At 70.9% G+C, this 55,893-nt stretch carries 53 protein-coding genes, 1 tRNA gene and 3 pseudogenes (2 of these 57 cut by a window edge); 30 read left to right on the forward strand and 27 right to left on the reverse strand.

Going from position 1 to position 55,893, the window contains the following annotated elements:
• The 3 genes from FHX80_RS15935 to FHX80_RS15945 all read right to left on the reverse strand — a co-directional run.
• On the reverse strand, window positions 1–673 hold the 5' portion of the coding sequence (locus FHX80_RS15935) for a PP2C family protein-serine/threonine phosphatase (protein ID WP_145764781.1). 671 nt of this gene lie to the left of the window's left edge; only the first 673 of its 1,344 coding nucleotides appear in the window; it begins with the start codon at window positions 671–673; its stop codon lies off the left edge, out of view.
• A gap of 546 nt (window positions 674–1,219) precedes the next feature.
• Window positions 1,220–2,326 carry a C40 family peptidase gene (locus FHX80_RS15940; RefSeq protein WP_145764782.1) on the reverse strand — a complete coding sequence of 369 codons (1,107 nt, stop codon included), beginning with the start codon at window positions 2,324–2,326 and terminating at the stop codon, window positions 1,220–1,222.
• Window positions 2,327–2,565: 239 nt separating this feature from the next.
• Window positions 2,566–3,342: a class I SAM-dependent methyltransferase gene (locus FHX80_RS15945; protein ID WP_145764783.1), complete on the reverse strand. Its 777-nt coding sequence runs from the start codon at window positions 3,340–3,342 to the stop codon at window positions 2,566–2,568.
• Between the two features lie 208 nt (window positions 3,343–3,550).
• On the opposite strand from FHX80_RS15945, the gene mshA reads away from it, so the two are divergent.
• The 3 genes from mshA (at window position 3,551) to FHX80_RS15960 (ending at window position 7,587) form a co-directional block, all read left to right on the forward strand.
• Window positions 3,551–4,915, forward strand: a complete 1,365-nt coding sequence (mshA, locus tag FHX80_RS15950) for a D-inositol-3-phosphate glycosyltransferase (RefSeq protein WP_145764784.1) — start codon at window positions 3,551–3,553, stop codon at window positions 4,913–4,915.
• A gap of 259 nt (window positions 4,916–5,174) precedes the next feature.
• On the forward strand, window positions 5,175–5,684 hold the full coding sequence (locus tag FHX80_RS15955; RefSeq protein ID WP_145764785.1) for a type III secretion system chaperone family protein: 510 nt from the start codon (window positions 5,175–5,177) through the stop codon (window positions 5,682–5,684).
• 178 nt (window positions 5,685–5,862) lie between these two features.
• Window positions 5,863–7,587 (forward strand): glycoside hydrolase family 55 protein, encoded by a 1,725-nt coding sequence (locus FHX80_RS15960; protein WP_244318289.1) that lies wholly within the window; start codon window positions 5,863–5,865, stop codon window positions 7,585–7,587.
• A gap of 33 nt (window positions 7,588–7,620) precedes the next feature.
• On the opposite strand, the gene FHX80_RS15965 is transcribed toward FHX80_RS15960, so the two are convergent.
• The gene (locus tag FHX80_RS15965) at window positions 7,621–8,637 is read right to left on the reverse strand and encodes a phosphotransferase family protein (protein WP_145764786.1); all 1,017 of its coding nucleotides are present in this window, start codon (window positions 8,635–8,637) and stop codon (window positions 7,621–7,623) included.
• 247 nt (window positions 8,638–8,884) lie between these two features.
• Here FHX80_RS15965 and FHX80_RS15970 point away from each other — a divergent pair, with 247 nt between their 5' ends.
• A complete protein-coding gene (locus FHX80_RS15970) occupies window positions 8,885–9,667 on the forward strand; it encodes a hypothetical protein (RefSeq protein ID WP_145764787.1) in 783 nt (260 codons plus the stop codon).
• Window positions 9,668–9,674: 7 nt separating this feature from the next.
• On the opposite strand, the gene FHX80_RS15975 is transcribed toward FHX80_RS15970, so the two are convergent.
• The 3 genes from FHX80_RS15975 to FHX80_RS15985 form a co-directional block, all read right to left on the reverse strand.
• Entirely contained in the window at window positions 9,675–9,917 is a 243-nt protein-coding gene (locus FHX80_RS15975) for a hypothetical protein (protein ID WP_145764788.1), read from the reverse strand.
• A complete protein-coding gene (locus FHX80_RS15980; RefSeq protein ID WP_145764789.1) occupies window positions 9,914–10,162 on the reverse strand; it encodes a hypothetical protein in 249 nt (82 codons plus the stop codon). The genes FHX80_RS15975 and FHX80_RS15980 overlap by 4 nt, the downstream gene beginning before the upstream one ends.
• Before the next feature lie 283 nt (window positions 10,163–10,445).
• Window positions 10,446–11,207 carry a phosphoglyceromutase gene (locus tag FHX80_RS15985; protein ID WP_145764790.1) on the reverse strand — a complete coding sequence of 254 codons (762 nt, stop codon included), beginning with the start codon at window positions 11,205–11,207 and terminating at the stop codon, window positions 10,446–10,448.
• A 209-nt stretch (window positions 11,208–11,416) separates the two neighbouring features.
• Between FHX80_RS15985 and FHX80_RS15990 the strand changes: the two genes are divergently transcribed.
• Window positions 11,417–12,754, forward strand: coding sequence for an MDR family MFS transporter (locus tag FHX80_RS15990; protein WP_145764791.1), 1,338 nt, complete (start codon window positions 11,417–11,419; stop codon window positions 12,752–12,754).
• Between the two features lie 563 nt (window positions 12,755–13,317).
• On the opposite strand, the gene phoU is transcribed toward FHX80_RS15990, so the two are convergent.
• The gene (gene phoU, locus FHX80_RS15995) at window positions 13,318–13,995 is read right to left on the reverse strand and encodes a phosphate signaling complex protein PhoU (protein ID WP_145764792.1); all 678 of its coding nucleotides are present in this window, start codon (window positions 13,993–13,995) and stop codon (window positions 13,318–13,320) included.
• Window positions 13,996–14,196: 201 nt separating this feature from the next.
• Here phoU and phoR point away from each other — a divergent pair, with 201 nt between their 5' ends.
• On the forward strand, window positions 14,197–15,471 hold the full coding sequence (phoR, locus tag FHX80_RS16000) for a two-component system sensor histidine kinase PhoR (RefSeq protein WP_145764793.1): 1,275 nt from the start codon (window positions 14,197–14,199) through the stop codon (window positions 15,469–15,471).
• 5 nt (window positions 15,472–15,476) lie between these two features.
• A complete protein-coding gene (phoP, locus tag FHX80_RS16005) occupies window positions 15,477–16,148 on the forward strand; it encodes a two-component system response regulator PhoP (RefSeq protein WP_483025193.1) in 672 nt (223 codons plus the stop codon).
• Between the two features lie 114 nt (window positions 16,149–16,262).
• On the opposite strand, the gene FHX80_RS16010 is transcribed toward phoP, so the two are convergent.
• Window positions 16,263–16,952: a copper chaperone PCu(A)C domain-containing protein gene (locus tag FHX80_RS16010; protein ID WP_145764795.1), complete on the reverse strand. Its 690-nt coding sequence runs from the start codon at window positions 16,950–16,952 to the stop codon at window positions 16,263–16,265.
• 620 nt (window positions 16,953–17,572) lie between these two features.
• On the opposite strand from FHX80_RS16010, the gene FHX80_RS16020 reads away from it, so the two are divergent.
• The 10 genes from FHX80_RS16020 to FHX80_RS16060 all read left to right on the forward strand — a co-directional run bounded on the left by FHX80_RS16020 (window position 17,573) and on the right by FHX80_RS16060 (window position 28,583).
• The gene (locus FHX80_RS16020; RefSeq protein ID WP_006380568.1) at window positions 17,573–18,055 is read left to right on the forward strand and encodes a CarD family transcriptional regulator; all 483 of its coding nucleotides are present in this window, start codon (window positions 17,573–17,575) and stop codon (window positions 18,053–18,055) included.
• 461 nt (window positions 18,056–18,516) lie between these two features.
• A complete protein-coding gene (gene ispD / locus FHX80_RS16025; RefSeq protein ID WP_145764796.1) occupies window positions 18,517–19,263 on the forward strand; it encodes a 2-C-methyl-D-erythritol 4-phosphate cytidylyltransferase in 747 nt (248 codons plus the stop codon).
• Entirely contained in the window at window positions 19,253–19,849 is a 597-nt protein-coding gene (gene ispF, locus FHX80_RS16030; RefSeq protein ID WP_244318291.1) for a 2-C-methyl-D-erythritol 2,4-cyclodiphosphate synthase, read from the forward strand. The genes ispD and ispF overlap by 11 nt, the downstream gene beginning before the upstream one ends.
• A gap of 119 nt (window positions 19,850–19,968) precedes the next feature.
• Window positions 19,969–20,544 carry a GNAT family N-acetyltransferase gene (locus FHX80_RS16035; RefSeq protein ID WP_145764797.1) on the forward strand — a complete coding sequence of 192 codons (576 nt, stop codon included), beginning with the start codon at window positions 19,969–19,971 and terminating at the stop codon, window positions 20,542–20,544.
• An 80-nt stretch (window positions 20,545–20,624) separates the two neighbouring features.
• A complete protein-coding gene (locus FHX80_RS16040; RefSeq protein ID WP_145764798.1) occupies window positions 20,625–22,145 on the forward strand; it encodes an ABC transporter substrate-binding protein in 1,521 nt (506 codons plus the stop codon).
• 4 nt (window positions 22,146–22,149) lie between these two features.
• Window positions 22,150–23,889 carry an ABC transporter permease subunit gene (locus FHX80_RS16045; protein ID WP_145764799.1) on the forward strand — a complete coding sequence of 580 codons (1,740 nt, stop codon included), beginning with the start codon at window positions 22,150–22,152 and terminating at the stop codon, window positions 23,887–23,889.
• Window positions 23,890–23,923: 34 nt separating this feature from the next.
• Window positions 23,924–24,064, forward strand: coding sequence for a hypothetical protein (locus tag FHX80_RS34745; protein ID WP_167523556.1), 141 nt, complete (start codon window positions 23,924–23,926; stop codon window positions 24,062–24,064).
• A gap of 158 nt (window positions 24,065–24,222) precedes the next feature.
• Entirely contained in the window at window positions 24,223–25,626 is a 1,404-nt protein-coding gene (gene cysS / locus FHX80_RS16050) for a cysteine--tRNA ligase (protein ID WP_145764800.1), read from the forward strand.
• Between the two features lie 87 nt (window positions 25,627–25,713).
• On the forward strand, window positions 25,714–26,670 hold the full coding sequence (rlmB, locus tag FHX80_RS16055) for a 23S rRNA (guanosine(2251)-2'-O)-methyltransferase RlmB (protein ID WP_145764801.1): 957 nt from the start codon (window positions 25,714–25,716) through the stop codon (window positions 26,668–26,670).
• A gap of 245 nt (window positions 26,671–26,915) precedes the next feature.
• Window positions 26,916–28,583, forward strand: coding sequence for a DoxX family membrane protein (locus FHX80_RS16060; RefSeq protein ID WP_145767329.1), 1,668 nt, complete (start codon window positions 26,916–26,918; stop codon window positions 28,581–28,583).
• A gap of 127 nt (window positions 28,584–28,710) precedes the next feature.
• Here FHX80_RS16060 and FHX80_RS16065 read toward each other — a convergent pair whose 3' ends face one another.
• The 4 genes from FHX80_RS16065 to FHX80_RS16080 all read right to left on the reverse strand — a co-directional run bounded on the left by FHX80_RS16065 (window position 28,711) and on the right by FHX80_RS16080 (window position 32,024).
• Window positions 28,711–29,424 carry a nucleotidyltransferase family protein gene (locus tag FHX80_RS16065; protein ID WP_145764802.1) on the reverse strand — a complete coding sequence of 238 codons (714 nt, stop codon included), beginning with the start codon at window positions 29,422–29,424 and terminating at the stop codon, window positions 28,711–28,713.
• Window positions 29,425–29,459: 35 nt separating this feature from the next.
• The gene (locus FHX80_RS16070; RefSeq protein ID WP_145764803.1) at window positions 29,460–29,873 is read right to left on the reverse strand and encodes a hypothetical protein; all 414 of its coding nucleotides are present in this window, start codon (window positions 29,871–29,873) and stop codon (window positions 29,460–29,462) included.
• 214 nt (window positions 29,874–30,087) lie between these two features.
• Entirely contained in the window at window positions 30,088–31,224 is a 1,137-nt protein-coding gene (locus FHX80_RS16075) for an ABC transporter ATP-binding protein (RefSeq protein ID WP_145764804.1), read from the reverse strand.
• 110 nt (window positions 31,225–31,334) lie between these two features.
• Entirely contained in the window at window positions 31,335–32,024 is a 690-nt protein-coding gene (locus FHX80_RS16080; protein ID WP_244318293.1) for an RNA-guided endonuclease InsQ/TnpB family protein, read from the reverse strand.
• A gap of 159 nt (window positions 32,025–32,183) precedes the next feature.
• Here FHX80_RS16080 and FHX80_RS16085 point away from each other — a divergent pair.
• Window positions 32,184–32,257: transfer RNA gene (locus FHX80_RS16085), tRNA-Thr, on the forward strand.
• A 148-nt stretch (window positions 32,258–32,405) separates the two neighbouring features.
• Here the strand turns inward: FHX80_RS16085 and FHX80_RS16090 are convergent.
• Window positions 32,406–33,806, reverse strand: a complete 1,401-nt coding sequence (locus tag FHX80_RS16090) for an NAD(P)/FAD-dependent oxidoreductase (protein ID WP_145764805.1) — start codon at window positions 33,804–33,806, stop codon at window positions 32,406–32,408.
• Between the two features lie 61 nt (window positions 33,807–33,867).
• Window positions 33,868–34,542, reverse strand: a complete 675-nt coding sequence (locus FHX80_RS16095) for a rhomboid-like protein (RefSeq protein WP_145764806.1) — start codon at window positions 34,540–34,542, stop codon at window positions 33,868–33,870.
• Window positions 34,543–34,575: 33 nt separating this feature from the next.
• Between FHX80_RS16095 and FHX80_RS16100 the strand changes: the two genes are divergently transcribed.
• Window positions 34,576–35,505, forward strand: a complete 930-nt coding sequence (locus FHX80_RS16100) for an aminoglycoside phosphotransferase family protein (RefSeq protein WP_208764670.1) — start codon at window positions 34,576–34,578, stop codon at window positions 35,503–35,505.
• Between the two features lie 31 nt (window positions 35,506–35,536).
• Complete coding sequence (locus FHX80_RS16105; RefSeq protein ID WP_145764808.1) at window positions 35,537–36,028, forward strand: GNAT family N-acetyltransferase; 492 nt, start codon at window positions 35,537–35,539, stop codon at window positions 36,026–36,028.
• 160 nt (window positions 36,029–36,188) lie between these two features.
• On the opposite strand, the gene FHX80_RS16110 is transcribed toward FHX80_RS16105, so the two are convergent.
• Window positions 36,189–37,388 carry an NAD(P)-binding protein gene (locus FHX80_RS16110; RefSeq protein ID WP_145764809.1) on the reverse strand — a complete coding sequence of 400 codons (1,200 nt, stop codon included), beginning with the start codon at window positions 37,386–37,388 and terminating at the stop codon, window positions 36,189–36,191.
• 110 nt (window positions 37,389–37,498) lie between these two features.
• Here FHX80_RS16110 and FHX80_RS16115 point away from each other — a divergent pair, with 110 nt between their 5' ends.
• Entirely contained in the window at window positions 37,499–38,206 is a 708-nt protein-coding gene (locus tag FHX80_RS16115) for a pentapeptide repeat-containing protein (RefSeq protein ID WP_145764810.1), read from the forward strand.
• 36 nt (window positions 38,207–38,242) lie between these two features.
• On the opposite strand, the gene FHX80_RS16120 is transcribed toward FHX80_RS16115, so the two are convergent.
• Together FHX80_RS16120 and FHX80_RS35740 are read right to left on the reverse strand one after the other, a co-directional pair.
• The gene (locus tag FHX80_RS16120; protein WP_145764811.1) at window positions 38,243–38,740 is read right to left on the reverse strand and encodes a hypothetical protein; all 498 of its coding nucleotides are present in this window, start codon (window positions 38,738–38,740) and stop codon (window positions 38,243–38,245) included.
• A 66-nt stretch (window positions 38,741–38,806) separates the two neighbouring features.
• Window positions 38,807–38,983, reverse strand: coding sequence for a hypothetical protein (locus FHX80_RS35740; RefSeq protein ID WP_244318658.1), 177 nt, complete (start codon window positions 38,981–38,983; stop codon window positions 38,807–38,809).
• On the opposite strand from FHX80_RS35740, the gene FHX80_RS35745 reads away from it, so the two are divergent.
• The 3 genes and pseudogenes from FHX80_RS35745 to FHX80_RS36775 form a co-directional block, all read left to right on the forward strand.
• Complete coding sequence (locus tag FHX80_RS35745; protein WP_244318589.1) at window positions 38,922–39,104, forward strand: DUF397 domain-containing protein; 183 nt, start codon at window positions 38,922–38,924, stop codon at window positions 39,102–39,104. The genes FHX80_RS35740 and FHX80_RS35745 overlap by 62 nt on opposite strands.
• A gap of 444 nt (window positions 39,105–39,548) precedes the next feature.
• On the forward strand, window positions 39,549–40,427 hold the full coding sequence (locus FHX80_RS16135; protein WP_145764814.1) for a hypothetical protein: 879 nt from the start codon (window positions 39,549–39,551) through the stop codon (window positions 40,425–40,427).
• A 440-nt stretch (window positions 40,428–40,867) separates the two neighbouring features.
• Window positions 40,868–40,960, forward strand: a pseudogene (locus FHX80_RS36775) (IS5/IS1182 family transposase); the annotation flags it as partial.
• A gap of 18 nt (window positions 40,961–40,978) precedes the next feature.
• Here FHX80_RS36775 and FHX80_RS36985 read toward each other — a convergent pair.
• Both FHX80_RS36985 and FHX80_RS16150 read right to left on the reverse strand, forming a co-directional pair.
• Window positions 40,979–41,227, reverse strand: a pseudogene (locus tag FHX80_RS36985) (IS982 family transposase); the annotation flags it as partial.
• Between the two features lie 292 nt (window positions 41,228–41,519).
• Window positions 41,520–42,392, reverse strand: coding sequence for an LLM class flavin-dependent oxidoreductase (locus FHX80_RS16150; protein WP_145764816.1), 873 nt, complete (start codon window positions 42,390–42,392; stop codon window positions 41,520–41,522).
• A gap of 82 nt (window positions 42,393–42,474) precedes the next feature.
• On the opposite strand from FHX80_RS16150, the pseudogene FHX80_RS16155 reads away from it, so the two are divergent.
• A pseudogene (locus tag FHX80_RS16155) lies at window positions 42,475–42,987 on the forward strand (transposase); the annotation flags it as partial.
• A gap of 18 nt (window positions 42,988–43,005) precedes the next feature.
• Here the strand turns inward: FHX80_RS16155 and FHX80_RS16160 are convergent.
• Together FHX80_RS16160 and FHX80_RS16165 are read right to left on the reverse strand one after the other, a co-directional pair.
• A complete protein-coding gene (locus FHX80_RS16160) occupies window positions 43,006–43,689 on the reverse strand; it encodes an alpha/beta fold hydrolase (RefSeq protein ID WP_145764817.1) in 684 nt (227 codons plus the stop codon).
• Window positions 43,690–43,904: 215 nt separating this feature from the next.
• Window positions 43,905–44,447 carry a hypothetical protein gene (locus FHX80_RS16165; RefSeq protein ID WP_145764818.1) on the reverse strand — a complete coding sequence of 181 codons (543 nt, stop codon included), beginning with the start codon at window positions 44,445–44,447 and terminating at the stop codon, window positions 43,905–43,907.
• A gap of 104 nt (window positions 44,448–44,551) precedes the next feature.
• Between FHX80_RS16165 and FHX80_RS16170 the strand changes: the two genes are divergently transcribed.
• Both FHX80_RS16170 and FHX80_RS16175 read left to right on the forward strand, forming a co-directional pair.
• A complete protein-coding gene (locus tag FHX80_RS16170; protein ID WP_244318295.1) occupies window positions 44,552–44,707 on the forward strand; it encodes a VOC family protein in 156 nt (51 codons plus the stop codon).
• Between the two features lie 393 nt (window positions 44,708–45,100).
• Complete coding sequence (locus FHX80_RS16175) at window positions 45,101–46,573, forward strand: M1 family metallopeptidase (protein WP_145764819.1); 1,473 nt, start codon at window positions 45,101–45,103, stop codon at window positions 46,571–46,573.
• 303 nt (window positions 46,574–46,876) lie between these two features.
• Here FHX80_RS16175 and FHX80_RS16180 read toward each other — a convergent pair whose 3' ends face one another.
• Window positions 46,877–48,460, reverse strand: coding sequence for a M4 family metallopeptidase (locus FHX80_RS16180; protein ID WP_145764820.1), 1,584 nt, complete (start codon window positions 48,458–48,460; stop codon window positions 46,877–46,879).
• A 278-nt stretch (window positions 48,461–48,738) separates the two neighbouring features.
• On the reverse strand, window positions 48,739–49,314 hold the full coding sequence (locus tag FHX80_RS16185) for a TerD family protein (protein ID WP_123460746.1): 576 nt from the start codon (window positions 49,312–49,314) through the stop codon (window positions 48,739–48,741).
• Between the two features lie 172 nt (window positions 49,315–49,486).
• Between FHX80_RS16185 and arfB the strand changes: the two genes are divergently transcribed.
• The gene (gene arfB, locus FHX80_RS16190) at window positions 49,487–49,921 is read left to right on the forward strand and encodes an alternative ribosome rescue aminoacyl-tRNA hydrolase ArfB (RefSeq protein WP_145764821.1); all 435 of its coding nucleotides are present in this window, start codon (window positions 49,487–49,489) and stop codon (window positions 49,919–49,921) included.
• Between the two features lie 73 nt (window positions 49,922–49,994).
• Here arfB and FHX80_RS16195 read toward each other — a convergent pair whose 3' ends face one another.
• Window positions 49,995–50,501, reverse strand: a complete 507-nt coding sequence (locus FHX80_RS16195) for a flavin reductase family protein (protein ID WP_145764822.1) — start codon at window positions 50,499–50,501, stop codon at window positions 49,995–49,997.
• Between the two features lie 413 nt (window positions 50,502–50,914).
• On the opposite strand from FHX80_RS16195, the gene cdgB reads away from it, so the two are divergent.
• Together cdgB and FHX80_RS16205 are read left to right on the forward strand one after the other, a co-directional pair.
• A complete protein-coding gene (cdgB, locus tag FHX80_RS16200; RefSeq protein WP_145764823.1) occupies window positions 50,915–52,564 on the forward strand; it encodes a diguanylate cyclase CdgB in 1,650 nt (549 codons plus the stop codon).
• A gap of 145 nt (window positions 52,565–52,709) precedes the next feature.
• A complete protein-coding gene (locus tag FHX80_RS16205) occupies window positions 52,710–53,705 on the forward strand; it encodes a CBM35 domain-containing protein (protein WP_145764824.1) in 996 nt (331 codons plus the stop codon).
• Window positions 53,706–54,358: 653 nt separating this feature from the next.
• On the opposite strand, the gene FHX80_RS16210 is transcribed toward FHX80_RS16205, so the two are convergent.
• Together FHX80_RS16210 and FHX80_RS16215 are read right to left on the reverse strand one after the other, a co-directional pair.
• A complete protein-coding gene (locus FHX80_RS16210; RefSeq protein WP_145764825.1) occupies window positions 54,359–55,222 on the reverse strand; it encodes a class II fructose-bisphosphate aldolase in 864 nt (287 codons plus the stop codon).
• A gap of 61 nt (window positions 55,223–55,283) precedes the next feature.
• Window positions 55,284–55,893 carry the 3' portion of a 1-phosphofructokinase family hexose kinase gene (locus FHX80_RS16215; protein ID WP_145764826.1) on the reverse strand. It continues 332 nt past the right edge of the window, so 610 of the gene's 942 nt are visible here — the last part of the coding sequence; its start codon lies beyond the right edge, outside the window; its stop codon occupies window positions 55,284–55,286.

The raw sequence follows: 55,893 nt of genomic DNA on the forward strand, positions 1-55,893 counted from the left end.
CGATCATCGCGTGGACCGTTCCGTCGGGTGTACGGACCGTGTCGTAGAAGTCCCCGCCGAGCAGCGCACGGCTGCGGCCGGGGCGGTAGCGGGCGGCGAAGCGCAGGTCGGAGCCGTTGAGCAGCGGTGTGGGGAGCAGACCGCGTTCCAGACGGGCGTTCTCCTGGGCCCGCAGCCGGGACTCGGTGAGCTGGTGCTGCGCGACGTCGGCGCGCTTGCGTTCGACGGCGTAGCGGATGGCCCGGCTGAGCAGCTTGCCGTCGAGCTCGTCCCGGAAGAGGTAGTCCTGCGCACCGACCCGTACCGCCTCGGCGGCCGACTCGAGGTCGTCCTGCGCCATGAGGGCGAGTACGGCGTGCCGGGGCGCGATCCGCAGGACGTGCTTGAGGGTGGCCAGCCCGTCCGCCTCCTCGCCCCGGGGGGTGCGTGCCTCGCCGGCGGACGGCAGGGCCAGGTCGAGCAGGACGCAGTCCACGTCGTCGGTGAGGAGCCGGCCCGCCTCGGTCAGGTTGCGGGCGGTACGGATGCGGACCCGGGTGCCGGCCGCGGCCGGGAGTTCCGGGACGGTGAAGGTGCCCGCGGGGTCGTCCTCGATCACCAGGAGCGTGAGGTCGGCGCCATAGCTGGTCTCCGCAGCGGGAACGGAACGCTGCTGCGGTACGGGTACGGGCATCGAATCGGTTTCCTTCCCTCCCCCCGAGGGCGCGGCGGAGCGACGATCGACGACCCGCCAGACGGGGACGATAGCGGTACGGGACGCGGCAATGGAATGGTGCTCGACGAGGGGCCGGTGTTCCGGGTGGGGCCGTAAGCCGCGGAAGGACGCAGATCCGGCGGAATATGCCGGGGGCGCAGTCCTTTCCGGCACATGACAAAGGTCACGTGGGGCGGTGGCCGTCGGGTGTCGCGGGTCACGGCTGCGGGGCGCGGGCGGATCAGCGCCCGGCGGGGGTGGCGGGACATCGTGCGGATCGCGTGCGGAATCCGGCCCTCCGCCGGTCCCTGTCCGGCCTCCGTCCGATCCCGGCTCACTCCCCGCCCGCTCCAGGGCCGGTCTCAAGGGTCCGTTGAGGCTCCCTCGAGGCCGGCCGGCGCTTGCCCAGGTCGGGCCGCCGCTACCGCCGCTGCCGATACCGCTTCCGTCCCTAAGCGGGGGTGCCGCCGCTTCCCCGTCGCCGACGCCGTTACTCGCCCCGCGGCTTCCCCGTCACCGGCCCCGTCACTTGTCCGGGCGTACGACACCGAGGATCTCCATCGAGCCCGCCCCCGCGAGCGTGATGTTCCGGCCGGGGCGCGGGGCGTGCACGATCGCGCCGTCGCCGATGTACATCCCGACGTGCGTGGCGTCGCCGAAGTAGATGATCAGGTCGCCGGGGCGCATGTCCTTGATGGCGATGTGCGGCAGCTGCCGCCACTGCTCCTGCGAGGTGCGCGGGATCGGATGCCCGGCCGCCGCCCATGCCTGGGACGTCAGCCCCGAGCAGTCGTACGACTTGGGGCCTTCGTCGCCCCATCCGTACGGCTTGCCGATCTGCGCGGTCGCGTAGGCCACCGCCTCCTTGCCGCTCGCGCTCGCCTCGCGGTTGATCTCCTTCAGGGCGCCGGAACTCAGCCAGGCGGTCTGGGACTTGTACTCCGCCTGCTGTTCCAGCTCAAGGAGCCGGGCCCGCTCCTTCTTCTCCAGCCGGGACTCCAGCTTCTTCGCCGCCGCGATCTGTGCGTTGATCTTCTTCTTGGCCTTGGCCTGCTTGACGCGGTTGGCTTCGAGCTTGGTCCAGTTGGTGCTCGCGTCCTGCGTGTACGTCTTCAGGTCCTCCTGGGTCCTGTTCAGTTCAGCCAGGACCCCCTTGGCGGCCTGCTGGCCCTGGCGGGCCCGGGTGACCCCGTCCAGGAAGAGCTGCGGGTCGCCGCTGAGCATCAGCTGGGCGCCGGGCGGCAGTCCGGCGTTGCGGTACTGCTCACGGGCCTGGGCGCCCGCCCTGCTCTTGAGCTCGGCGATCTTCGCCTGGCCCTCGACTATGGCCTGCGCGAGCTTGACGATCTCGCCCGACTGCTTCTCGGCCCGCTCCTCGGCGAGGAGGTACGCGTCCGTGGCCGCCCCGGCCTCGCGGTACAGGTCGTCGATCTCCGCGCGCACCTCTTCGAGGCTTTTCTTCCCCGATGCCCCCGATGCCCCCGATGCCCCCGATGCCCCCGATACTCCCGGCATCCCCGGCTGTTCCGGCGCGGGCGGTGCCGGTGCGGCGAAGGCCTGGACCGGTGCGGCCAGTACGGCCAGCGCGCAGACCAGCGTGATCGCAGCGGCCGCACTGTGGCGTCGGTTCACGAGCTCCCCCTCCGGACAGACCCGAACAGATCTGATTTACCGTCAGTAACTTATGGCACCGACGAGATCGTGCCATGCCGTACCGAAAAGCAACAGAGGCTCACACACCTCCGGCAGTTTTCGGCCGGTCGCCGATGCCGCGGACACGCCCCCGTACCGCCCTTCACGTTCAGGGACGAACGGTGCCCGGCAGGCGTTCCCGGTGGAGGGGGAGTTCCTCCCCGTTCCGGCGTGTCGGGCTACTGCCGGGGCTTCAGTGCCGCCCAGTTCACCGTGACTTCGCCCTGCCGCCACCGCCGGACCCCGTCCGTCAGCGGCCAGTCGCCCGACAGGGCCCGTGCCGCGGTGATCCAGCGCTGCCGGGCGCCCAGCGAGGCGTACGGGGCCGCCGCCGCCCAGGCCCGGTCGAAGTCGCGCAGGAACGCGTGCACGGGCTCGCCGGGCACATTGCGGTGGATGAGCGCCTTGGGCAGCCGCTCCGCGAGGTCGGACGGCCGGTCGAGGGAGCCGAGCCGGGTCGCGAAGGTCACCGTGCGCGGCCCTTCCGGGCCCAGCGCCACCCAGACATGGCGGCGCCCGATCTCGTCGCAGGTGCCCTCCACCAGCAGCCCGCCCGGCGCGAGCCGTTCGCACAGCCGCTGCCAGACCGCGGCGACCTCGCCCTCGTCGTACTGGCGCAGCACGTTCGCCGCCCGGATCAGTACGGGCCGCCGGGGCAGCGGGATCTCGAAGCCGCCGTGCCGGAAGGTGAGGCCCTCGCGCTCGTACGGCTTCGCCGCGGCGACCCGCTCCGGGGAGATCTCGATGCCGACCACGGTGGTGCGCGGCTCGGCGCCGCGCAGCCGCTCCAGCAGTTCGACGGCGGTCCAGGGCGCGGCGCCGTACCCGAGGTCGACCGCCACGGGGTCGTCGGCGCGGCGCAGGGCGGGGCCGTGGGTGGCGGCGATCCAGCGGTCCATGCGGCGCAGCCGGTTCGGGTTGGTGGTCCCGCGGGTCGCGGTGCCGATCGGACGCATGACACAGAGCGTAACGAGGGTCGTGGTGAGTGGACGCCGCACGGGCGTCGCGGCGACGCGCCGGAAACGCCCTGTAATGATTTGGCAAAGTGGAAATGAAAGGAGGGCTCAGGCTGTTCCAGCCCTTCGAAGGGACCGTGTGCCCCCTGGCGGGATGCCCCGAACGAGTCGGTGCCCCAGTTGCCCTGAACGAGGAGGACCGGACGACGTGAGCCAGTACGTCTCTCGGCTCGGCAGCAGCCGTGTCGCACCGCGTCTCAGGTTCCCCGGCGGTTTCTCCGGCTCCTTCCCCGGCGGCCACCGCAAGCCCCGCCGGATCGCGATGCTCTCCGTGCACACCTCCCCGCTGCACCAGCCGGGGACGGGCGACGCGGGCGGCATGAACGTCTACATCGTGGAGCTGGCCAAGCGCCTCGCCGCGATCAACATCGAGGTCGAGATCTTCACCCGCTCCACCACCGGCGCGCTGCCGCCGTCGGTCGAGCTGTCGCCCGGCGTCCTGGTCCGCCATGTCGACGCGGGGCCGTACGAGGGTCTGGCCAAGGAGGAGCTGCCCGCCCAGCTCTGCGCCTTCACGCACGGCGTGATGCAGGCGTGGGCCGGCCAGCGCCCCGGCTACTACGACCTGGTGCACTCCCATTACTGGCTCTCCGGCCATGTCGGCTGGCTCGCCGCTCAGCGCTGGGGCGTCCCGCTCGTTCACGCCATGCACACCATGGCGAAGGTCAAGAACGCGTCGCTCGCCGAGGGCGACACCCCCGAACCCGCCGCCCGGGTCATCGGCGAGACCCAGATCGTCAGCGCGGCCGACCGGCTGATCGCGAACACCGCGGAGGAGGCGGACGAGCTCGTCCGCTTCTACGAGGCCGATCCCCGGGCCGTGGCCGTCGTCCACCCCGGCGTCAACCTGGAACGCTTCCGCCCGGCCGACGGGCGGGCCGCGGCGCGGGCCCGGCTGGGGCTTCCGCGGGACGCTCTGGTCCCGCTCTTCGCGGGCCGCATCCAGCCGCTGAAGGCCCCGGACGTGCTGCTGCGCGCCGTCGCCGTCCTGCTGGACCGTGAGCCCTCGCTGCGGTCGCGCATCGTCGTGCCGGTGGTCGGCGGCCCCAGCGGCAGCGGGCTCGCCAAGCCGGAGGGGCTGCACAAGCTGGCCGCCCGGCTCGGCATCGCGGACGTCGTGCGGTTCCACCCGCCGGTCGGGCAGGACCAGCTCGCCGACTGGTTCCGGGCCGCGTCCGTGCTGGTCATGCCCTCGTACAGCGAGTCCTTCGGCCTGGTCGCCATCGAGGCCCAGGCGGCCGGCACCCCGGTCGTCGCGGCGTCCGTGGGCGGGCTGCCGGTGGCGGTGCGGGACGGGGTCAGCGGCTTCCTGATCCCCGGCCACGACCCGGAGGCGTACGCGGAGGCGCTGGGGCGCTTCGCGGACGCGCCGGAGCTGGTCGCCCGGATGGGCGGCGCGGCCGCCGCACACGCCCAGCGGTTCGGCTGGGACACGGCTGCGGCGGCGACCGCGGACGTGTACACGGAGGCGATACAGGAACACCGCCGACGGGTGCGGTCGCGCCACGCGTGAGGCGGCGGGGGCAGGGACGCCCCGGGTGAGGGGCGTCCTGCGTGACAGGCGTCCTCCGCGAGGGGCGCCGTACGGCCTCGATCGCCGGACGGCCTCGGAGCGGCCACCCGCCTGTGTCCCCTCCGACCCGGCGTACGCCCGGCCCCTCCCTCCCGACGTACGCCCGTCCCCTCCGATCCGACGCACGCCCGGAACGTGGCGGCCACCCTCCGTCCCCTCCCGACGCATGCCCGGACCACGGCTGACGTACGCTCGGTCCATGGCTGACGTACCCGGTGAAGTGGCGACGACGCAGGTCATCGAGGCGACGCTCAACGACGCCGGGCTCGACTGGGAGAGCCCCGCGCCCGGGAGTTACGTCGTCCAGCTGCCCGGCACCCGCAAGCTCTCCACCACCTGCTCGCTGCTCGTCGGCAAGCACTCGCTCTCCCTCAACGCCTTCGTCATCCGGCACCCCGACGAGAACGACGCGGCGGTGCACCGCTGGCTGCTGGAGCACAACCTCCGCCTCTTCGGCGTGAGTTACGCCGTCGACTCGCTCGGGGACGTCTACCTCGTCGGCAAGCTGCCGCTCTCCGTGGTCACCCCCAAGGAGCTGGACCGGCTGCTCGGCACGGTCCTGGAGGCCGCCGACGGCGCCTTCAACCCCCTCCTGGAACTCGGTTTCGCGAGCGCGATCCGTAAGGAGTACGAGTGGCGGGTCTCGCGCGGCGAGTCCACGCGGAACCTGGACGCGTTCACGCATCTGACTCAGCGCCCCACCGGCTGACGCTCACCAACTGAGCCTCACCACCGGGCGGTTCCCCGCCCTAACGCGGTTTCCGGCCCGCACATTGCTCGAAGATTCCAAGGCGCACGACTCTTTCGCCGCGCTGGGGGCCCATGGCATGCTCACCGCCGACGCAGACATGAACGTCGTTCACATCCATGAAAGGCGGATCGGGCTCATGGCGACCATGGGGAACATCAGCAGGCGTGGACTGCTCGGCAGTGCTGTGGCCGTCGCCGCAGCCGCGGCCACCGGAGCGGCCGACGGCGGGACGGCGTTCGCGGCGGGCGGCGACACCGCGACCCGCGCCGCGGCCGGTGCGGGCGGCAGACCGCAGACCAGCCCGCTCTGGCGGGAATTCACCGCGGCACCCTTCACCCACCCGCAGATCCCGTTCATCGGCCGGGCCGGCTACCGAGGCGGCTCCGACCTCCCCCGCCACCGCACCAGCCACGGCTTCACCGCCAACGTCCTGCACTACGGCGCGAAGCCGGACAACTCCGCCGACGCCGCCCCCGCGATCAACCGTGCCATCGCCGCCGCCGGAGAGCGCGGCGGCGGCACGGTGCTCATCCCCGAGGGCACGTACCGCATCGACGACATCATCCGCATCGGGCACAGCGACGTCGTCGTGCGTGGCGCGGGCAGCGGCCGCACCACGCTGCACGCGACCAGGAACCTCACCGAACTGATCGGCGTCTACGGCAGCCGGTACGGCGGCGACAAGTCCAGCTGGTCCTGGGCCGGCGGGCTCATCTGGCTCTGCCCCAAGGACCGTTGGACCTCACTCACCGACGCCATCAAGGCGAAGGACTGGCCCTTCGAGGGATGGACCGGCAACAAGCGCGACGAGTGGCGCACCCTGACCACCGTCGCCCCCGCCCGCCTCGGCGACCGCACGATCACCGTCGACGACACCCGCGAGCTGAAGCGCGGCGCACTCGTCCTGCTCCGCCTCGCCGACGACTCCGCGCACACCCTCCTGGAGCACATGGCGGGCGGCGGCCCGGGCCCGCAGGCGTACTACTGGGACGACAAGACGAAGCTGACCTCGTACGTCCCCTACGAATGGCCGGTCCGCATCACCGCCGTGCACGGCCGCAGGGTCACCCTGGAGCGCCCCCTCCCGCTCGACGTCCGCCCCGAGTGGGACCCCCGGCTCACCACCCTCGCCGCGCCGCTCACCGGGTCGGGCGTCGAGGGGCTCACGCTCGAAGCGGTCGAGACCCCGCAGTCGCAGCACCTGCTCGACCAGGGGTACAACGGCGTCGCGTTCCAGTGCGCGTACGACTGCTGGGCGGACGACATCACCGTCCGCCACGTCGACAACGGCTTCGGCCTCATCGGCGCGTCCGCCTGCACCCTGCGGCGCACGAAGGTCGCGGGCCGCGGCTCGCACCACCCGTACTACTGCCGCGAGGGCTCGCACGACAACCTGATCGAGGACTTCACCATCGAGCAGCGCACCGTCCCGGCACCCGCCGGGACCCAACTGCACGGCATCAACGTCGAGGGCCTGTCCAGCTACAACGTCTGGTCACGCGGTGCGATGGAGATGGGCACGTTCGACTCGCACCGCGGGATGCCGTTCGCCAACGTCCGCACCGACATCACCGTCAACAACAACGGGCGGCACGGCGGCGACGCGAGCGCCGGACCGCTGTTCGGCGCCCGCTTCACGCACTGGAACATCCGGGTCACCAACGGCAGGGCCGGCCTGATGCGGATCGACGGCCTCGCCCCCTGCAGCGCGAGTGTCGGCGTCAGCGAGGTGACGGAGTTCGACCAGATCGACGTCCCCGACTTCACCGGCGACCTGCACACCCGCCTGGAGGCGTACGGCACTCCGGAAGCCGTCCGCCCGCAGAACCTGCACGACGCCCAACGGGCCCTGCCGCGCTGACGAACCGCACTCCCCGAGCCGTCGGTGCTGCGGTCACCCCCCGGCCCGCAGCGCCGACTCCACCTCGACGAGGGCCGCTTCGAGCCGCGGCGCCACCTCGTTCCACGTCCACTCCAGGTCCTCCCCGGTTGTCCCGCGGGGAACTGTCTCCACCAGCATGATCAGGTAGAGGTACGAGCGGTAGAGCGCGAGCCGCAGCCGCAGGGAGTCCCCGAACTCCACCGGCCCGCCCGTCGCCGACGCGTAACCGGCGAGGAAGTCCTTGTCCTCCTCGATGTCCCCGAAGAGGGCGAGCGAGACGAAGTCGGCGGCCGGGTCCCCCCAGAACATCCGCTCCCCGTCGATGATCCCGCCGATCCGCCGCGCCCCCGGCTCCCCGGCGACCAGGATGTTGCCCTGCCACAGGTCGAAGTGGACCAGGGCCGGGCGCGTGACGTCCGCCAGTACGTACGAGGCGGCGCCGAGCAGTCCGCGGATGTCCGGCACCGCGCGCGGCAGCCTCGCCGCGTAGGTCAGCGCGTCGTCCAGCACGGCGTCGGTCATCGTGGTGAACGCCCGGCGCCAGGTGGACGCCAACGGGCCCAGGGCCGCTGACGGGTAGCCGAATCCGCCGGGACCCGGGACGGTGTGCAGGCGGCCGACGGCCCGGCCGAGGTCCTCGCGCAGTCGCTGCTCCTCCCCGTCGGCCATCGAGTCGGTGAGCTCGTGCCAGGGCTGCCCGGGACACGCCGTCATGATCACGTACGCGCCCTCGGGGGCGGCCGCGTCGAGCCCGCTGTGCACGACGCGGGGGACCGCGGTCCGGTCGGCGAGGCCGGCCGCCGCGCTGCAGAAGGCGACCTCGTTGACCAACAGGTCGCGCTCGTAACCGAGTTGTGCCCCGGCGGCCACAGGTGGCGGTATCTTCACCACCCACTCCCGGCCATCGGTGAGCCATACCCGGGTCACGGCGTTGTACGTGCCGCCGGTGAGCGGGTCGTACGAGGAGATCAGCTTCGGTGGCACCCGCACGGAACCGAGCACGGCGGACAGGGCGGAATCGATCGGCATCAGCGGACCCCTTCGAGCGTTCACCCCGGGACGTGCTGCTGCCGGCCGGAGCGAATGCCCAGCTCAGGGCGTTCTCGGAGTGATCACGACGTCGTTACGATCTGGTCAGGTTCCCGGTTTGACGGATTGCCAAACCATGGCCAACTCATAGAGTTGGCATTACCCCCACGAACTTCTCGGCCGCGTCGACCTCGGCGTCGGCTGCTTTCGTGCGGGTGAAATCGTCTTGATACAGAAGGATTTGGGCATGCGACCCACCGCCATACGCCGTACCGCTGTTGCCGCCACCGTGATGTCCCTGGCCCTGCTCACCGCGTCCTGCGGTTCGGACACGGCGGACAAGGGCAGCGGTGACAAGGGCAAGGCGGACGCAACCGCTTCGGCCAAGCCCGCCGCCGCCAAGGCGCTGACCGCGGCCGAGCTGGAGAAGGCCTCGCTCGCCCAGGGCGACGTCAAGGGCCACAAGATCACAAAGGCCGGCCCCGCCGACGCCGTCGCCGCCGGTGACGTCACCGCGGACAAGGCGGCCTGCGATGTCTTCGCCGACGCCCTGATGGGCGTCAAGGCCGGCTCACCCGCCGCGTCCACCCAGCGCAAGGTGATGAGCGAGCCGAAGAAGGGCGGCGACAAGGACAGCGCCGACCCCGAGAAGGCGTTCAAGGCCGCGTTCGACATCACGACGACGCTCGCCACGCTCTCCTCCTACGAGGGCAAGGGTGCCGAGGAGACGCTGACCGCTCTGCGGACCGCCGGGACCGAGTGCGCGTCCGGCTTCACGCTGAAGGCGGCCGGAGCCAAGCAGAAGGTCGTCAAGATCACGGAGGAGCAGGTCAAGGGCGGCGAGGACGCCGCCGCCTGGACGGTGGCGATCGAGGCGGAGGGCGAGAAGAACACGATGAAGCTCGCGCAGGTCCGCCAGGGCGGCACGGTCGCCTCGTTCTCCTCGTTCAACCTGGCCGCGGCCTCCTCCGGCGGCGACTTCGAGCTGCCGACCGCTGTCATCGACGCGCAGGTCGCCAAGCTGGGCTGAGCCCCGGTCAGGGCAGCGGGACGAGCCGCACCACGGTGACGGTCAGGACCGATCCGGACACGTAATAGAGCACGATCGCCCCGGCGACGGTGGCCTCACGGCGATCGTGCTCCTCCTTGACGGGGGACGACCCGTGCCCGTACGGCTCACGCCCGAGCGTGCGCGCCATCTCGTCCCGGAACGTGTTGCCGTCCCGCATCTTGGCCAGGGTGTCGTCGGCGGGCGGAGCGTAGGAGATCCGGAAACTCAAGCGACGCTCCGCCTCTCGGCCTCGTCGCGCGCCAGCCGGTCCAGGATCCGCTCGGCCTCCGGATCGGGTACGGCCTCCAGCATCCAGTGCCGCATCACGGCCTGGATCTCATGTACCCCGGCCTCGTTGATGGCACGGTCGAAGTCCTCGCGTCTCACCTCGGGCAGGGCGGCGCGAATGGCCGGGATGCTGTTGGGCACCTCGACCTCCGCACCGCCGACAAAGGTCTTCAGGGGCTCACCCATGGTTGCTCTCCCCGCTCTCCTTGCTCTCCCGTCACGTTATCGGCTGCGGCGCGGTGCGCGGCCTGCCGGACGGGCAAAATCATGGCGGCCCGCTCCGCTCGATGCGCCCTCGCACGTGAACCGGACGGGTGGGAGCGTGCGCTGAGCCCCGACGGGACGGGACGGACACGGTGCAGCACGCCCCGCTTGACGGTTGTGACCCCGCCCGTTCGCGGCCCCCGGGTACGCACAAGGCCCCTACGCGCGGCAAGTTCGCGGGTGGGGGCCTCGGTCGTGCGAGCTGTTACTTCTTCTTGCCCTGGTTCTTCACGGCCTCGATCGCGGCCTTCGCCGCGTCCGGGTCGAGGTACGTGCCGCCCGGCTTCAACGGGCGGAAGTCCGCGTCCAGTTCGTATGCGAGCGGGATGCCGGTCGGGATGTTCAGGCCCGCGATGTCGGCGTCGGAGACGCCGTCGAGGTGCTTGACCAGGGCCCGGAGGCTGTTGCCGTGCGCGGCGACCAGGACCGTGCGGCCGGCCAGGAGGTCCGGGACGATGCCGTCGTACCAGTACGGCAGCATGCGGACGACGACGTCCTTGAGGCACTCGGTGCGCGGGCGCAGCTCCGGCGGGATCGTCGCGTAGCGCGCGTCGTCGCTCTGGGAGAACTCGGTGCCGTCCTCCAGGGCGGGCGGCGGGGTGTCGTACGAGCGGCGCCAGAGCATGAACTGCTCCTCGCCGAACTCGGCGAGCGTCTGCGCCTTGTCCTTGCCCTGCAGGGCGCCGTAGTGGCGCTCGTTCAGCCGCCAGGAGCGGTGGACGGGGATCCAGTGGCGGTCCGCGGACTCCAGCGCGAGCTGGGCGGTGCGGATGGCGCGCTTCTGGAGCGAGGTGTGCAGCACATCGGGGAGCAGGCCGGCGTCCTTGAGCAGCTCACCGCCGCGGACCGCCTCCTTCTCGCCCTTCTCGGTGAGGTTGACGTCCACCCATCCGGTGAACAGGTTCTTCGCGTTCCATTCGCTCTCGCCGTGGCGGAGGAGGATCAGCTTGTACGGTGCTTCGGCCATGAGCCCGAGCGTAATCGAACCCGTGCGGGCCGCGCGCGCCCGGCCACAGGGCGGACAGCCGGACCGGCCGGGGAGCCGGGGGACGGCTTCGATTGACGGCAGCCGTCAATCGAGTGGCAGGGCGGAAGCAGCGGTTCGTAATGTTCGGATCGGAGGCGGGCCTCTTACCGTCGCCGATCCGATTCCTTACGTCCCCGGGGGGAACCCGCATGTCTGTCGCCGGTCTCAGGCGGGCCACCCGTGACACCGTCTCCGGGTTCCCCAGGGAGTTCTGGTGGCTGTGGACCAGCACCCTGGTCAACCGGCTGGGGGCGTTCGTCGCCACGTTCATGGCCCTGTACCTGACGCTGGACCGGGGCTACTCCGCCTCGTACGCCGGACTGGTCGCCGCGCTGCACGGGCTCGGCGGGGTCGTGTCCTCGCTCGGGGCCGGGGTGATGACCGACCGGTTCGGGCGTCGGCCCACGATGCTGGTCGCGCAGGTCTCGACGGCCGTCTCGGTGGCGGTGCTCGGCTTCATGGTCCATCCGGTGGCCATCGCCGGCGTCGCCTTCGTGGTCGGCATGGCCAGCAACGCCTCGCGCCCCGCCGTGCAGGCGATGATCGCCGACATCGTCCGGCCCGAGGACCGGGTGCGGGCCTTCTCGCTCAACTACTGGGCTATCAACCTGGGGTTCGCGGTCTCGTCGGCCGGTGCCGGGTTCGTCGCCGAGTACAGCTATCTCGCGGGCTTCGTCGGTGAGGCGCTGATGACCCTGGTCTGCGCCGTCGTCGTCTTCATGAAGGTGCCGGAGTCCCGGCCGGAGAAGGCCCCGCGCACGGTTGCCGACGCCTCGGGCTCCTCTGGCTCCTCGCACTCCGATGACGTCCGGCTCGGCACGGTGCTGCGTGACGGGCGGTTCATGGGGGTCGTCGGGCTGTCGTTCGTGATCGCCCTGATCTTCCAACAGGGATACGTGGGGCTGCCGGTGGCCATGGGGACGGACGGGTTCAGCAGCTCCGACTTCGGCACCGCCGTCGCCGTCAACGGCGTGATGATCGTGGTCCTCCAGATCCCGGTCACCCGCCTCATCCAGCACCGCGACCCGCGCCGGCTGCTCATCGTGTCGTCGCTGCTGGCGGGGTACGGGTTCGGGCTGACCGCGTTCGCCGGCTCGGTCGCCGTGTACGCGCTGACGATCTGCGTGTGGACCGTCGCCGAGATCGTCAACGCACCCGTGCAGAACGGCCTGGTCGTCCAGCTCTCCCCGGCCCACGGCCGGGGCCGCTACCAGGGCATGTACACGCTCTCCTGGGCCGCCGCCGCGCTGATCGCCCCGCTGATGTCCGGTGTGGTGATCGACCGCTTCGGGGCCGAGTGGCTGTGGGGGACGTGCGCGGCCCTGGGGACCGTGGCGGCGTTCGGGTACTGGCTGCTGATGCGCAATCTGCCGGGGTCGGACGTGACGGCGGAGAGCGGCCCCGCCGCGGCCGGCACCGAAGCCGGTACCGGCCAGGAGCCCGCCGTGGAGCCGGCCGCAGAGCCCGCCGTGGAGCGGACGGCCTGACTCGTAACGCTGACTCGTACGGCCTGACTCGGACGGCCTGACTCGTACGGCCTTACCCGGATGGCCGTAGGCGGACCTACGCGGAGAGCACCCCGCGCGGAGCGTTCTCCGCGCGGGGCTCCTCCGGGCGCTCGGCGCCCGTCAGCCCGAGCAGCCGCCGCACTGGCACGGGGCTCCGGACTGGCATCCGCATCCGCAGCCCGAGCCGCAGCCGCAGGCGCCGAGGACGGCTCCGTGCGCCACTTCGGCGGGTGTCTCCTGGGGGTCGGTCGTGGGGGAATCGGCCATGGTTCCTCCTCAAGGCGTACGACAGGGCCGTACGCCCGCACGGGGCCCACGACCGGGGCGTACGGACAAGTCGTGCCGCCCCACCCCATTGCATGCCCACCCGGGCGGGCGCATCAACGGCGCACATACGCAGGAACGTATGTGCGACGAAATGCGCCGTCGTGCGCCCGTCGCTTCCCGGCCGAGCGACGGCCGAGTCGAGCCACGGGTGACCGACGGCCGAGCGACGGGCGGGCCGACGGCCGAGCGACGGCCCAGCGACAGCTGACCGACGGCTACGCGCCCTCCACGTGCGCCGACTGCTGGAGCTCGTCCGCGTGCTCGCCCGTCACCAGATAGACCACGCGCTTGGCGACCGACACGGCGTGGTCGGCGAACCGCTCGTAGTAGCGGCCGAGCAGTGTCACATCGACGGCCGTCTCGATGCCGTGCTTCCACCGGTCGTCCATCAGGTGCTGGAACAGCGTGCGGTGCAGCAGGTCCATCTCGTCGTCATCCTGCTCCAGCTGGAGCGCCAGGTCGACGTCCTTGGTGATGATCACCTCGGCGGCCTTGGCCATCAGGCGCTGCGCCAGCTGCCCCATCTCCAGGATGGTGGCGTGCAGGTCGTGCGGCACCGCGGTCTGCGGGAAGCGCAGCCGGGCCAGCTTGGCGACGTGCTGGGCGAGGTCGCCCGAGCGCTCCAGGTCGGCGCTCATCCGGAGCGAGGTGACCACGATCCGCAGATCGGTCGCCACCGGCTGCTGCCGCGCCAGCAGGGCGATGGCCCTGGCCTCCAGGTCGTGCTGCAGGTCGTCGACCTTCTGGTCGGCGGCGATCACGGTCTCCGCGAGTTTGAGATCGGCATCGAGCATGGACGTCGTCGCCCGGCCGATCGCCGACCCGACGAGCCGGGCCATCTCGACCAGCCCCTCGCCGATCGAGTCGAGTTCCTCGTGGTAGGCGTCACGCATGGGAAGTCCCTCTCCAGTCCTTTGAAACCGAGGCCGGGGCCAGCTCTGAACCCCACGCTCCCACGGTGACCCGGGTACGCGTCTGGATCCGACCGGCCAAGTGAACCAGTTCTTGCTCCTCGGTGAACTCTGGGCGACGAGTGTTCGAGTAGGCACTCGGATGGCTGGGAGAGTGTCCGTCTTGCCGCATAACCTGGACACATGGACGTGAACGCGGCGGTCGCCGCAGCTGCAGCGATCGCCGGGCTGTGTACCGGTGTGATCGCCATGCTGGCGTTCCGCTGGAGCGAGCGCGACCAGAAGAAGCCGACGCGTACGTCCCTGCGGCCCGACAGCAAGGGGCCGCTGCCCCCCGGGGTCGACACGGTCCTGTCCGTGCTCAGCTCCTCCGCCGTCGTGCTCGACGAGAGCGACAGCGTCGTCAAGGCCAGCTCCGCCGCGTATGCGCTGGGACTGGTCAGGGGCGGGCGGCTCTCCGTCGAGCCGATGCTGAACATGGCCAGGGACACCCGCCGTGACGGTGAGATACGCCAGGTCGAACTGGACCTCCCGCGGCGCGGTACCGGCCGGGGCGAGGCCCTCGCGGTCTCCGCCCGGGTCGCCCCGCTGGGCTCCCGGCTGGTGCTGCTGCTGGTCGAGGACCTCACCGAGGCCCGCCGCATCGAAGCGGTACGGCGCGACTTCGTCGCCAACGTCAGCCATGAGCTCAAGACCCCGACCGGAGCACTGTCCCTGCTCTCGGAGGCGGTCATGGACGCCTCCGACGACCCGGAGGCGGTGGAACGGTTCGCGGGGCGGATGCAGATCGAGGCGACCCGGCTCACCAACCTCGTGCAGGAGCTCATCGACCTCTCCCGGGTGCAGAACGACGACCCGCTGGAGGACGCCGAACCGGTACGGGTGGACGAACTGGTCGCCGAGGCCATCGACCGCTGCCGGCAGCAGGCCGGCTCCAAACAGATCACCATGGCAGCGGGCGGCACCGCCGAGCTCCGCGTCTGGGGCAACCGCGGCCAGCTCGCCGCCGCTCTCGGCAACCTCGTCGAGAACGCGGTCAACTACAGCCCCGCCCGCACCCGCGTCGGCATCGCCGCCCGCCGGGTGGCCGTGTCCGGCGGGAACGAGATCGAGATAGCCGTGACCGACCAGGGCATCGGCATCTCGGAGAAGGACCGCGAGCGGGTCTTCGAACGGTTCTACCGCGTCGACCCGGCCCGCTCACGGGCCACCGGTGGCACCGGCCTCGGCCTCGCCATCGTCAAGCACGTGGCCGCCTCGCACGGCGGGGAGGTCACCGTCTGGAGCTCGGAGGGACAGGGCTCCACCTTCACCCTGCGGCTGCCCGAAGCGGGCGCCGCAAGGGATCGGGACCGCACATCAGGCGGACCGCTCATCGTCAACGGCGACGAGGGGCCGTACCAGGCCGCCGCCCCTGACACTCTTGATCCATTCCCTGCCCCGGAGGTCCTTCCGTGACCCGAGTGCTTGTCGTCGAGGATGAGGAATCCTTCAGCGACGCCCTGTCCTACATGCTCCGCAAGGAAGGCTTCGAGGTCGCCATCGCGGCCACCGGGCCCGACGGGCTGGACGAGTTCGAGCGCAACGGCGCCGACCTCGTGCTCCTCGACCTGATGCTGCCCGGGCTGCCCGGCACCGAGGTCTGCCGGCAGCTGCGCAGCAAGTCCAATGTCCCCGTGATCATGGTCACGGCCAAGGACAGCGAGATCGACAAGGTCGTCGGCCTGGAAATAGGAGCCGACGACTATGTGACCAAGCCCTTCTCCTCGCGCGAGCTCGTCGCCCGCATCCGCGCGGTGCTGCGCCGCCGCGGGGAGCCGGAGGAGGTCAGCCCGGCCGCCCTGGAGGCGGGCCCGGTCCGGATGGACGTGGACCGACACGTCGTCACGGTCTCCGGCGGCAAGGTCGACCTGCCGCTCAAGGAGTTCGACCTGCTGGAAATGCTGCTGCGCAACGCCGGCCGGGTGCTGACCCGGATGCAGCTGATCGACCGGGTCTGGGGTGCGGACTACGTGGGCGACACCAAGACGCTCGACGTCCACGTGAAGCGGCTGCGAGCCAAGATCGAGCCCGATCCGGGTGCGCCGCGGTTCCTGGTGACGGTGCGGGGCCTCGGGTACAAGTTCGAGCCGTAAACCGGCCCGCCGCCGATGCCGCTGTTACCGAGGCTCCGAGGCGATGAGTACGGCTGAGGCGCCTCCCGGACCGGGAGGCGCCTCAGCCGTACGCGCGTGTGCGGGGGAGTGCCGTCAGTTGCTCGGCGGCATCGAGCCGGACGCCGCGTCGGTCGGGGTGGTCGTGTCGCTCGACGACGCCGGATCGGACGGGGCGTCCGACGAGTCGGCGGGGGCCCCGGAGGCGGCGCCGGAGCCGGACGGCGAGGCGCTGGACGAACTCGACGGGGTCGTCTTCGGCAGCTCCGGGAGCGAGCTGGGACCGAAGCCCTTGAAGTGGCTGCCGGACGGGACGACCGATGCGCCCAGCGTGATGTCGCCGGACTTGCTGAGCTTGAAGACCAGGTTCTGCACGTTGCCGTTCTGTATGTCCTCGCTGCCGTTCTCGATCACCGCGGCGGCGTTGCCCTGCCCGCCGAGCACCACCCTGCCGCCGGCCGGGACGACGACCGGTCCCGAGCCCTTGGCGGCGTGCAGCCGCACGGACGCGCTGGTGCCGGCCAGGGTGATGGCGTCGAGGGTCTCCGCCTTGGTGCCGTTGTTGAACAGAGTCGCGGCCACGACGGCCGGGCCCTTGGTCTCGCGGACCGGCTGGGTGATGACGTTGACGTTCTGGATCTTGATGAAGCCGACCGAGGTGGCGGCGTTGTCAGGCCTGACTTCGAGTGTCTGCGCGTTGTCGCCGGCAGCGCATGCGGAGAGCGCGGCGATCGAGAACGCGATGGCAGTGGCGGCGAAAGCGCCGTGTCGAAGGCTGCGGCTCACGGCGGCGGCAACTCCTTGAACGAGCGGACTTACGGACGGGGTCGGGCGAGTGGTGTCGAAGACCGACAAGTGTGTGTCAGCGGTCAGGTTACCGAGCCGTCGTCCCTGCCCCGCACCCGACCCGCCCCGGGGCGCTCCGGGGATCGTGGGGCTGCCGGGGGTGATGATTCGCGTGCCGTTCTCATAACACGCTTGATCAATTCCTCCGGACGTTCGGCCCGCGCTTCCCGCGGATGTTCCACCGGGCTTGGCGCGACCTCGGCGTATTCATTGCGCATAATCCTCACGACGGTCGAACGTTGATCAATTTGATTGGCCATCGGCGCTTACCGCCGTACGAGTGATCGATCCCTGAACGGAGTACGGAAAGTTCATCATCCTGAACCCGGCAAACCAGGACGTTAGGTCGCTTCCGAGTAGGTTCCGACAGGTGTGGCGGCCACGTTTCGCCCCGCCCGTACAGCCGCTCCGACCTGCGAATACCGTCTCCGGCGAGCCTTCCGCAGCACGTACGTGTTGCAGTTGTCAAGCCCCGAGATATGCCCTGACCTGCGAAAACGCCATTCAGGAGAAGCTGTTCTCGTGTTACTCTGGATAGCCACGGAAGGGGTACCTGTCACATGACGTTCAAGGTTGGCGACACCGTGGTCTATCCCCATCACGGGGCCGCGCTGATCGAGGCTATCGAAACTCGCCAGATCAAAGGCGTGGACAAGACCTACTTGGTGCTCAAGGTCGCTCAGGGCGACTTGACGGTGCGTGTGCCGGCGGACAATGCGGAGTTCGTGGGTGTGCGTGACGTGGTCGGGCAGGAAGGGCTGGACCGGGTCTTCGAGGTGCTGCGCGCGCCGTATGCCGAAGAGCCGACGAACTGGTCCCGTCGTTACAAGGCAAATCTCGAGAAGCTCGCCTCCGGCGATGTCATCAAGGTCGCGGAAGTAGTTCGTGACCTGTGGCGTCGTGAGCGTGAGCGTGGACTCTCCGCAGGTGAGAAGCGCATGCTCGCCAAGGCTCGCCAGATCCTGGTGAGCGAGCTCGCCCTCGCGGAGAACACCAACGAGGACAAGGCCGAGGCCCTGCTGGACGAGGTCCTCGCGTCCTGAACCGGATCACACCGGTCTAAGGCGTGAATATTGTGCCGCGGTGCCCGTTGACCAGCCGTATGAACGGCGTGTCGTCGGGCCCTGCGGCATGTCCGGATCAGGATTCCGGCGGCGCGAATGACGGGATTCCGGCGGTCCGACTGCGAATTTCGGACACGTGGATTCCAGACACATTCCGGATTCCGGGCATGGAGACGCCTGCGGGCGGTGAGGCCCGAGGATCCCTGATGTTGCTCGCGATGCGCCGACGCGTTGGCCTCGTCGGCGATCCCCCGGTACTTTGCTCGCGATCTTGTGAAAGTCGACGTGTCAGGCCGATCCCGAGCGGCCGGGGCGGTCCTCGTCTCGTCCGGGGGCACGGAAAGGGTCCCGGTCGAGTCATGGCGTAGCGCCCGGCTCGATTGAGGCCATACCCACGTCGGCCGTGGAGACAAACATGCCGACGCTTCGGAGTGCAACCGATGTCTGATCAATCGCGTCCTTACCGCACCGCCGCCGTGATCCCCGCGGCCGGCCGCGGCGTAAGGCTCGGTCCCGGCGCCCCCAAGGCGCTCCGCGCGCTGGGCGGGACGCCCATGCTCGTCCATGCGGTACGGGCCATGGCGGCCTCCCGTCACGTGTCCCTGGTCGTGGTCGTCGCGCCGCCGGACGGCGCGCCCGAGGTCAGGAACCTGCTCGACGAGCACGCGCTGCCCGAGCGCACCGAATTCCTCGTCGTGCCCGGCGGCGACACCCGTCAGGAGTCGGTGAAGCTGGGCCTGGACGCCCTGCCCGCCGATGTCTCCGCCGTCCTCGTCCACGACGCGGCCCGCCCCCTGGTGCCCGTCGACACGGTGGACGCCGTGGTCGAGGCGGTACGGGACGGGGCGCCCGCCGTCGTCCCGGCGCTGCCGCTCGCGGACACCGTCAAGGAGGTCGAGCCGGGTGCGCCCGGGGAGCCCGAGCCGGTGCTCTCCACCCCGGTGCGGTCCAGGCTGCGGGCGGTACAGACCCCGCAGGGCTTCGACCGCGACACGCTGGTGCGGGCCCATGAGCGGTTCGCCGTCGGCGGCGAGGGCGCGACCGACGACGCGGGCCTGGTCGAGCAGCTGGGGGCGCCCGTCGTGGTCGTACCCGGCCACGAGGAGGCGTTCAAGGTGACCCGGCCGCTGGACCTGGTCCTGGCCGAGGCGGTACTCGCACGCAGGAGGGCGAACGATGGCTTCTGAGGAACACCTGACCCCCGGGCAGGGCACGGATTCAGGGCAGGGCACGGCTTCCGAGCAGGGCGCGGCCTCCGGGCAGAGCACGGCCTCCTCCGGGCAGCGCGCCGCGCCGGTGATCCCGCTCGTAGGGATCGGAACCGACATCCACGCCTTCGAGGAGGGCCGCGAGCTGTGGTGCGCGGGTCTCCTGTGGGAGGGCGAGGGCCCCGGGCTCGCCGGGCACTCCGACGCGGACGTCGTCGCGCACGCCGCGTGCAACGCGCTGTTCTCGGCCGCCGGGCTCGGCGACCTCGGGCAGCACTTCGGCACCGGGCGCCCCGAGTGGTCCGGCGCCGCGGGGGTCACGCTGCTGACTGAGGCGGCCCGGATCGTGCGGTCCGAGGGCTTCGAGATCGGCAACGTCGCCGTCCAGGTCGTCGGCGTACGGCCGAAGATCGGCAAGCGGCGTCACGAGGCGCAGAAGGTCCTGTCCGCCGCCGTGGGCGCGCCCGTCTCGCTCTCGGCCGCCACCTCCGACGGGCTCGGCTTCACCGGCCGTGCGGAGGGCGTCGCCGGGATCGCGACCGCGCTGGTCTACCGCACGGTCTGACCTGCGCGGAAGTCGCACAGCGGGCCCGGCCGGTCACCGGGCCCGCAGTCTTGTTGCACATCGGTTGCACGTACTCTTGTACGGCAATGACGTGACGCGAGGGATGGAGAGGCTCCGGGATGAGTACGGCGACGATGGCCGCTGCACGGGCCGCTGCCGACGGATACGTCCTGCGCACCGCCACCCCCGGTGACATCGACGGGGCGCGGGCCGTGATGCTCGACACCGTCTACAACGACCTGAGGTCCGGCTACGTGCCCCGCTGGCACGCCGACATCATCGACCCCGAGGCCAGTTATCTGCGGCCCGAGCGCTGCACTCTGCTGGTGGTCGAGCGCGACGGCGAGATCGTCGCGACGGGCGCCGTGCGCGACCGGGGGCCGCAGGCGCCGCCCAATCCGCAGTGGGTCGCGGACCGCTTCCCGTCCGGCGCCACCGCCCAGCTGTGCCGGATCTACGTCCGGCCGGAGCACCGCAGGCACGGGCTGGCGCGGCGGCTGGTGCGCGAGCTCTGCGACTTCGTCGCCGGCGTCGGCGGGTACGGGGCGGTCTATCTGCACACCGACCCCGCGGTGCCGGGCGCCGAGCCGTTCTGGCGCTCCCTCGCGCAGGAGGTGTGCGACGAGCGCACCATGCCCGGCCGCGGCCAGAGCGTCGTCCACTTCGAGTTGCCGCTGCCCGACGCCGCTCGCTGAGCCGTCCGCTGCCCGTCGCCCACTGAGCGGCCCGCCAAGTCACTTTTAAATGACAATCGTTTTCATATAAGGTCGTTGCCATGCCCCCGTCCCGACTCCGTCGCGCCGCGCTGCCGCTGACCGCGGCCGCCCTCCTCGTCCCGCTCGCCGCCGCCTGTTCCGGCGGCGCGAACGACACCAACGGCGCGGCGGACGGCGGGCAACGCCTCCGGGTCGTCATGGCCTTCCCGCCCGCACAGGCGATGTCCCCCTACGGCGACGACGCCGTCAACCTCAGCCGCCTCGCGGTCATCGAGGGCCTCACCTCCCTCGACCGCGAAGGCGCGGCGAAGCCGGCACTCGCCGCCTCGTGGAAGCGCGAGAGCCCGAAGGCATGGACCTTCACCCTGCGCGAGGCGTCCTTCCAGGACGGCACGAAGGTCGACCCGGCCGCCGTCGCCCGGTCCCTGAACGCCGCTCAGAAGGCCTCGCCCAAGCCGCGCGTGCTGTCCGACACCGGCATCACCGCAACGGCCCAGGGCGCCGGCACCGTACGCATCGTCACCACCGAGGCGGACCCGCTGCTGCCCCAGCGCCTCGCCAACCCCTCCCTCACGATCCTGTCCGCCGCCGCATACCGGGACGGCAAGGTGAACCCGGCCGGGCACGCCACCGGTCCCTTCACCCTCGCCGCGGTCAAGGGCGCCGTCAGCGCCACGCTGGAGCGCAACGACCACTACTGGGGCGGCAAGGCCAAGGCCCCCGGTGCCGACGTGACCTTCGTGGCCGACGGCACCGCCCGCGCCAACGCCCTGCGCACCGAGGCCGTCGACGTCGCCGAGTACGTACCGATCTCGCAGGCCTCCCTCCTCGGCGACCGGCTCGTCCACGGATTCCCCTCCGCCCGCACCAACGGCCTCTCCCTCAACACGGAGCACGGCGTCTTCGCCGACCCCGCGATGCGTGCGGCGGCCCGCGAGGCCATCGACTCCGAGGCCCTCGTCAAGGCCGTCTACGAGGGCCGCGCCGACAGCGCACAGGGCCTCCTCGGACCCGGCGTGCCGTGGGCCGCCGCCGCCCGCGAGGCCCCGGTCGACCGGGCGAAGGCCGCGGACAAGGCGCGGATCGCGAAGACGAAGCAGATCGTCCTCGCCACCTACACCAACCGGCCCGAACTCCCCGAGGTCGCCACCGTCGTCCAGCAGCAGCTCCAGAAGCGCGGCTTCACGGTCAAGCAGGTCGTCCGCGACTACGCCCAGCTGGAGGCCGACGCCCTCGCCGGCAAGTACGACGCCTTCATCCAGGCCCGCAACACCCTCCTGGACACCGCGGACCCCGTCTCCTACCTCGCGTCCGACTTCACCTGCGACGGCAGCTTCAACATCTCGCAGCTCTGCGACAAGCGCGTCGACACCGACGTGAACAAGGCCGCGGAAGCCGCCGGAACCGACGCCCGCCACCGCGCCGCGATGACCGCCGAGGCCGACATCCTCGGCACCGACGCCCTCGTACCGCTCCTCCACGAACGCTTCGTCCAGGGCTACGACGACAGCCGCGTCCACGGCGTCGCGCTCGACCCGATGGAACGCACCCTCATCACCGCAGACACCCGCGTCGGGTGACCGGGTGAAGTACCTCGCCGGACGGCTCGCCGCGCTCCTCGCGGTCCTCGCCGTCATCGGCCTGCTGCCCCGGCTGACCCGCACCGACCCCGCCCTCACGATCCTGCGCGCCCGGTACGCCGAGCGGCCGCCCACCCCCGAGACCCTCGACGCCATCCGCGCCGAAACCGGCCTCGACGGCGGCCCGCTCCACATCCTCGGCAGCTGGTTCGGCGGACTCCTCCACGGCGACCTCGGCACCTCCTGGGTCTCCGGGCAGCCCGTCGCCCCCGACGCGATATCCGCCCTGGGCGTCTCGCTCACCCTCATGGGCGCCTCCCTCGCCGTCGCGCTGCTCCTCGCCGCGGCCCTCGCCGCCCGGACCCTGCGACGCGGGGCGGGGCGCCGCATCGTCACCGCCCGCGCGGGCGTCGGCGCGGCCGTTCTCGCCGCCTTCCCCGAGTTCCTGATCGCCGCCGTCCTCGCCGCCGTCGTCGCCGTCCGGCTCGACTGGCTCCCCGCGCTCGGCTGGGGCACCCCCGCGCAGACGGTGCTGCCCGCCCTCGCCATGGGCATCCCCGCAGGCGCCCTGCTCGGCCGGCTGCTGGACGACGCGCTGCCCGCCGCGTACGCCGAACCCTGGGCGCGGGCCGCCACCGCCGGCGGACTGCCTGGACCCCGCATCGCCCGCCACGCCCTGCGCCGCACCCTGCCCGGCCTGCTGCCCCAGCTCGGCCTGATCGTCGTCGGGCTCACCGGCGGCGCCGTCGCCGTCGAAACCCTCTACACGATCCCCGGCCTGGGCGGCAGCGCACTGGCCGCCGCACTCGCCCAGGACCTCCCGGTCCTCCAGGCCTGCGTCCTGATGCTGCTGCTCCTCGGCGTGACCGCGGGACTGGCCGCCCGCCTCGCCACCCGCACCCTGCTCGGCCCCGCCCTGCGCGACGGCGCACTGCCCGCACTCCTGCCGCCCGTCCTCCCGGCCCGCCGGCTGCTGACCGCGGCCGTCCTCGTCCTGGCCGCGCTCCTCGCCGCCGTCACCGTCGCCGGACTCCTGCGCGACCCCCTCCAGATCGACGCCGCGGCCCGCCTCGCCGGACCGTCCGCCGCCCACCCCTTCGGCACCGACTCCCTCGGCCGCGACGTCCTCGCCCGCCTCGGACACGGAGCCGCCCGCACCGTCCTCACCGCCGTCGCCGTGTCCGCCGCCACCCTGCTCCTCGGCCTCGCCCTCGGAGCCGTACGCGCCGGAGCGCTCACCGAGACCGCCAACGCGCTGCCCGCGATCCTCACCGGCCTCGTCGTCGCCGGTGTCGCCGGACCCGGCCCCTGGAGCGCCGCGGCCGCCGTCACCGCCGTCGCCTGGGCCCCCATCGCCGCCCACACCAGCGCCCTGTACGCCCAGGAACGCGCCGCCCCGCACATCGCCGCCGCCCGCGCCCTGGGCGCCGGGCGCGCACACCTGCTGCGCCGTCACGTGCTGCCCGGCGTGCTGCCCCCCGTCGTCCGCCACGCCGTCGTGCGCGTCCCCGCCATCGCGCTGGCCCTCGCCTCCCTCGGCTTCCTCGGCCTCGGCACCGCGCCCCCGTCACCCGAATGGGGCCGGATGCTCTCCGAGAACCTCCCCTACGCGGAACGCGCCCCCTGGTCCGTACTCGCCCCCGCCGCCGCCCTCGCCGCCCTCGGCGCGACGGCCGTCCTCACGGCCACCGCCGTACGGGGCGCACGAAGCCGGGGCGCGGGAAGCCGCAAGGGCGCCGCGTGAGCGCCGCCACGCCCCGCGACCGGCCACCCCGGGCGTGACCCCGCCCCTGTCATCGGTCTCCGGCCTCGCCGTACTCGCCGGCAGCGCCGCCACCGGCGTGCTGCTCGGCGCCCCCGCCCCCGTCCGGTGGGCGGTGCTCGCCCCGTCCCGCTCGCGGGCGCCGCCCTCGCGCTGACCCTCCCGGCGGGCGCGAACGGGAAGACGGCCGGACAACCGGTCCGGGGCCAGGCGTCACGGCCGGTCGAACCCGGGCCATGACCCCGGGCGATAACACTGTCATCGCAATCCCCAAGGAGTCGCGGGGCACTGGTGCGCGCCCACTACCCTTGAGGCGTGACTATTCGCCTGTACGACACCAGCGCCCGGCAGATCCGTGACTTCGTCCCGCTCGCAGCGGGCTGCGTCTCGATCTACCTCTGTGGCGCCACTGTCCAGGCCGCCCCGCACATCGGGCACATCAGGTCCGGACTGAACTTCGACATCATGCGCCGCTGGTTCGAGTACCGCGGCTACGACGTGACGTTCGTCCGGAACGTCACCGACATCGACGACAAGATCATCACGAAGTCGGCCCAACAGGGCCGCCCGTGGTGGGCCATCGGCTACGAGAACGAGCGGGCGTTCAACGCCGGCTACGACGCGCTGGGCTGCCTCCCGCCCACGTACGAGCCCCGCGCCACCGGCCACATCACCGAGATGATCGAGATGATGCGCGGCCTCATCGAGCGCGGTCACGCCTACGCCGCCGACGGCAACGTCTACTTCGACGTGCGCTCGTTCCCCGGCTACCTGTCCCTCTCCAACCAGTCCCTGGACGATCTGCGCCAGCCCTCCGGCGACGGCGAGACCGGCAAGCGCGACCAGCGCGACTTCGCCATGTGGAAGGCGTCCAAGCCCGGCGAGCCCAGCTGGGAGACCCCCTGGGGCCGCGGCCGCCCCGGCTGGCACCTCGAATGCTCCGCCATGGTCCACAAGTACCTCGGCACCGCCTTCGACATCCACGGCGGCGGCATCGACCTGATCTTCCCGCACCACGAGAACGAGATCGCCCAGGCCAAGGCCTACGGCGACGAGTTCGCGAAGTACTGGGTGCACAACGGCTGGGTCACCATGTCCGGCGAGAAGATGTCGAAGTCGCTCGGCAACTCCGTACTCGTCAGCGAGATGGTCAAGGACTGGCGCCCCATCGTGCTGCGCTACTACCTCGGCACCCCGCACTACCGGTCCATGATCGAGTACAGCGAGGAGGCCCTGCGCGAGGCCGAGTCCGCGTTCGCGCGGATCGAGGGCTTCGTCCAGCGCGTCACCGAGAAGGCCGGCGAGACGGTCGAGCCGGCCGCCGAGGTGCCGCCCGCGTTCGCCGAGGCGATGGACGACGACCTGGGCGTCCCGCAGGCCCTCGCGATCGTCCACACCACCGTCCGCCAGGGCAACTCCGCCCTCGCCGCCGACGACAAGGAAGCCGCGGTCGCACGCCTCGCCGAGGTCCGTGCCATGCTCGGGGTACTCGGCCTCGACCCGCTCGACGACCACTGGGCCGGCGAGAGCGACCGCGGCGACGACCTCCACGGCGTCGTCGACACCCTCGTACGACTCGTCCTCGACCAGCGCCAGAGCGCCCGCGACCGCAAGGACTGGACCGCGGCCGACGCCATCCGCGACCAGCTCAACCAGTCCGGGCTCGTCATCGAGGACAGCCCCGCCGGACCACGGTGGACACTCGGCCCGCGCCAGTAGTCCTCCCGAGTGCCGCCCGGCCCGCCGGGCGGCACACTTTCACTTACGTACACGTACGCACGTCTGAAGCAACGAAACAGGTAGGTCATGGCCGGGAACAGCCAGCGCAGGAACCGCCGCACGTCCAACAAGAAGGGCATGCAGGTCGGCAGCGGCGGTAACCGACGCCGTGCTCTCGAAGGCAGGGGACCGACGCCGCCCGCCGAGGACCGCAAGAAGCACAAGAAGAACCGCATCGCGACCGCCAAGGCCAAGCACGCCGTCAACCGCCGTCCCGCGCCCAGGCGCGGCGGCGCCAAGGGCACCTCCGAGATGGTCGTCGGCCGCAACCCGGTCTTCGAGGCGCTGCGCGACGGCGTCCCCGCCACCACCCTGTACGTCCAGCAGTACATCGACAACGACGAGCGGGTCCGCGAGGCCCTCCAGCTCGCCGGCCAGCGCGGCAACATCAACCTGATGGAGGCCCCGCGCCCCGAGCTCGACCGGATGACGAACGGCCTGAACCACCAGGGCCTCGTCCTCCAGGTCCCGCCGTACGAGTACGCGGAGCCGCAGGACCTCACCGCCGCCGCGTACGACAACGGCGAGGACCCGCTGATCGTCGCCCTCGACGGCGTCACCGACCCGCGCAACCTCGGCGCCATCGTCCGCTCCGTCTCCGCGTTCGGCGGCCACGGCGTGGTCGTGCCCGAGCGCCGCGCCGCCGGAATGACCGCCGGAGCCTGGAAGTCCTCCGCCGGAACGGCCGCCCGCACCCCGGTCTCCCGGGTGACGAACCTGACCCGCGCGCTGGAGGCGTACAAGAAGGAAGGCATCACCGTCGTCGGCCTGGCCGCCGACGGCGAGCACACCGTCGAGGACCTGGAGGCACTCGGCGGCCCCGTCGTCATCGTCATCGGCAGCGAGGGCAAGGGCCTCGGCCGCCTCGTCGGCGAGACCTGCGACTACCGGGTCCGCATCTCGATGCCCGGCGGCGCCGAGTCCCTGAACGCCGGTGTCGCGGCCGGCATCGTGATGTACGAGGTCGCCCGCCGCCGCGCCTGACCCGCCCGGCAGGACCACCCGCACGGGCGGCGGCCGACGGAGGAAACCCCGCCGTCCGCCGCCCCCGGGCGGCCCCGCCCGGGGGCGCGTACGGCCGCGCGTACGCCCCAACGCGCCCCGCCACCACCGGTTGACGGGCCTCGGACACTTCGACACCGTCAAGGCAGTGTCCTAAACACACATCACTCGGTTAGATGAGTGTGGACACCAGAACGCCTCGGTTCGACGAACAACCCGCCCTGAGCATGACCAAGGTGGACTGCGACCCTGCGCAGGTCATCGTCAACCACGCCAGCTTCCGGGTGCAGCTCGCACCCGGCCAGCGCGCACGGCTGCGCGGTGTGACCCCCGCCGGTGCGCCCAGGATCCCCGCCATGAGCGGCCCCGGAGCGGGGCGCGGTCGGCGCGCCCCCGTCGTGTGGAGCGGCAGGTCCGCCCCCGGCGATCCCGGCGCCACCGGACTGCTCCAGGCCGTACGGAACTCCACCGCGGGCCGACCGGGCGGCACGGGACGCCCCGACACCGCGTACGACCCCTACGAGCCGTACACCTCGTACGAACGCGAAGGCGGTCGCGGAGCCGGCACCCAGGTCATCCCGCGCCTCGACGAGACCCAGCCCAACCCCGTCATCGGCGGCCCCCGGAGCGGCGGGCCGCTGCTGCCCCCCATGCGGCAGGCCGTCGGCGCCTTCGACCCCGTCGAGACCGGCACCGGCCGGTACGCCGCGGACGGGTACGGCGCGGACGGGTACGGCGGCGACGGATACGAACGGGACCGGAGCCGGGACGACGACTTCGACGACTTCGACGTCACCGACAGCCGCGACCGGCGCCAGAGCGCCGACACGGTCCGGCACGCGTACTACCCCGGCCGCCGGATGAACCTCGGCGTCGTCCTCCTGCCCATGCGCGTCTTCCTCGGCTTCATCTCCATCTACGCCGGCATGGGCAAGCTCTGCGACCCCGTCTACTTCGACGGCGGCGACCGCGGCTCCATGGTCAAGTGGCTGACCTCACTGCACCCCTGGGCCCTCGCCGAACCCCTCCGCGACTTCGCGCTCTCCCACCCCGTGGGTGCCGGGCTCACCATCGCCTTCCTCCAGGTCGTCGTCGGAGTCCTCACCGTCCTCGGCCTCTGGCAGCGCGTCGCCGCCTCGGTCGGCGCCCTCCTGTCCGCCGCCCTCCTCGTCACCGTCAGCTGGCGCACCGTCCCCGTCTACGACGCGCCGGACATCATCTACCTCGCCGCCTGGAGCCCCCTGGTCATCGCGGGCGCCCCCGTCTACTCCGTCGACGGACGCCTCGCCGGGGAAGCGTGGCGCAAGCTCGGCCCCCGCACCGAGATCTGGGACCTCCGCCGCCGCGTACTGCGGCGCGGCGCCGTCGTCGCCACCGTCGTCGTCGGCCTCACCCTGCTCATCGGCTCCATGCTCGGCGGCGCCGTCCGCTCCTCCGGAGTCGTCACGGTTCCCGGGCCCAACGGAGTCCCGACCAACCAGCTCCCCGGCTCCCCGCTCCCCGGGGAATCCCGCAGCGGCAAGGCCTCCCGGACCCCGGCCGGCCGGCAGCCCGCCCCGTCCCGCAGCACCACTCCCCGTACCCCGTCCGCCAAGGCCTCCACGCCCGCCACCGACACCGTCCGGGAGTCGGGCCGGGCCACGGCCGGCACGGGCCGGCCGAGCCAGACCAGCGAGACCGGCCAGACCCAGGGGACCGGTCGGCAGCAGCCCCCGCAGCAGACCACCCCCCAGCAGCCCCCGACCACCAGCTCCGGCCCCAGCTCCTCCGGCCCCGCCGGAGACTCCACGGCAGGCGGCTCGGACCCCGGGACCGGCTCCACCGGCTCCACCGGCTCCACGGACGGCTCGGCCGGAGCAAGCGGCCGCAATCCCATCGGCGGCCTCCTCGGCTGACCGCGACCCACCGCACGCGCGAGGGGCGGGCACCGGATCCATCTCCGGCGCCCGCCCCTCTCGTATCTGTGGTGTGTGGTGCTGTGCGGTGCGGGGCGAAGGCAGGGCGAACGATGCCCCGGGCGGCCTACCGCCTGTCGTCCAGCTCCTTCGCCGCCTCCGTCAGGTCCTTGGCGGTGTCGATGGCCCGCCAGTACGCCCCGTGCGGCAACGGGTAACCGGCCAGCCTGCGTTCCCGCGCCAGCCGCGGGAACGTCGTCCGCTCGTGATCACCGAGGTTCGGCAGCAACGCCGTGAACGCGGGCGAGAACACGTACACCCCCGCGTTGATCAGATACGGCGACGGCGGCGATTCGATGAAGTCGGTGATGTGCCCGAACGCGTCCGTCTCCACCGCACCCCACGGAATCCGCGGACGGGCCAGGGCCAGCGTCGCGGTCGCATCACGCTCCGCGTGGAACGCGGCCATCTCACGCAACGAGAAACGCGTCCAGATGTCACCGTTGGTCGCGTACCAGGGCTGCTCCGGATCGGGCAGCCGGGCCGCCGCGTACTTCAGCCCGCCACCACGCCCCAGCGGCTCGGACTCCACCACCGTCGTGACCCGCAGCGGCAGCACCGCGGCGTCCAGCCACTCCTGGAGCACCTCGGCCAGATGTCCGCACGACACCACCGCATCGGTCACGCCCTCGGCGGCCAGCCAGGAAAGCTGATGGCCGATGATCGGAGTCCCGGTACCAGGGATCTCGACCATCGGCTTGGGGCGGTCATCGGTGTACGGGCGCAGCCGTGACCCCTGGCCACCCGCCAGGATCACGGCCTGCGTCGGAAACGTATGCATGTCAGGCACGATATGCCGTGCCCGTGAGGGACCGGTCAGCTGAACTGCGCGACACCGGAGGCGAACGACGTGTCGCAGACGGGACGCGAGAACCGGTGCGCCCGCGTCGGACCGTACTGCTCGACCGCTGCCTTGCCCAGCGCCTTCGCGATCGACATGCAGTGCCTCGCGAGCGACGGACGCCCCTCGACGGAACGCTGGAGATCCGTCAACGCGACGGCTGGGTCCTTCTCCTGGAGTTCCAGGAGCAGCCTGTCGCGCAGCATGTCCTGCGGGGTGCGCGGCTTGGCGGGCTTGGAGAGGGTCTGGGCCGACGCGGTGAGAACCTGCGAGTCGGAGTTGTGAGCTGCCCACGGCACGCGGGTGACCGCGAGGGTCCCGGACAGGACCATGACGACAGGCAGTACGAGAGCGAGAGTTCGGCCGATACGGCGCGCAGTGTGGGTCACGCAGCGAGCGTAGCGGCCGGTGATGAATCGGCGACATTGCGTCACTCTCGCGAGGGATGGTTCGAGAGTCCTTTTCGAATTCTGTGTTGACGAACCGGAGTGAAATGACCGTTGTGCCGGGGATTTTGGCGTCCGCGCTCAAACTCCCCGAAACGCGAGTCGGCCCCGCACGGAGAACGTGCGGGGCCGACGTCGTACAGCGGGCGGTGCGAAATCAGTCGGTGAGACGCTCACCCGTCGAGCTCGCGAAGACGTGCAGCTCGTCCGGGCGCGGCACGACGTGCAGCTTGGTGCCCTTCTCCGGGACCGCACGGCCGCCGACACGGACGACGAGGTCCTTGTGCTCGCCACCGACCTCGGCAGCGCCGTAGACGAAGCCGTCGGCGCCGAGCTCCTCGACGACGTTGACCGAGACGGCCAGGCCGGCCGGGGCGTCTGCGGAGTCCTTGGTGAGGGACTTCGCGGCGGCGCCGCCGTGCTCGACGATGTCGAAGTGCTCGGGGCGGATGCCGACCGTGACGGTCGTGTCGCCGCGGTCGGCGGCGGCGGTGAGCGCGGCACGGGAGACCGGGACGACGCTGTTGCCGAACTTCACGCCACCGTCGGTGATCGGGACCTCGATCAGGTTCATGGCCGGGGAGCCGATGAAGCCGGCCACGAAGAGGTTCGCAGGCTTGTCGTACATGTTGCGCGGCGAGTCGACCTGCTGCAGCAGACCGTCCTTGAGGACCGCGACACGGTCACCCATGGTCAGGGCCTCGACCTGGTCGTGCGTGACGTACACGGTCGTGATGCCCAGCCGGCGCTGGAGCGAGGCGATCTGCGTACGGGTGGAGACACGGAGCTTGGCGTCGAGGTTCGACAGCGGCTCGTCCATGAGGAAGACCTGCGGCTCACGCACGATGGCGCGGCCCATCGCGACACGCTGACGCTGACCACCGGAGAGCGCCTTCGGCTTGCGGTCCAGGTACTCGGTGAGGTCCAGCATCTTGGCGGCCTCTTCGACCTTCGCCCGGATCTCGGTCTTGTTGATACCGGCGATCTTCAGCGCGAAGCCCATGTTGTCCGCGACGGACATGTGCGGGTAGAGCGCGTAGTTCTGGAACACCATCGCGATGTCCCGGTCCTTCGGCGGCAGGTGCGTGACGTCGCGGTCACCGATGCGGATCGCGCCACCGTTGACGTCCTCAAGACCCGCGAGCATGCGCAGGGAGGTCGACTTGCCACAACCGGAAGGACCGACGAGGACGAGGAACTCGCCGTCCTCGATGTCGATCTCGAGCTGGTCAACCGCGGGCTTCGTGGAGCCGGGGTATACGCGGGACGCCTTGTCGAACGTGACACTGGCCATGCTGAATCTTCTCCTCCACCGGCAGGAACGTGCCGGACGATCCGAGTAAGGGAGTGGTCTGGTCCACTTGAGTGAACCTTCAGCGACGCTACCTGGCCATTTCGAATCTGTCAGTAGTTCTTGGCGGCGGAATGTTCCCTGGCGGGACCGGAAACCGCCGCCCGGTCCCGCGTCACCGACAACTTCACGGGTGTCACCCCCGCCGGCAGCGGCCGAGACCATCGCACGTCCAACGGCAGCGACTGCTTCGCCAGCGTCACCAGCCCCGTGCCGGGCCGCTCCGGGTCCTCCACCCACCGGAAGCCGGTCCGGACGTACGTCGCCGAATCCCGTGACCGATGCTTCCTCTTTTGCCGCGGATGCTTCGCCGACTGCTTGAAGAACCGGGTGAAGGCCCCGTCCAGATGCCGCAATGACTGCTGCAGCACCGTCGACGACACCTCACCCAGCCAGGACGTCTCCGGCGCCTGCCGCCACCCCGTCAACGCACGGCAGGTCTCGGCGAACCCCACCGACACCCGATGCCGTTCCCAGGCGCCTGCTCGCAGTGCCAGCCCCTCGTTGTAGACCCAGCGACAGGCCCCGAAGGTCTTCTTCAGCTGCTCGGCCTGCGATGGGGCCGGATAGAAGCGGTACCGGTAGACGCGCTGCCGGGTGCCGGGTTCCATGGCTCTGCTCTTCATGGCGGTCGCCGCCCGGCCGTGGTGCTTCTTGCGGTCGGCGATGCCCAGTGCCTCGCGCTTGATGCGCTTGGCACCGTCACCCGTCACGCGTGCCGGCCGGTCTGCGGTGTCCGTCATGATGCGCTCCCCCCGACCGTCCGATATCCGGATCAGTACGTCAGTGTTCTTAACGCACGGATGCTCGGGCGGTTACGGGGCTGCGGAACATCGTGGATCGGTGAGGGGGGTGCTGTGTAGAGTGAGGGCTCGCGCGCGTACTTGTTAATCGCACGCGATGCCGCCTTAGCTCAGCTGGCTAGAGCAATTGATTTGTAATCAATAGGTCGTCGGTTCGACTCCGACAGGCGGCTCAAACACCAGGTCAGCATCTTGCTGACCTGGTTTTTTTGTTCAGCCGGACCGTGGCCGTCCAGCAGTGGGACCGGGTTCGCGACAGGCGCCTGTCCATCGTGCCGGAGCGATGTGGCGGCGTTCGTTCCCCTGCCGTCCGGGCCTGGCTCACCCCCGCCCCGACACCCGGTCCGCGATCCTGGCGATCGGGTCGGTGTCCGCGCGGGGTGAGGTGAGTTCGCGGCGGTCGGCGGCGCGGTAGGCGGCGTACATGCCGTGGACGCCGAGCCAGCGCAGGGGTTCCGGTTCCCAGCGGCGGACCTTGTGGTTGACCCAGGGAAGCGTGGTCAGTTCGGTGGGGCCGGACTGACCGGAGTCCTGCTGGATCAGGTCGCGCAGGGTGCGGGCGGCGAGGTTGGTGGTGGCGACGCCGGAGCCGACGTAGCCGCCCGCCCAGCCGAGGCCGGTGGAGCGGTCCAGGGTGGCGGTGGCGCACCAGTCGCGGGGGACGCCGAGGACGCCGGACCAGGCGTGGGCGATGGGGGTGCCGGCGGTGGTGGGGAAGAGGCGGACGAGCAGGTCGCGGAGGGCCTCGATGGTGGCGGGCTGGGTGCGGCCGTCGTTGTCGGTGGCCGAGCCGTAGCGGTACGGGATGCCGCGGCCGCCCAGTGCGATGCGGCCGTCGGCGGTGCGCTGGGCGTACATGTAGGCGTGGGCCATGTCGCCGAGGGTTTCGCGGCCCTCCCAGCCGATGGTTTCCCAGAGGGAGTCGGGGAGCGGCTCGGTGACGATCATGGAGGAGTTCATCGGGAGCCAGGTGCGCTTCTGGCCCTTGATGCCCGCCGTGAAGCCTTCGGTGCAGCGCAGTACGTAGGGGGCGCGGACCGTGCCGTACGGGGTGATGGCGTGTTTGGGCTTGATCTCGGTGACGGGCGTCGACTCGTGGATCGTGACGCCGAGGGCCTCCACGACGTCGGCGAGGCCCTTGACGAGTTTGGCGGGGTGCAGGCGGGCGCCGTGCGGGGTCCAGGAGGAGCCGACGGCTCCGGTGACGTGGACGCGTGCGGCGGTCTCGCGGGCGCCGTGCAGGGTGCGGTCGGTCTCGCCGAAGGCGATCTCGACGGAGTGGAAGTGCTTGAGGCGGGCGAGCTGCGCCGGGGTGCAGGCGACTTCGAGGACACCGCCCCGGTGGATGTCGGCGTCGATCCCCTCTTCGTCGGCGACCCGGATGACCTCGGCGACGGTGTCGTTCATGGCCTGCTGGAGGCGGACGGCTGCTTCGTGGCCGTGGAGTCTGGCGTACCGGTCGCGGCCCGCGATGCCGTTGTAGAGCCAGCCGCCGTTGCGTCCGGAGGCGCCGTAGCCGCAGAACTTGGCTTCCAGGACGGTGATGTTGAGGAAGGGGACGGCCTTCTTGAGGTAGTACGCCGTCCAGAGTCCGGTGTATCCGCCGCCGACGATGCAGACGTCGGCGGTGGTGTCACCGGGCAGGGGTTCGCGGGGGGTGGGGGTGCCCTGGTCCGCGTACCAGAAGGATATGCCGCCGTTGACGGTGCTGACGGTGCTCATGTTGCCCCTGCTTGTCCGTGTGGCTGTCCGGCTGTGGAAGGTGGTGCCTTGTGCCGGGACGTTACTGGGCCGGGGCGGGTTTCGTCTTGTCCCGGCCACGGGTCAGTGGGTAGCAGGCGAGCCCGATGAGTACGGCGCTGAAGTGGCCGATGTCGGTGAAGGCGGCCCTGGTGAAGAGGGGGACGCCGTAGATGACGAGGACGGCGAAGAGGTAGAAGTACCGCCAGGGGCGCGGGACGTAGTAGGTGAGGACGGCCACGACGCCCGCGAGCGCGTAACTGACGCCCACGTCGAGGGTGCTGGCGGCGGTCTGAGGTGCGTGGCCGTGCCGGATGGCCCAGGCGAGGACGCCTTCGCTGACGAAGGTGGCGAGGATGTGGGCGGCGGCGGCGACGGCGAGCCAGCGCAGGGTGCCGAGGCGGCGTTCGGCGGGGGCGTGGAAGGCGGTGTAGAGGACGGCGTAGGGGATCCATCCGCCGCCGTCGATCCAGAGGGCGCTGCTGATCAGGACGCGTACGGGGTTCTGGGAGAGCTCGTGGATGTTGGTGGAGCGCTGGCGGAGGAAGTCCTCTTCGATGTCCGGTGACATCTGGTGGATGATGACGGTGGTGACGAAGAGGGCCGTCAGCCAGATGTAGGTGCCGGGGGCGCTGCGGATCCATGAGCCGGCGCCGCGGATCCACGTGACGGGTGCTGAGGGGGTCCTCGTGGGCGGGACGGGCTGGCTCGGGGTCATAGCCGATTGACGCACGCTCCTACGATCGGGGGCGTGATTGACATTCCGGATGCCCTGATCGCCACTCAGTCCAAGTACAACGGTGAGGCCGGGCGTGCGTTCCTCGCCGCGTTGCCGGGGATGGCCGCGGAGTTCCTGGAGCGGTGGGGGCTGCGCCGGGATGGCGAGGCGTTGTACGGGGTGTGCGCGCTGGTGCTACCGGTGGTGCGGGTGGCGGACGGGCGTCCTGCGGCGTTGAAGTTGCAGTCGGTGGACGCGGAGACGGTGGGCGAGCCGGTCGCGCTGCGGGTGTGGGGCGAGGCGTCGGCGGGTGCGGTCGGGTTGCTGGACCACGACGCGGCGACGGGGACGATGCTGCTGGAGCGGCTGGACGGGCATCGTTCCCTGTCGGGTACGGCCGATGCGCGGGAAGCGGTGCGGGTCGTCGCGGAGCTGCTGGCGGGGCTGACGGCGGTGCGGGCCCCGGCGGGGTGCGGGCTGCGGGGGCTGGGTGAGGTGTCGGCGCGGATGCTGGCGGCGGCTCCGGGGGCGGTGGGGCTGCTGGTGGACGAGGGGGAGCGGCGGCTGTTGACGGACTGCGCCGCGGCGGTACGGGAGGTGGTGGGGGAGCCGGGGGACCGGTTGCTGCACTGGGATCTGCATTTCGGCAATGTGCTGGCCGGTCAGGCCGGGCCGGGCGGTCAGGCCGGGCCGGGCGGGCGGTGGGTCGCCATCGATCCGAAGCCGTTGGCCGGTGATCCGGGGTTCGAGCTGCTTCCGGCGCTGGTCGACCGGTTCGACGCCGGGACGGTGGGGTGGCGGTTCGATCTGTTGACGGAGGTACTGGGGCTGGACCGGGGGCGGGCGCGGGCGTGGACGCTGGGGCGGGTGTTGCAGAACGCGTGCTGGGGTGCCGAGGACGGTGCGCGTCGGCTGGAGCCGGAGCAGGCCGAGCTCGCGCGGCGGTTGCTGGGCCGGGAGTAGGGGGAGCCGGGGTGCTGTCTACGCTGCCCTCATGATTCGTACCGCTACCGCTGCTGATGTCCCCGCCATTCACGCGATGGTCCGTGAGCTGGCCGATTACGAGAAGGTGCCGCACGAGGCCAAGGCCACCGAGGAGCAGTTGCACGAGGCGCTGTTCGGTGAGCGTCCCGCCGCGTTCGCGCACATCGCCGAGTCCGACGAGGACGGTGAGGTGGTGGGCTTCGCGCTGTGGTTCCTGAACTTCTCGACGTGGCGTGGGGTGCACGGCATCTATCTGGAGGACCTGTACGTGCGTCCGGAGCGGCGTGGTGGCGGCCACGGGAAGGCGTTGCTGAGGGAGCTGGCGCGGATCTGTGTGGAGCGTGGCTATGGGCGGCTGGAGTGGTCGGTGCTGAACTGGAACGCTCCGTCGATCGGGTTCTACGAGTCGCTGGGCGCGCGTCCGCAGGACGAGTGGACGGTGTACCGGCTGGCGGACGGGGCGCTGGCGGAGCTGGGCGGGCGGACGTCGGTGAGTTCGTAGCTGTCGGTGAGTTCGTGGCCGGTCTCGGTGGGGCCGGCGGGCGTACCGCGGGGTGGGCTTCCCGGGGTGCCGGACGCTGGTGGTCCGGTCGTCGGCGATCCCGGTCGTCGGCGATCCCGGACACCGGTGGTCCGGTCGCCGGTGGTTCCGTCCGTCGGCCTCAGGTGCGCTTGAGGTCGATCGGTGTGCTGGGTGCGGTGGGGTTCTCGGTGGCCTTGAGGGCGAGGAGGGCCGCTTCGATGCCGCTGTTGAAGGAGACCTCGCTGAGCAGTCCTGGGGCGGCGACCTGGTCGCCCGCGAGGTAGATGCCGTTGCCGCGGTCGATGGCGGGCCGGTCGCGCCAGGTGGTGCCGGGGCGGTCGACGGCGCCGGTGCGGCCGGCGGCGAGGGCATCGCGGCGCCATACGGTGCGCTCGCGCCAGCCGGGGAAGCCGAGGTCGAGGAGTTCTTCGGCGCGGGCGGTTCCGGTGGCCCGGGATTCGTCGGGGGCGATGGGGAACTGGCCCTGGAGGAGTTGTTCCCCGTGCGGGGCGAGGGTGCGGTCCTGGGCGGTGAACCGTTCGATCCAGCCGGGGGCGTCGAGGTCGGACACGGCGAACGCGTCGCCGCGGCGGGTGCGCAGGGCGAGGTCGATGAGGGCGGTGCGGCCGGAGGCCCAGGTGAGTGCGGGGTCGCCGAGGAGGGTGCGGGCGGCGTCGAGGGAGGTGGCGACGACGACCGGGCCGGTGCGGGCGAGGGTGTCGAGGGCGGCGGCGTCGACGCGGCTCGCGGTCTCGATGCGGACGCCGAGGTTCCAGGCGCGAGACGCCATCCGGTCGATGACCTGGGCCCAGCCGCCGATGGGGTAACGGGCTTCGGGCGGGAGTGCGCCCGCGCGGTGCAGCCGTTCCTGGACGAAGGCGGCGGAGAGGCTGCCGGGGTCGTGGTGGAAGAGGGCGACGGCGGTGTAGTGGGCGGCGGCGCGGGCGCCTTCCACGCCGATCCGTGCGGTGGCCCAGGTGCGGAAGTCGGTGTCGGCGGGGGCCCGTGCGGCGCTGCGGCGGCTGAGCCGGAGGAGGGCGAGGGGCGGGGTGCGGCGCAGTGCGGAGCGGTGGCGGAAGCGGAGCCGGGTGACTTCGAGGAAAGGGACGCTGGTGGTGGGGCCGAGGAGGTTGCGCCGGTCGAGCCAGGTCCAGTGGGGGCCGCGGCGGTAGAGGGCGTGGGGTCCTTCGTTGGTGCGGTACGGGCCTTCGGCGGTCCTGGCGCGTCCGCCGAGGGTGTGGTGGGCCTCGTGGACGGTCACCAGGGCGCCGGACTCGGCCGCGGTGATGGCTGCGGTGAATCCGGCGAGACCGCCGCCGATGATGTGGATGCGCTGCATGGTCCCCGTCTCCTTGGTTGGAGGTGCCTTTGGATACGTGACGTGCGGCGGGGGCCCGGGTGTGACATCGGCGGCGGAGCGTTGTCAGTGGTGTGCGTCACGATGGGGGGATGGTGCGCAGCAGCGGTAGTGGTCAGGGGAGCGGCAGGAGCCGGGGCGGTAAGGACGGTGTCGCGGCGGCGCGGCGTCCGGAGGTGCGGCTGCCGCCGCTGGAGCCGTACGGGGGCGTGGGGCTGGAGCCGGACGGGGATTACGACGGTGTGCGGTTCGCTGCGGTGGACCTGGCGGACGAGTCGGGTCCGGGGGCCCGGTTCATGGACTGTGCGCTGGATGGTTGCGCTCTTGACCGTACGGAGCTGGTCAGGGCCCGTTTCATCGATTCGGTGCTGACCGGGGTACGGGGAGTGGGCACGGATCTCGCCGGGGCGTCGCTGCGGGACGTGGAGATCGTGGACGCGCGCCTGGGCGGGGTGCAGATGCATGGTGCGGTGCTGGAGAGGGTGCTGGTGCGGGGCGGGAAGATCGACTACCTGAATCTGCGGAAGGCGCGGCTGCGGGACGTGGTGTTCGAGGGGTGTGTGCTGTCCGAGCCGGATTTCGGGGGTGCGCAGCTGGACCGGGTGGAGTTCCGGGACTGTGTGCTGAAGCGGGTCGACTTCAGTGCGGTGCGGATGGCGGCGGTGGATCTGCGGGCGGTCGCTGAGCTGGATATCGCGCGGGGCGTGGAGCGGCTGGCGGGTGCGGTGATCAGCCCGTCGCAGCTGATGGAGCTGGCTCCGGCGTTCGCGGCGCAGATCGGGGTGCGGGTGGAGGCGTGACAGGGGCGGGCGGTTTCTCCCCGCCTCCGGGCCTGCTCAGAGGCGGGGGAAGCGGGCCTGGAGGTCCCAGATGACGGGGTTGTCGGCGAGGCCTTCGTGCATGTCGGCGAGGTCGGCGATCAGGTCGTGCAGGAAGTCGCGGGCCTCGCGGCGCAGCACGGAGTGGCTGAAGGTGAGGGGCGCTTCCTCGGCGGGCATCCAGTCGGCCTCGACGTCGACCCAGCCGAAGCGGCGCTCGAAGAGCATCCGGTCGGTCGACTCGGTGAAGTCGAGTTCGGCGAACTGGCGGCGGTGCGAGCGGTTGCCGCGGGGGTCGCGGTCGATCTGTTCGACGATGTCGCACAGGGCCCAGGCGAAGTCCAGCACCGGCACCCATCCCCAGCCTGTGGATACTTCGCGGTCCTCCTTGGTGTCCGCGAGGTAGACGTCCCCGGAGAACAGATCGTGGCGCAGCGCGTGGACGTCCGCTCGGCGGTAGTCGGTCTGCGGGGGATCGGGGAAGCGTCGGGAGAGGGAGTAGCCGATGTCGAGCACGGTTCGATGGTGTCATGCCCGGCGTGTCGCTTCCGCACCAGCGGGACCAGGACGCGTGGGGAGCCGTCAGCCACGTACGGCACGGCTTGAGTGGACGCGCCATCCGGCGAACGTCACCAGCAGACCGACGGCGGGGTCGAGCACGGTGAGTACGTCATGGCCCCCGGCTTCCAGGTGGGCCATCGCTTGGTCCTGCAGCAACGGCGGTGCCTGCATCGAGGTCGCCGCCAACCTCGCCACCACGCGTGGCATCGTTCCCGTCCGTGACTCCGAGGATCTGCGCGGCCCCGCTCTGGGCATCCCCGTCAACGTGTTCGCATCTTTCGTGGCAGGCGTAAAGGCCGGAGAGTTCGGCACCGTCTGACCGCCCGGCCGGCGCACACCGATCCCGCGCACGGCGCAGCGACGAAAGCCCCGCCACACCCCCGAGTCGGGGAGTGTGGCGGGGCTTTGGTCGCGCTGCACGGAACCGGAGTCGGAGCCGGAGTCGGAGCCGGAGTCGGAGCCGAAGTCGGGGATGACGTACCCGTCCAGGGGCTTCGCCGGGGTAGCCCCGCCCCGCCCCACCTCGCCATTCGCCGTTCACCGCCCGGGGCTCAAGCGTCGAGATCCGAGCGCTCTTTCAGCGGAACGGGCGGAGGGATTGAATTCCCACCCACCCACCCTGTCTGGCGGGTTGACTTTTCGCGATCGACTTGCCACGGACGGTAGCCAAGCTCTAGCGTCAGCCAAGACAAACAGCCCCCGCCGGTGCAGAAACACCGAACAGGGGCCTGACCACTTCGATCGTTAGGTAGCCCTCGATCTCATGGCTGTCAACCAGCTTAGTGCTGCCCCCATTTCTGCGCGCGACTCCCTGCCCACGCTCGACCACCCGATGGCCAACCCCGGGTACGGCAAGCGTTCGGCACCGGACCAACGCCCGCGCACCGGAGCTGACTTCGTCCATCTCCTCCCTCGCGATGCCGCCATCGCCGCGTACGTCGACGGCCTGTGCGACGGGGCCGACATCTCCGTGAAGAGCCTCGCCAAGGTGCTCCCGTACGGGCAGTGCGCCCTGCGCACCACACTGAACCGGCTCCAGGAAGCAGGTCACCTGCGCCGGGGCAGCGAGTGCATCGCCACCGAGACGGCACTGATCTGGGTGACCCGGACATTCTTCTCCCGCACCTCACGCGACAACGCCTGGTGGGCAGCCTTCACCAGGGGCGACGCACCCCCACAGACACCCCAACACCCCACCCGATCCCGCTCGTTCATCCTCCTCGCCGCACTCGGCCGCAACGCGCCCGCCCTGATGCTGTCCCAGGCGGACTGCCTCGCACTGGAACCACAGGTGAGCGAATGGTTCGAGCGCGGCGCCACCGAAACAGAGATCCTGCACGCGCTGACCCAGGGCCTGCCCTCACCCATCCACCACGCCGCCGCACTCATCCGCCGACGCCTGCGCGACAAACTCCCACCCCTGCGCGCGACTCCCCCGACCCCCCGCGTCGTCCTGCGCACCCTGGAATGCAGCGAATGCCGCGCCCCCGGCAGCGCACAGGCCATGCCGGGCGGCGTACGCGGCAACCCCCACCCCACCCCCACCGGCCCCACCAACGCCGTACCCCAACAAGGCGTACGAGCACGCATGAACGCAGTACGCGCGGGACTGGTACCCCGAGCAGACCGGGGATTCCGGTAACCGACCTGCTGAACCCCGCCGAAACCCGCTCTTCCTCACTGGTCCCCGCCGATCTCCGCGAGCGAGCGTGGGGGCCAGCGAAGGGACGTGCAGATGGGTCATGACGTGATCTTGAAGTCCTGACCCAGTCAGTCGAGTAACTATCACCCCTCGGTATCTGTTCCTGCCCACTTGAGGTCCATGCTGCTGGGCGCGAGCCGGCCTCGTCTTGTGATCAGGACTCTGATGGTCCGGGCAAACGCAAAGGCTCGGCTCGCGGCTTGAAGATCAGCTCCCGTCGACCCTTGCTTCCCATGAGGCGTACTCCTCACGGGCCGTCCGAGCCGGCCTCGGACGCCGCGGGATCAAGGCCACCCATCCCCGAACGTGCCGACCAGGTCGGCAACCAACGGCGATGGGGCAGCCGGGGCGGACACCGTCCCGCCTTCGAGCCGGAGGCATACAAGCACCGCAACGTCGTCGAACGCTGCTTCGCGCGACTCAAGCAGTTCCGCGCAGTCGCAACCCGGTTCGACGAACTCGCCACCCGCTAAATGATCGATTCCAGGAGGTCAGTGATCGTAGGCGGTCAGTGAGCGGAGGACCGGTGTGTCGGTCTTGGCGTCGTGCCAGATCGCGGCGGTGAGCGCCAGGAGGCGCTGAAGTACTCGGACGGTCACTCCGGTGACGGTCCGGCCGCCGTGTCGTTCCAGGTCAAGCTGTCCTTTGAGGGTCTGGTTGATCGACTCGATGACTTGCCGAAGTGGTTTGAACAGCTCCGCTCCCGCGCGCTCCGCCTCGCCCCTGCGGGCGGGCCTCATGTGGTGCACGCCGGCAAGAGGTGCCGTAGCTGCGTACGGGCGTTTCGCGGCCAGCGGGCCTCGCCGGGAAAGCCGAGGAGGGCCTGCATCACGGACAGTGTGATCAGTTCGGCGTCGCTGAGCCGCGGCAGTATGCCGACCTTCGGCCGCCGTGGCGCGAGCTGCGGCGAAGCCTTCAACAGGTCATCGGTCTTGACGTAAGTGCGGTAGCGAGGGTGTCCAAGTTGGTTGTCACACATTGACCTTGGACGCCCTAGCCTTGTTCGCGCAGCTATTTCTTGGATTCGATCATCTAGCGGTCGAGCGCTTCCAGCACGGTCCCGAGCTGCCTCACCGGCTCGGGACCGACCATCCGCAACACGACCGTTCCTGCTCCGACCGCTGCCAGTTCGCGCACTCGTTCGGCGGCGTCCGCGGCGCTGCCGGAGACGGTGAACACCTGCTCCGGCGGGCGGCCGAGCCAAGCGCCGTGGCCCTCGACACTGGGCCGCAGCGTCCGCGCCACCTGCTCGGCGTCGCCGCCGACGCAGCAGAAGGCGAGCACCGTCAGACTGTGGTTGGCGGTGCCTCCGCCCTTGTGGATCAACGCCCGCGCGCGCTCCACATCCTGCGGCCCGTGGCCCTCGGCGATCAGCGTGCCGTCCGCGACTCGCCCGGACAGCTCGAGTGAGCGGGGCCGCACCACGCCCGCGATCACCGGCGGCGACTCGACAGGTGGATGCACCAAGCGGATGCCGTTGAGGTGCACCTCGCGCCCCTTCATCTCGACCAACTCCCCATGCAGCAAAGCGCGCACAGCGTTGATCGTTTCCTCCAACAAGGCGAGCGGCGACTGCGCCGCGACGCCGACCGAGGCCATCCACTCCGGCACCCCATGCCCGATCCCGGCCACCAGCCGCCCGGGGAACACACGCGCCAGAGTCGCCAGCTCCATCGCCAGCAACGCCGGGCTGCGCAACGGCGCCGGCGTGATCCCGATGCCCACCCGCAGCCGCTCGGTCGCTCCCAACGCCACGGCAGCTGCCGAAATCCCACCGTTCCACCCGAGGTCCTCGACCACCCACAGGTCGTCCACCCCGAGTGCCTCGACCTCCCGCGCGAAGCCGGGCAACCCTTCCGGGGCCCAGTCGCGGTCGTACATCACGCCGATTCGAACACTCGTCATGCGCCACAACCTATGCCTCGTTCAGGTGCGTGATCAACAGTCCGGGGCCCGCCCCGGGCGGTCATCCGACCGGGTCGTGCTGGGCCGGCCGGAGCGGCATCCTGCGACTTACCACCGCACTCACGGGGTGCGCTACTTCCACGGCTGCTACTCGGTTGGCGACGACACGATGTGGGGCGTCAACCGTAGGAAGAAGGGCGCCGCGAACACCCTGGCCGCGCTGAAGTCGATTCGCGCCACCCGCCCGGACGGCGCCCCGATCTACGTGATCCTGGACAACCTGTCCGCCCACAAGGGCGCCGACATCCGCCGCTGGGCGAAGAAGAACAAGGTCGAGTTGTGCTTCACCCCGACCTACGCCTCGTGAGCGAACCCCATCGAGGCCCCCTTCGGACCGCTGAGACAGTTCACCATCGCCAACTCCCACCACCCCGACCACACCGTGCAGACCCGGGCTCTGCACGCCTACCTGCGATGGCGCAACGCCAACGCCCGCCACCGCGATGTCCTGGCCGCCGAACGCAAGGAGCGTGCCCGCATCCGCAGCGAGAAGGGCCTGCGCTGGGGCGGCAGACCACTACCATCCGTGGCCTGACCACCCAGCCCGCCGCCGCTAGGAGTTGGCGACCTCTGCCAGGACGCGGGCGAGTTCGCGGGGGCGGGTGGTCATCGGCCAGTGGCCCGAGTCGAGGTCCACGTAGTCAAGGTGGGTAGCGCGGGCGAGGTCAGGGCTTTCGCCGGCGGCGATCCACTCCTTGGCCTGGGCGGGGGCGAACTCGGGGCAGACGACCACGACGGGGACGTCGAAGCGGCGCTCGTCGGTCAGACGCACGACTCCCCTGGCGACCGCCTCGGGGACAGGAACGGCAGCGGACGCGAAGCGGTCCCGGGCCTGCTGGTCCAGGTCGGCGGAGTCGGCTCCCTCGAAGGGGTCCCAGCCTGGGAAGGGCATGGCGCCGTCCTCGATCGCGAAGTGATCGGCGTAGGCCCGCCCATCGGCGGCGGGGAAGCCGCCGATCAGGGCGATCTTGGCCACCTTCTCCGGTCGCGCGTCGGCGGCCAGCCAGGCCAGGGTCGACGCTGCGGAGTGCCCCACCACCAGAGGCTTTCCGGGCGCCGCGTCAACCGCGGCTAGTACTGTTTCCAGCTGGTCGTCAAGCGTCGCGGAGGCGGTGCCGTCGCCCTGGCCCGGGAGGGTGAGCGGCACGGGACGGTGGCCGAGCGCAGTGAGGTTGGGTACAACGTCGTCCCAGGCGGATCCGTCGAGCCACAAGCCGGCGATGAGCAGGATGTCCACGGTGGTTCTCCCGAAGAGTCGTCAGATCTGTTTGCCGGCACGCTATCGGGAGGCTCTGACACCGGGCTCCGGTCAGACTGCGATCTATGAAAACTGCGGCTCGGCCCAACCCAACCCGGCGAACCTACGCGGTCACAGCACTAGATGGCGGGACTGCATCTGAGCTCGCTCATCCTCTGGCTCCGCGAAACCACACCATGATCAAGCGTTGTCGACTACCTGGGCCGGTCGGCGAAAGCCGTCCCGGTGACCCTCAGCGCACCGAGCCTCGACATGAGCCGAGTCTCTTGCTGTGAGGTGACGGAAATCCACAGGGCTGTTCCCGTGTCGTTGGCGCTGAAGAGCTGCTGTCCCTGACGCCATGCCTCGGCATGGATTGTGTAAGGAGCCAAAGCCAGCAGTACATCGAACTGTGCGTCGTCGTGGACATCGACATCGATCCCCATCCCGGGATCGTTCTTAGCTGAACGGAGGCCGTCGGCCAAAGCGCCGTCCGCCATCAACAAGGCGCGCTCGTAGGCGGGTACGACCTCCTCCGGCCAGGCTTCATCGCTGTAGGCATCAACATGAGCGGTCTCGATGCTGTCCCGCAGGACAAGAAGCGCCTCACGATGCGCGTGCACCACGTCTGCGGCACCCAGGCCACTCCGAATAAACAGCTCGCGACGTGAGCCATCGCCAACGAAGGCTTCTGGCACACGGCTCAGCGCACCTTCACGCGCGATCGTCCCGTCCTTCTCCAGTCCTCTTCCGCTCATGGGGTCACTTTGCCTCGTGCCTTCGTCTGCTGCCGAGCGGTTAGTTGCGGTTCGGGTTCCACCCTGCCGATGACGAGCGCAATCCCCGGGGCGGCAGCCCGGTCGTGTACTGGGGAGTGGACGACGTCGACCAGGTCCGGACGCGGCTGCTGGCGGCCGGCTGCGAGCACCACCGCGGACCGCTGACGATCGAGCCGGGCCGCCGGATCGCCCAGCTGCGCGACCCGTTCGGGACCATCGTCGGCATCGAGGGTCCGTAGACGGAACGTGCCGAACGCCCGGTGCCCCGCTGAACCTTGGTGGTCAGCGGGGCACCGGGCGTTCGGCGTTCACGGGTCGAGGCCGTGCGGGCTCTCCAGTCCGGTGGCTGCCGGGTACGCGCGCAGGGTCTCCTTCGGCGAGCCGGTCGTTCAGCGGGGGCCGGCGGCTCCCGGCCCAGCAGCGGCGGCTCCGCCCTCACGACCGCAAGGGCCCGGTCCCGGTCGGCGGGCTCCTCGGCGAGCGGGCCGGGCCGGGCAGGGCCGACTGAAGGAGGGACACAGGACCGATTCCGGCGCCCCCACATCCCCCCACTCCGACATTCCGTACATAGGATCATCGGCGTGGATCAACGCACCCCGGCACGCACCCCGGCACGCACCCCAGCGCGCGGCATGGCACCCACCCCAGCGCGCGACACGGCACTCACCCCGGCACGCACTCCCGCACGCACCCCCGCACGCACCCCCCGCTGGGCCGGGGCCGCCGTCCTGCTCCTGGCCCTGGCGGTCCTCGCGCCCGCCTGCACCGCGGGGGCCAGTGGAGTGAGGGGCACCCCGGGCGCCTCCGGGGTGCGCGATCCGTACTTCCCCAAGCTCGGCAACGGCGGCTACGACGTCACGCACTACGACCTCACGCTCGATGTCGGGCCGGGCGCGAAACGGCTGCGTGGCACCGCCGAGATCACCGCGCGGGCCACCCAGGACCTCAGCTCGTTCAACCTCGATCTGGCCGGGCTGACGGTGGAGTCGGCCACGGTGGAGGGGCGTCCCGCCGCCGTGAACCGGGCGGGCAACGAGCTGACGCTGCGTCCGGACATCCAGGTCCAGGACCGGCTCCGCCGGGGACTGACGTTCCGTACGGTCGTCCGCTACTCCGGTACCCCGCAGACCATCACCGACCCGGACGGCTCCAAGGAGGGCTGGCTGCCGACCGCCGACGGGGCGGTGGCGCTGGGCGAACCGACCGGCTCGATGGCCTGGTTCCCGGGCAACAACCATCCGAGCGACAAGGCCACGTACGACCTGTCGGTCACCGTTCCCAAGGGGCTGACGGCGGTCTCCAACGGCGTGTTGGCCGGTCCGCCCAAGACGTCCGGGGACCGCACCACGTACCGCTGGCACACCGCCGAACCGATGGCGAGCTACCTCGCGACGCTGGCCGTCGGCCGCTTCGAGACGAAGACGTCGACCATGGCGGGCGGCATCAAGGTGATCACCGCCGTGGACCCTGTGTCGGCGAAGGCGAGCGCGGCGACGGTGGCCCGGATTCCCGAGGTGGTGGAGTGGGAGGCCGCGCACTTCGGGCCGTACCCGTTCTCCGCCACGGGCGCGATCGTCGAGCGCAAGGGCGACGCCGGGTACGCGCTGGAGACGCAGAACCGGCCGTTCTTCCACGGGGCGCCGAGCGTCGCGCTGCTCGTCCACGAGATGGCGCACCAGTGGTTCGGTGACTCGGTCACGCCCGCGAGCTGGCAGGACATGTGGCTCAACGAGGGTCTGGCGACCTACGGGGAGTGGCTGTGGGAGGAGGAGAAGGCGGACACCCCGGCCCAGGAGTCGTTCGACGAGGCCTACGAGAACGACGACAACTGGGCCTTCCCGCCGGCCGACCCGCCGAGCGCCGCCAACATCTCGGACCCGCCGGTGTACGGGCGGGGCGCCATGGTGATCCACAAGATCCGCGAGGCGGTGGACGACGACCAGCGGTTCTTCGCGCTGCTCGCCGGCTGGACGAAGGCCTACCGGCACGGCAACGCCACGACGGCGGACTTCACCGCCTACGTCGAGAAGGCGACCGGTCAGGATCTGACGGAGCTGTGGAAGACCTGGCTGTACGGCAAGAGCCGGCCTGCCGCGGACGGCTGACGGCGCCCGCATGACGGGAGCGGGCCTGCCGCGGACGGCTGACGGCGCCCGCTCGGCAGGAGCCGGCCTGCCGCGGACGGCTGACGGCATCCGCACGGTAGGAGCCGGCCCGCCGCGGAAGGCTGACGGCATCCGCACGGCCCGCCGTCCCAACGCTGATGGCGCCCGCACGGCAGGAGCCGGCCCGCCGTGGACGGCTGACGGCATCCGCACGGCCCGCCGTGGACGGCTGATGGCGCCCGCACGGCAGGAGCCGGCCCGCCGTGGACGGCTGGCCGGCTCCCGGGAGCAACGCGGTTGCGGTTAGCTCACGTTGACACCGCTCCAGGCGGCGTCGACCGAGGCCAGTTCGGCGCTCTCCGCCCCGTACAGGTCGGTCGCCGCCTTCTCGGTCGCCGTGCGGGCGTCCGCGTAGTCGGTGGTCGAGGTCATGTACTCGGAGAGGGCCTTGTACCAGATCTGGATGGCCTTGTCCCGGCCGATGCCGGTGACCGTGGAGCCGTCGGAGGTCGGGGAGTCGTAGTCGACGCCGTTGATGGTCTTCGCGCCGCTGCCCTCGGCCAGCAGGTAGAAGAAGTGGTTGGCGACACCGGACGAGTAGTGCACGTCCAGGTCACCGACGCTGCTGTCCCAGTAGTCGGCCGAGCCGCCGTCCTTGCTCGGCTGGTCCATGTAGCGCAGCGGGGTGCCGTCGCCGTTGATGTCGATCTTCTCGCCGATGAGGTAGTCACCGACGTCCGTGCTGTTGTCGGCGAAGAACTCCACCGCGGTGCCGAGGATGTCGCTGGTCGCCTCGTTGAGGCCGCCGGACTCGCCGATGTAGTCGAGGTTGGCGGTCGACGCGGTCAGCCCGTGGCTCATCTCGTGGCCGGCGACGTCGAGGCCGGTGAGGGCGCTCTTGTTGTCGGCGCCGTCGCCGTACGTCATGCAGAAGCAGCTGTCGTCCCAGAACGCGTTGACGTACGAGTCGCCGTAGTGGACCCGGGAGTACGCGGCCTTGCCGTCGCCCGCGATGCCGTCGCGGCCGAGCGCCGACTTGTAGAAGTCCCAGGTCTCCGCGGCGCCGTAGTGGGCGTCGACCGCGGCGGTCTGGCGGTCGTTGCCGGTGCCGTCGCCCCAGGTGTTGTCGTCGTCGGTGACCAGGGCGCCGGTGCCGCTCTCGCCCTGGTTCAGGTCGTACGTCTTGTGGCCGCCGCGGTCGCCGTCGGTCAGCTCGAAGCCGGAACCGGAGGCGGTGGTGGAGAGGTCGACCGTGCCGCTGTACTGGCTGTTGCCGATGCCGGCCGTCTCGATCGCCTCGTAGCTGTGCAGGGTCTTGCCGGTGGTGGCGTCCGTGATGATGTGGCGCCGGCTCGGCGTGCCGTCCTTCTGCACCCCGGTCTTCACTGACTCGAACGCGAGGACGGGCTTGCCGCTGCCGGCCCAGATCACCTTGCGGGCGGCGGCCACCGTCTTGATCTTCGCCGTCGTGGACGGCACGGATATCTTGGCGGCGGTCGCCCGGGTGACGCTCTTGAGCTTGCCGTTGCTCGCGGTGTGGGTGACGAGGTCGCCGCCGATGACGGGCAGTCCGGCGTAGGTGCGCTCGTAGCGGGTGTGGACCGTGCCCTTGGCGTCCTTGATCACGTCACGGACGATCAGCTTCTCCTTGCCGCCGAGCTTGAGCGAGTCGGCGGTCGAAGAGGCGTCGGTCTGGGCCGACTTGATGGCCGCCGTGCGCGCCGAGGCGCTGCTGAAGGCGGGCGAGGAAGTGCGGGGAGAGGCGGAGGAACCGTCGCCGGGGGTGCCCGGGGTGGCGTTCGCCGCACCGGTCTGCACTCCGACGACGACCATCGCGGCCACGGCGGCCAGGGCTGCGGCGCGACGGGTGTTCATGTGGGGGGTCATGTGTTCTCCGTTGCTCGTTCCGTGGGGGGTTACGAGCGGAGAGCGTGCCACCAAATGACTCGTGTTGACGGTGTACGAACAATTGCCTCACAATTCTTTGACCAGTTCTTGTCCGACTGAGGTGCGTCCGTGTCCGATATCCGGCGGACTTCTGTTGGTTGTGCAACTCCGCGTGTCATTGGACCCGTTGGTGGGCGGTCAGTGATACGCGGGCACGCGGGAGCCCCCGGCCGCAGGATGATCGGCCGGGGGCTCCCGTGAAGCGGACGGACAGAGCGTCAGAGAGTGACGCCGAAGTCCTGGGCGATGCCGCGCAGGCCGGAGGCGTAACCCTGGCCGACGGCACGGAACTTCCACTCGGCGCCGTTGCGGTACAGCTCGCCGAAGACCATGGCGGTCTCGGTGGCGGCGTCCTCGCTCAGGTCGTAGCGGGCGATCTCGGCGCCACCGGCCTGGTTGAGGATGCGGATGTACGCGTTGCGCACCTGGCCGAAGTTCTGGCTGCGGGTCTCGGCGTCGTAGATCGACACCGGGAAGACGATCTTGTCGATGTCGGCCGGCAGGCCTGCCAGGTTGACGTTGATCTGCTCGTCGTCGCCCTCGCCCTCACCCGTGACGTTGTCACCGGTGTGCACGATCGTCTGGTCCGGCGTCGCCTTGTTGTTGAAGAAGACGAAGTGGCCGTCGGAGAAGACCTTCCCGGCGGCGTTGACCGCGATCGCGGACGCGTCGAGGTCGAAGTCCGTGCCGGTGGTGGTCCGGACGTCCCAGCCAAGGCCGACCGTGACGGCGGTGAGGCCGGGGGCCTCCTTGGTGAGGGAGACGTTGCCGCCCTTGGACAGGCTTACTGCCATGGGAAGTCCCTTTCGATCTGTCGTGTGCGGGCTTCGTGCCATCCCGAAGCTACCGTCACACTCCATAACGCAGGCAAGGGACCAGGAGGTTCCTTCCGCCTTTACTTTCTTTACCGAACTGATGGCGGGGTACGGCAAAAGAAGGTGACGAACAGCTGGTGGGACGGGGAACATGGGTGTCATGTCCGGGCCCTATGTCATCCGCGGTGCGGTCTCCCTGCCGGAGGCCGAACTCATGTGGCGTTTCTCGCGGTCCTCGGGACCAGGCGGGCAGCACGTCAACACCAGCGACTCCCAGGTGGAGCTCCGCTTCGACCTCGCGGCGACCGAGTCGCTGCCCGAGGTGTGGAAGGAGCGCGCCCTGGAACGGCTGGCGAACCGGCTGGTCAACGGCGTGGTGTCGGTACGGTCATCGGAGCACCGCTCGCAGTGGCGCAACCGCGAGACGGCCGCCGTACGGCTCACCGCCCTGCTGGCCGAGGCCACGGCGCCGCCCCCCAAGCCGCGCCGCAAGCGCAAGATCCCGCGCGGCATCAACGAGCGCAGGCTGCGCGAGAAGAAGCAGCGCGGCGACACCAAGCGCGGCCGCTCGGGCCGCGACTGGTGAACGGCGCCGCGACCCGCGAGCCGGGTTGCCGCGGCAGACCCTGCGCGACACCCGGCCCCGTGATGGCGCCCCGTCAGCCCAGCTGCCGGTAGCGTCCGCGGAAGTACGTCAGCGGGCTGCCGTCCCCGCTCGGCAGTTGCGCACCGAGCACCCGTCCGATCACCAGCGTGTGGTCACCCGCCACGATCCGCTGCTCCGTGCGGCACTCCAGGGTGGCGAGCGCGCCCTCGGCCAGCGGCGCCCCGGTGACCTTCCCGCGTACATGGGGGATGTCCTCGAACAGCAGCCGGTCACTGATCCGGCCCTTCATGGCGAACCGTCCGGCGATGTGCCGCTGGCTCTCCGACAGGACCGAGACGGCCCACAGCGGCTGCTCCGCCAGCAGGTCGTCCATCCGTGAGTCGTTGCGCAGGCTCACCATGACCAGGGGCGGGTCCAGCGACACCGACATGAAGGCGGTCGCGGTCATGCCGACGTCCTCGCCGCGCCCGTGCTCGTCGAGCGGCGGTTCCTGTGCGGTGACCAGCACCACACCGGCGGCCAGCTGGGCGAGGGCGCCACGGAACTCATCGTTGCTCACCCCCTCAGCATGGGGGATGGGCCGGGGGCGTGGGGTGGGGGGCTTCGTCTGCAACACACCGGGCACGCTAGCCGGGCGCGGCCCGCCACCGCATCGGGCCAGGGGACCAGCCAGGTCCTAGGACCTCGCCGGAGCCCGTGGCCCCCGACCCCGGAGTCCGGAGGCCGGCGGATGCGTTTCGCGTTCAGGAACCTACGCGTTGCCCGGGACGAGAAACGGAGGTGCCCCTTCCGGGGCGCGCCCGGAATCCTTTACCATCTGTTGTGACTTGAGTCACAGAGTGCGATATTTGTTGACCCTGTGTACCGGGTGCACAGCTCACTGTGATTCAGTGGCCGTGACACTGCAGTAGGTACGTCAAGTACGCCGATATGAAACCTGGAGTGCTGTCGAGGTCTCGGGGAGTGCGAGCGATGGAGGCCGAGTCGGAGCCGTACGTCCGCCTTGCGACGATGCGGCAGCTGCACCAGGCCGTGGCCGATCTCAACACGGCACGGAGCCTGGCCGACACACTGCAGACCGTGGCCGACGGAATCGTCGCCGGTCTCGGTTACGAGCTGGCCTGCGTCAACCTCGTCCGTCCCGACGGTGATCTCGTGGTCGCCGCCTTCGCCGGCAACAACGCCGCCGAGGCCCTGATCACCGGCCGCGTCGGCTCCCGCGACTCATGGGAGCGCCGGCTGGCCATGGGCGAGGCATGGGGCGAGCTCCGCTTCATACCGCACACCGACGGCTGGATCCTCCTCGACGACGACGTCCCGCAGTGGCACACCGAGGGGCCCGAGCCCCGCTTCGAGGACGAGTGGCACCCCCAGGACCGGCTCTACGCCCCGATGTACGCGTCCGGCGGCGGCCTCGACCTCCTCGGCGTCATATCCGTCGACCGCCCCCGCAACGGCCGCCGCCCCGGCGCCTGGGGTCTTGAGGCGCTCCAGATGTACGCGTCCCAGTCGGCCATCGCGATCAGCAACGCCAGGCTCCGGGCGAACATGCAGCGCGCCCTGGTCCGCCTGGAGCGTGAACAGCAGGCGCTGCGGGCCAGTGAGGAATCCTTCCGCCAGGCCTTCGAGTACGCCCCCAGCGGCATGGCCATCGCGGAGATGGGCGGCGACCAGCACGGCCGGCTGCTGCGCACCAACGACGCCCTGTGCCGTCTCCTCGGCCGCCCCGCCTCCGTACTGCGCCGCTACTCCTTCGCCGACCTGGTCCACCCCGAGGACATCGGCACCCTGCTCCGTACCTCCGCCGAGGGCGGCCGCGCCGAGCTGCGCCTCGGCCGCCGGGACGGCACCTACCTCTGGGTCTCGCTGCGCAACTCCGTCGTCGCGGACACCACGGACGGGCCGCGCTTCCTGCTCACCCATGTCGAGGACATAGAGGAGCGCAAGCGCCACGAGCTGAACCTCGCGCACCGCGCCTCGCACGACGCGCTCACCGGTCTGCCCAACAGCGCGGAACTGCGCTCCCGGCTCAGCGCCCGGCTCTGTGAACGCCCGCACTCGGTGGGGTCCACGGACGTGGAGGCGCTGGACGCGGCGTACGGCGATGTGGACGAGGCCCGGGTGCACGGCTTCCCCGTCGACGGCTTCGACGCGGGGGCGGGCGTCGGCCCGTACGACCACCATGTGCATTCCGTCGCGCCCGACACCGGGAAGGACGACGGGGCGAAGGGCCTCGCGGTCCTCTTCTGCGACCTGGACGGCTTCAAGTCGATCAACGACCGCTTCGGCCATCACACGGGCGACGTCGTGCTCATCGAGGTCGCCCGCCGGCTCACCACCTGTGTCCGGGACGGGGACACCGTCGCCCGGCTCGGGGGCGACGAGTTCGTCGTTCTCGCGGACGGGCTGGGGTCCGCGGACGCCGCGGACCTGGCCGTACGCCTGCGTAACGCCATCATCCCGCCCATTCGGGTCGACGGCCGGGCAGTGCGTGTGGGGGCGAGTTTCGGCATCGGCTGGGCCGCCTGCGGCATGACCGCCGAAGAGGTGCTGCGCTCCGCCGACCAGCGGATGTACGTGGAGAAGCGGTCCCGGTCGAAGGTTCACCGCAGGGCCGGCTGACGTTCGCCGACGTGATGTTCGCTTACCCCACCCCGGTCCCCGCCGCAGCTGCGGCAATTCTTGGCGTGGTCCGTTCGGGGTAGGCTCGGCCGGTCGGCGACGGCTGACGGCGACGGCTGGCGACATGGTGAGGAGTGACCCAGGGATGGCCGGGAACAACGGCGCGAGCACACCCGAGGACGACGATCCGTTCGGCTACCTCTACGAGGACGGGCAGGCGGCCGGCGCGCAGCCACCGGGTCAGGGCGGCTACGGCTATCCGGGTCCCGCCGCGCAGCCGGGTGTGCCGCGCACCTCGTACAACCAGGTGCGGACCGTCGGCGAGCGCCAGTACGGGCAGCAGGTGCCGCAGCAGACGTACGGGCAGCCCCAGCAGGGCTCCTACGGCTACCCCCCGGCGTCGAACGGGCAGTACGGGCAGCCGAACACGCAGTACGCGGCCCCGGAGACGTACCCCGGCGCCCCCACCACGCAGGTGCCGCACCAGGGTGGCCGCGGCAACGGCGGCCCCGGCAAGGGCGGCCCCAACACCAAGGGCCTGCTGATCGGCGCGGTCGCGGTGGTCGCGGTGGTGCTCATCGGCATCGGTGCCGCGCTGATGACGGGCGACGGCGACAAGAACAAGAAGAAGGAGGAGGCCACGTCCTCCTCCGGCGCGGCCGGTCAGGTCGAGGAGTCGCCGAAGCCGGAGCCGACCAAGAGCTCCGAGGCGCCCGTCGAGCTCCCGAAGCAGGACGCGGCATCGCTGAAGCTCGGCGGGACGGCGACCGTGGAAAAGAGCGTCAAGGGAGCGGAGGGCCCGGACGGCTCATACGTTTCCGGTTTCAACGCCGTCGGATCGTCCGTCACGTGGCGGGCCGCCATAGAGAACGCCGGTTCGTACCGTCTGACGGTGCGCTACGCGATCCCCGGCAAGGACGCCAACGCGACGTTGACGGTCAACGGGAAGTCGAACTCGCTGCCGATCGGGCTCAAGGACTTCATCAAGTCCTCGGATCCGGACTGGGAGAAGAACTGGCAGACCACCTGGGCACCCGTCGACCTGGTCAAGGGTGAGAACGAGATCAAGATCTCGTGCGAGGACGGAAATCAGTGCGACGTGATCCTCGACTGGGTCGAGGTCACATCGGCACAGGGCTGAGCTTTCCCGACGCGTCCTCGTCTCCGCAGGTGGGCGATGACTGCTGAAGTGCGACAGGCCCCGCCCCTCACGCCAAGCGCGTGGGGGGCGGGGCCTGTTCCAGTGGCCCGGGCGTCCTGGAGAGGCGCGCGGTACGACCGACCGCGGCGTCAGGACCAGCGAGACACGCCCACACACTTGGCGGCGACCCAGCCCACACGGTTGCTCGAGTCGAGGACACCGATCCAGCTGTTGCCCGACGGTCCGCCGCTCCAGCACGTGTAGGACCCGCCGCTGTACGCCTGGCAGAGGTTCTCCGCGCACTTCCGGCCGGAGGAGGTGACCGTGCCGACCTTGGCGGCTCCGGTGCTGCGCGAAGCCCGAACAGTGGCGGTGTGTCCGTTGTACGGCCACACGCCGGGCCAGCCGGCGGCGGTGGTTCCAGCGGGCTGAGAGGGCTGAGCGGCCTGTGCGGCCCCAGGGATCGAAAGCAGAGCAGCACCCGTGAGGGCGACTGCGGCCAGTGCCGATCGCATGCGGTTGTGCGACAACGTAGGCCTCCGTGACACCACCCGCGTGGCAGTGATCCTTGAACGGACGGGCGACCGAACCGGAACGCTCAGCTTGACGACAGCATAGAGTTCCAGCCGCTCACGATCAGTCGTCGTCCCGGGTCAGTGTGTTGCGCCGGACACCAGCCCCAGGAACCCCGCCACCGTCGCGGCCATGGCCTCACGGCCGGGGACGAGGTACTTGCGCGGGTCCACGCCCGTGGTGTTCTCGGCGAGGTGGGCCCGGACGGCCCCGGTGAACGCGGTGTTCAGCGCCGTGCCCACGTTGATCTTGACCATGCCGGAGGTGGCGACGGCCTGGCGGATCTCGTCGTCCGGGACGCCGCTGGAGCCGTGCAGCACCAGCGGGACGGGGACGGCGTCGCGCAGCCGGCCGATCAGGGCGTGGTCCAGGGCGGCGGTGCGCTCGGTCATCGCGTGCGAGGAGCCGACCGCGACGGCCAGCGCGTCCACGCCGGTCGCGGCGACGTACGCGGCGGCCTCGGCCGGGTCGGTGCGGACGCCGGGGGCGTGGGCGTCGAGCGGGGCCTCGCCCTCCTTGCCGCCGACCTTGCCGAGCTCCGCCTCGATCCAGATACCGCGCTCATGGCCCCAGGCGACGGCTTCGGCGGTGGCCCGCACGTTCTCCTCGTAACTGAGCTTGGAGGCGTCGAACATCACCGAGCCGAAGCCCTCGTCGTGCGCCTGGTGCAGCAGCTCCACGGACTCGACGTGGTCGAGGTGGAGGGCGAGCGGGGCGGAGGAGGTGCGGGCGACGGCGGCGGCCGCGGCCGCGATGGCGGAGAGCCGGCCGCCGTGGAACTTCACCGCGTTCTCGGAGATCTGGAGGATGGCGGGGGCTCCGGCGCGCTCCGCACCGGTGGCGATGGCCTCCGCGTGTTCCAGCGTGATGACGTTGAAGGCGGCGATCCCGCGTCCCTCGGCCTGGGCGGCGGAGACGAGTTCACCGGTGCTGACGAGCGGCATGCTGACCTCTGTTGTTTCCTCGGACCCGCCGGCGAGCGGCGCGCCCGGTGCGGTGCGGCGCTCAGGCCGCGGGTGCGTGTTCCTCGATGGCGACGCGCGGCAGCAGCTCCTCGTAGGCCGCGCGGTCGAAGTCACCGGCGGTGGGGGCCAGCACGGTCGCCGTCGACAGTGCCACCGCCCGTCGCAGCCGGTCCGGCCAGCTCAGGCCCTCGACGAGGCCGGACAGCAGTCCGGCCACCGCTGAGTCGCCGGCCCCGGTCGGGTTGCCCTTCACGGGGGCCGGCGGGGACGCCTGCCAGCTGCCGTCGGGGGTGACCGCCAGCATGCCGTCCGGGCCCAGTGAGGCGATCACCGCGTGCGCGCCGCGGCGGCGGGCGTCGCGGGTGGCGCGCAGGGGTTCGCGGGCGCCGGTGAGCTGGGCGAGCTCGTCGGCGTTCGGCTTGATGAGGTCGGGGCGGGCGGCGATGCCCCGGCGCAGCGGTTCGCCGCTGGTGTCCAGGAGCACGGGGACGCCCGCGGCGCGGGCGGGCCGGATCAGTTCGGCGTAGGCGCCGACGTGTATGCCCGGGGGCAGGCTGCCGCACAGGGCGACCGCGTCGGCGCCGGTGAGCAGCTTCTCGTACGAGCGGAGGAAGGCGATCCACTCGGCGGCGGTGATGTGGGGGCCGGGC

Source organism: Streptomyces brevispora (genome assembly GCF_007829885.1).
GTDB lineage: Bacteria > Actinomycetota > Actinomycetes > Streptomycetales > Streptomycetaceae > Streptomyces > Streptomyces brevispora.

Excerpts from the sequence above, each read along its gene's own strand:
- FHX80_RS15990 (WP_145764791.1), top strand. The coding sequence starts at position 11,417 with ATGTCTGTCGCCGGTCTCAGGCGGGCCACCCGTGACACCGTCTCCGGG.
- FHX80_RS15955 (WP_145764785.1), top strand. The coding sequence starts at position 5,175 with ATGGCTGACGTACCCGGTGAAGTGGCGACGACGCAGGTCATCGAGGCG.
- FHX80_RS16175 (WP_145764819.1), top strand. The coding sequence starts at position 45,101 with ATGGCACCCACCCCAGCGCGCGACACGGCACTCACCCCGGCACGCACT.
- FHX80_RS16105 (WP_145764808.1), top strand. The coding sequence starts at position 35,537 with ATGATTCGTACCGCTACCGCTGCTGATGTCCCCGCCATTCACGCGATG.
- FHX80_RS16115 (WP_145764810.1), top strand. The coding sequence starts at position 37,499 with ATGGTGCGCAGCAGCGGTAGTGGTCAGGGGAGCGGCAGGAGCCGGGGC.
- FHX80_RS16065 (WP_145764802.1), bottom strand. The coding sequence starts at position 29,424 with ATGCATACGTTTCCGACGCAGGCCGTGATCCTGGCGGGTGGCCAGGGG.
- FHX80_RS16110 (WP_145764809.1), bottom strand. The coding sequence starts at position 37,388 with ATGCAGCGCATCCACATCATCGGCGGCGGTCTCGCCGGATTCACCGCA.
- FHX80_RS16020 (WP_006380568.1), top strand. The coding sequence starts at position 17,573 with ATGACGTTCAAGGTTGGCGACACCGTGGTCTATCCCCATCACGGGGCC.
- arfB (WP_145764821.1), top strand. The coding sequence starts at position 49,487 with ATGGGTGTCATGTCCGGGCCCTATGTCATCCGCGGTGCGGTCTCCCTG.
- rlmB (WP_145764801.1), top strand. The coding sequence starts at position 25,714 with ATGGCCGGGAACAGCCAGCGCAGGAACCGCCGCACGTCCAACAAGAAG.
- FHX80_RS16150 (WP_145764816.1), bottom strand. The coding sequence starts at position 42,392 with ATGACGAGTGTTCGAATCGGCGTGATGTACGACCGCGACTGGGCCCCG.
- FHX80_RS16185 (WP_123460746.1), bottom strand. The coding sequence starts at position 49,314 with ATGGCAGTAAGCCTGTCCAAGGGCGGCAACGTCTCCCTCACCAAGGAG.
- FHX80_RS16165 (WP_145764818.1), bottom strand. The coding sequence starts at position 44,447 with ATGAGCGGAAGAGGACTGGAGAAGGACGGGACGATCGCGCGTGAAGGT.
- FHX80_RS15980 (WP_145764789.1), bottom strand. The coding sequence starts at position 10,162 with ATGGGTGAGCCCCTGAAGACCTTTGTCGGCGGTGCGGAGGTCGAGGTG.
- FHX80_RS16060 (WP_145767329.1), top strand. The coding sequence starts at position 26,916 with ATGACCAAGGTGGACTGCGACCCTGCGCAGGTCATCGTCAACCACGCC.
- FHX80_RS16180 (WP_145764820.1), bottom strand. The coding sequence starts at position 48,460 with ATGACCCCCCACATGAACACCCGTCGCGCCGCAGCCCTGGCCGCCGTG.
- FHX80_RS16090 (WP_145764805.1), bottom strand. The coding sequence starts at position 33,806 with ATGAGCACCGTCAGCACCGTCAACGGCGGCATATCCTTCTGGTACGCG.
- FHX80_RS15970 (WP_145764787.1), top strand. The coding sequence starts at position 8,885 with ATGCGACCCACCGCCATACGCCGTACCGCTGTTGCCGCCACCGTGATG.
- FHX80_RS16080 (WP_244318293.1), bottom strand. The coding sequence starts at position 32,024 with ATGACGGACACCGCAGACCGGCCGGCACGCGTGACGGGTGACGGTGCC.
- phoU (WP_145764792.1), bottom strand. The coding sequence starts at position 13,995 with ATGCGTGACGCCTACCACGAGGAACTCGACTCGATCGGCGAGGGGCTG.
- FHX80_RS16095 (WP_145764806.1), bottom strand. The coding sequence starts at position 34,542 with ATGACCCCGAGCCAGCCCGTCCCGCCCACGAGGACCCCCTCAGCACCC.
- FHX80_RS15945 (WP_145764783.1), bottom strand. The coding sequence starts at position 3,342 with ATGCGTCCGATCGGCACCGCGACCCGCGGGACCACCAACCCGAACCGG.
- FHX80_RS16075 (WP_145764804.1), bottom strand. The coding sequence starts at position 31,224 with ATGGCCAGTGTCACGTTCGACAAGGCGTCCCGCGTATACCCCGGCTCC.
- FHX80_RS16205 (WP_145764824.1), top strand. The coding sequence starts at position 52,710 with ATGGCCGGGAACAACGGCGCGAGCACACCCGAGGACGACGATCCGTTC.
- FHX80_RS16040 (WP_145764798.1), top strand. The coding sequence starts at position 20,625 with ATGCCCCCGTCCCGACTCCGTCGCGCCGCGCTGCCGCTGACCGCGGCC.
- ispD (WP_145764796.1), top strand. The coding sequence starts at position 18,517 with ATGTCTGATCAATCGCGTCCTTACCGCACCGCCGCCGTGATCCCCGCG.
- FHX80_RS15965 (WP_145764786.1), bottom strand. The coding sequence starts at position 8,637 with ATGCCGATCGATTCCGCCCTGTCCGCCGTGCTCGGTTCCGTGCGGGTG.
- phoR (WP_145764793.1), top strand. The coding sequence starts at position 14,197 with ATGGACGTGAACGCGGCGGTCGCCGCAGCTGCAGCGATCGCCGGGCTG.
- ispF (WP_244318291.1), top strand. The coding sequence starts at position 19,253 with ATGGCTTCTGAGGAACACCTGACCCCCGGGCAGGGCACGGATTCAGGG.
- FHX80_RS16210 (WP_145764825.1), bottom strand. The coding sequence starts at position 55,222 with ATGCCGCTCGTCAGCACCGGTGAACTCGTCTCCGCCGCCCAGGCCGAG.
- FHX80_RS16035 (WP_145764797.1), top strand. The coding sequence starts at position 19,969 with ATGAGTACGGCGACGATGGCCGCTGCACGGGCCGCTGCCGACGGATAC.
- FHX80_RS15960 (WP_244318289.1), top strand. The coding sequence starts at position 5,863 with ATGGCGACCATGGGGAACATCAGCAGGCGTGGACTGCTCGGCAGTGCT.
- FHX80_RS15985 (WP_145764790.1), bottom strand. The coding sequence starts at position 11,207 with ATGGCCGAAGCACCGTACAAGCTGATCCTCCTCCGCCACGGCGAGAGC.
- FHX80_RS16135 (WP_145764814.1), top strand. The coding sequence starts at position 39,549 with ATGGCTGTCAACCAGCTTAGTGCTGCCCCCATTTCTGCGCGCGACTCC.
- cdgB (WP_145764823.1), top strand. The coding sequence starts at position 50,915 with ATGGAGGCCGAGTCGGAGCCGTACGTCCGCCTTGCGACGATGCGGCAG.